Source organism: Propionivibrio pelophilus DSM 12018, from assembly GCF_059569095.1.
The window spans coordinates 110,085-167,755 of record NZ_JCANUT010000001.1; the positions used below are offsets into that span (position 1 = coordinate 110,085).

Sequence of the window (57,671 nt, forward strand, 5' to 3'; positions counted from 1 at the left end):
AGCTACTGCAAGCAACCAACCACAGAAGGAGATGGAAGCGATGAGTTCGACGATGGTACGCAGGGAAATGCCGAAGTTCACCATGGATGCCTACGACGCGAAGACGGGGCACTTCACGACGGTGTCCAGCGATGACTACAAGGGCAAGTGGGCCGTGGTGTGCTTCTATCCGGCCGACTTCACCTTCGTCTGCCCGACCGAAATCGCGGCGATGAACGCGAAGTACGACGAGTTCCAGCGCCTCGGCGTCGAGATTCTCGCCGTCTCGGTGGACACCAAGTTCTCGCACAAGCGTTTCGTGGAAACCGAGCCGATCCTCAAGGGCTTGAAGCTGATGATGGGCGCCGACGGCAACCAGGAAGTCAGCCGGGCGTTCGGGGTTCTGGTCGAGGAAGAAGGCGTGGCGTTGCGCGGCCGCTTCCTCTTCAACCCGGATGGAATTTGCGTCGCGCAGGAAGTGCAAGCGGACTCCGTCGGCCGCAACGTCAATGAGTTCCTGCGGCAGATCGAAGCCTGGCAGCACGCTACGAAGACCGGCGAAGTCTGCCCGGCCGGATGGCGCCCTGGCAAGAAGACGCTGCCCGTCCAGACCGACGCCGAAAAGATGACCGGCCACGTCGGCGACTACGTGACGCTGGAAGAGATCCTCAGCTGATCGAGCGAAGCAACACCCGTCCCGGGGAGTCCCTCCCCGGGCTCCCCCGGCACACCGGAAAAAGCGATGAGCAACGACAATACTACAAACGACGAACAACGACTGGCCCACCTGCCGGTCTCCATTTTTTCGACAGTGATGGGAATGAGCGGATTCGCCATCGCCTGGCAAAAGGCACATGCCGCCCTCGCCGCCCCCGCTCTCATCTGGCAACTCCTGGCAGGTTTCGCCACCGTAGCATTCGCGGCCCTGCTCGCACTCTACGGGCTCAAGTTGCTGCGCCACTTCCCGGAAGTCACCAAGGAATGGAATCATCCGGTGCGCGTCAGCTTCTTCCCGACGATTTCGATCAGCCTGCTGCTCCTCGCCGTCGTCTGGCTCGAACTGGCGCCGCAAGCTTCTTTCCTCCTGCTGATCGCCGGCGCGACCATTCATCTCGCCTTCACGCTGGCCATCCTCAGCAGCTGGCTGTTCCACACCCATTACGACATCAAGCACGCAAATCCCGGCTGGTTCATCCCGGTCGTCGGTAACCTGTTCGTGCCGATCGTCGCCGCCCGCTTCGGTCTGACCGAGATTGCGTGGTTCTTCTTCAGCATTGGTATCGTCTTCTGGATCGTGATGATGGCCATCGTCATCTACCGCATTGTTTTCCACGACCCGATTCCACCTAAACTGCTGCCGACCCTGTTCATCCTGATCGCCCCACCCGCCGTCGGCTTCATTGCCTACAGCGCGCTGACTCCCGAGGTCGACGGACTCTCCCGGGTGCTCTACTACACCGGCCTGTTCACCACGATCATGCTGGGAGCAAACTTCAGGCGTTTCCTCAAGGCCGGCTTCTTCATCTCTTCTTGGGCCTACTCCTTCCCGCTGGCAGCGATCACCATTGCCACCTTTCTGATCGGCAAACGCACCGGACTGCCGTATTTCGCACCCCTCGCCGCCACGCTTCTGGCGATTCTCAGTGGGGTCATCGTCGTGCTGCTCTGGAAAACGCTCGGGGCGATCAGGAGGAAGGCTATTTGCCTGCCCGAGTAAACCACGCGACAACCGCCGGCTGAATACCCTAAACTTCCGAATATTCGAATAAACAAACACACCACAACCCCAACCTCCGGAGGATCCTCATGAAATCAACAAAATTGCTGGTCGTCGGTGGCGTCGCCGCTGGCGCGTCCTTTGCCGCCCGCGCGCGCCGTCTGTGCGAAGGCGCCGAGATCATGATCGTCGAGCGCGGCCCGGACGTTTCCTTCGCCAACTGCGGCCTGCCCTACTTTGTCGGCGGCGAGATCGCCGCGCGCGACGCGCTGGCCGTCCAGACGCCGGCGACGCTGCAGACCTTCCTCAACCTCGACGTGCGCACACGTTGCGAGGCCATGCAGATCGACCGGGCAAACAAACGAGTGGAAATCCGCCATCTCGACAGCGGCGCCAGCGAATGGCAGTCCTACGACAAGCTGATGCTCGCCCCCGGCGCCTCGCCGCTGCGTCCGCCGATTCCCGGCATCGACGACGCGCGGATCTTCACGCTGCGCAACCTGCAGGACATGGACCGTATCGCCGCCGCTACAGATACCGGAATGCGCGCGGTGGTGATCGGCGCCGGCTTCATCGGCCTGGAAATGGCCGAACAGTTGCACCGCAAGGGGCTCTCCGTCCAACTGGTGGAACTGCAAAAGCAGGTCATCCCGCCGCTGGATGCGCCGATGGCCGCGTTGCTGGAAAGTGAACTGCGCCACAACGAGATTGGCGTCACTCTCGGCGACGGCATTGCCCGCTTCGAGCCGACGCCTGATTTCCTGCGCTGCCACCTCAATTCGGGGAAGGTGCTCGACGCCGACCTCGTCATTCTCTCGATCGGCGTCAAGCCGGATTCGGAGATCGCCGCGGCCGCCGGGCTGGAGCTCGGCCCGCGCGGACACATCGTCGTCGACAGCTTCCAGCGCACCTCCGATCCGGACATCTACGCCGCCGGCGACGCCGTGGAAACCGCCGACCGGGTTTTCGACAGCAAGACCGCCGTCCCGATGGGCGGCCCGGCCAACCGCCAGGGCCGCGTCGCGGCCGACCACATTTTCCTCGGCGAAAAGGCCCGGCCGTACCCCGGCTCGCTCGGCACCGGCATCGTCCGCGCCTTCGACGTCGCGGCCGGCATCACCGGCTGGAGCGAGAAGCGCCTGCAGGCCGCCGGACGTCCCTACGACACCGTCACGGTCAACGACCACCAGCATGCCACCTACTACCCCGGCGCCAAGCCGCTAACGCTGAAAGTGCTGTGGGAACCGGAGAGCGGGCGCCTGCTCGGCGCCCAGGCCACGGGCTACGAGGGCGTCGACAAGCGACTCGACGTGATGGCCACGGCGATTCTCGGCGGCATGACGATCGACGATCTGTGCCATCTGGAGTTCGCCTACGCCCCGCCGTTCGGCGCGGCCAAGGACGCGATCAACCTCGCCGGCTTCGCCGCCTGCAACCGCCGCGACGGTCTGGTGAAACACACGACCGAACTGCCAAGCGACCCGCAGGTACAGGTCGTCGATGTCCGCCCGAAGCCGCTGGCCGATGCTTATCCGGCGCCTGTCCCGGTCATCAACATTCCGTTCCCGACCCTGCGCGCCAGCCTCGGCAAACTCGACCCGTCGCGCCCGGTGGTCACGCTCTGCGCCTTCGGCAAGATGAGCTACTTCGCTTCGCGCATCCTGACGCAGAACGGCTTTAACGTCACGAGCTACAGCGGCGGCCTCAAGGCCAACGTCGACCCGCGCTCGCCGGCAAAAATGCCGACCGCGTAATCTCCTCGCGCCCCTGCGCGCTGCTTCGCAGCAGGCGATCTACAATGAGCGGGCCGCGCTCCGAAGCGCCGCCCGCTCATTGCTTGTCAGGACCGCGATGCTCCCCACTGGCACCGACTCCCCGGCGAACCGATTCCTTCCCTGGATCGTCGCCACGGCGCTGTTCATGCAGACGCTGGACAGTTCCATCCTCAACACGGCGCTGCCCACCATGGCCCGCGCCCTGAACGAGAGCCCCTTGAACATGCAGTCGGCGGTCATCAGCTATCTGCTGACGGTGGCGGTCCTGATTCCAGCGTCCGGCTGGCTGGCCGACCGCTTCGGGTCGCGGCGGGTGTTCATCGCCGCCATCGCGCTTTTTTCCGCCGGATCGCTGCTTTGCGCCCTCTCGCCAACGCTGGGCTGGCTGCTTGCCGGCCGTGTGATTCAGGGGATTGGCGGCGCGCTGATGATGCCGGTCGGCCGCTTGGCCATTCTGCGCAGTTACCCCCGCGGCGAACTCGTCCGGGTACTCAGCTTCGTGACCATTCCAGGCCTGCTCGGACCGCTGATGGGACCGACACTGGGCGGCTGGCTGGTCGAATACGCAAGCTGGCACTGGATTTTCCTGATCAACATCCCCGTCGGCCTGATCGGCAGTCTCGCCGCTTCGCGCTTCATGCCGGAGTGGAAGCAGATGGACCGGCACGCCTTCGACTGGCCTGGATTCCTGCTCTTCGCCGCTGCCATGATCCTCATTTCGATGGGTTTTGAAGGCTTGGGCGAACTGAACCTGCCCCATGCCCGTGTTTTGCTCATGCTCGCCGGCGGACTGGCCGCGCTGGCCGCCTATGGCCTGCATTCGACGCGCTCGGCGTATCCGCTGTTTTCGCCGCGATTGTTCCAGGTCCATTCCTTTGCCGTCGGGATCGTCGGCAACCTGTTCGCTCGCCTCGGCAGCGGCGCCATGCCTTTTCTCACCCCGTTGCTGCTGCAACTCGGCCTGGGGTTCTCCCCGACCCAGGCGGGCACCTCGATGATTCCCCTGGCGCTGGCCAGCATCGCGGTCAAGCCGCTCGCCCCCCGCCTCATCGATCGTTTCGGCTTCCGCAATGTGCTGGGCGTCAATACGCTGCTGCTCGGGCTGATGATCTCCGGTTTCGCGCTCATCGGCAGCGAAACCCCGCGCCCTCTGCTCTATGCCTACCTCGCCGTCTTCGGCGGCATCAACTCCATTCAATTCACCGCCATGAACGGCCTGACGCTGATCGACCTCGGCCCCGACACCGCCGCCAGCGGCAACAGCCTGCTCTCGGTGGTAATGCAGCTCTCGAACAGTCTCGGCGTCGCCTCGTCGGCGGCCTTGCTGGGCGGCTTTGTCGACCTGCACAACCTGCCCGACTCGCCGGCACTTCTCTCCGCCTTTCACAAGACCTATCTGTGTATCGGACTGATGTCGGCATTCGCCGCCGCCATTTTCATGCAGTTGAAACGCGAGACACCGCACGGCGAGACCAGTTCGAAAGGCCGCCTCCGCGAAGACGACGAAGCCTAGCTCGAACCCAGGCGCTGGCACCGCTGTCGATACATCTCCACGCTGCGATTTTCGGCACGCACCGATTGAACTTTTCCCCCTTCCCGCGGGTCGGATGTTTCGTTTTTTATTTTTCACTTCGCGAAACACCGTTTCGCATCGCGATAAAATAAGAGGCAACAAACAAATAGCCCTTACAACAAGCAAGGTCGTTTCACCCCTGCAGCGTTCATCTACAATGAATGTTCCGCAGGCCAATCATCCGCAGACCAGGAGGCAAGTCATGGCACCAAATCCAGAACAACACTATCCTCTCGCCCAAGAAGATGCCGATCCGCAGGAAACCCTCGAATGGCTTTCGGCGCTGGCCGGAGTCCTAGAAAACGAAGGCGCCGAGCGCGCCCATTACCTGATCGAAAGGATGATCGCCCAGGCCCGCGAGGAAGGCATCGACATCCCGTACAGTGCGACGACCGAGTACGTGAACACCATCCCGGTCGAGCGCCAGGCGAATTACCCGGGCGACGCCACCCTGGAAATCCGCATCCGCAACTTCATCCGCTGGAACGCCATGGCCATGGTCATGCGCGCCAACAAGCACACCAACGTCGGCGGACACATCGCCTCCTTCGCTTCGTCGGCAGCGCTCTATGAAGTCGGTTTCAACTGGTTCTGGCGCGCCCCCTCTGAAAAGCACGGCGGCGATCTGGTATTTTTCCAGGGCCATTCGATTCCCGGCGTTTACTCCCGTGCCTTCCAGCTCGGCCAACTGACCGAGGAACATTTGAACAGTTTCCGCCAGGAAGTCGGCGGCAACGGCCTGTCGTCGTACCCCCACCCCTGGCTGATGCCTGACTTCTGGCAATTCCCGACCGTCTCGATGGGCCTCGGGCCGATCCAGGCGATCTATCAGGCGCGCTTCATGCGTTACCTGGAAAGCCGCAATCTCGTCGAGGCGCAGGACCGCAAGGTCTGGGCCTTCCTCGGCGACGGCGAGACGGACGAAGTCGAATCGCTCGGCGCCATCGGCATGGCTGCACGCGAGAAACTCGACAACCTGATCTTCGTCATCAACTGCAACCTGCAGCGCCTCGATGGTCCGGTACGCGGCAACGGCAAGATCATTCAGGAACTGGAAGGCACCTTCCGCGGCGCCGGCTGGAACGTCATCAAGCTGATCTGGGGCCGCCACTGGGACGTGCTGTTCGAGCGCGACAAAAAAGGCATCCTGAAGAAGCGCATGATGGAAATCGTCGACGGCGAATACCAGACCTTCAAGTCCAAGAACGGCGCCTACGTGCGCGAGAAGTTCTTCAACACGCCGGAGCTGAAGGAACTGATTGCCGACTGGACCGACGCCGACGTGTGGAACCTCAATCGCGGCGGCCACGACATCTTCAAGATCTTCAGCGCCTTCAAGGCCGCCGTCGAGCACAAGGGCCAGCCAACGCTGATCCTGGCCAAGACGGTCAAGGGCTACGGTATGGGCGAGGCCGGCGAAGCGATGAACATCTCGCACCAGCAGAAAAAACTCGACCGCACGTCCCTGCTCGGCTTCCGTGACCGCTTCAAGCTGCCGATCGGCGACGACGAAATCGAATCACTGCCGTACATCAAGTTCGACGAGGGCTCGGACGAACTCGCCTACATGCGCGAACGCCGCGCCGCGCTCGGCGGCAATCTGCCACAACGCCGCCGCACCGCCGCACCGCTGGAAATCCCGCCGCTGTCCGCCTTCGACCCGCTGCTGAAGGCTTCCGGCGAAGGCCGCGAGGTGTCGACGACGATGTCGATCGTGCGCGCACTGAACATCATGCTCAAGGACAAGAACATCGGCCGTCACGTGGTGCCGATCGTTCCCGACGAATCGCGCACCTTCGGCATGGAAGGGCTGTTCCGCCAGGTCGGCATCTGGAACCAGCAGGGCCAGCAATACCTGCCGGAAGACCATGACCAGCTGATGTTCTACAAGGAATCGAAGACCGGCCAGGTCCTGCAGGAAGGCATCAACGAAGCCGGTGCGATGAGCGACTGGATCGCCGCCGCCACCGCCTACTCGGTGCACGGCGTGCAGATGGTGCCGTTCTACATCTGCTATTCGATGTTCGGCTTCCAGCGCACCATGGACCTCTGCTGGGCAGCGGCCGACCAGCGCGCCCGCGGCTTCCTCGTCGGCGGCACGGCGGGGCGTACCACGCTGAACGGCGAAGGCCTGCAGCATGAGGACGGCCATTCGCTGATCCTCTCCGGATTGATCCCGAACTGCATCAGCTACGACCCGACCTTTGCGTTCGAGATCGCCGTGATCATGCAGGAAGGCATGCGCCGGATGTTCAAGGAGCAGGAGGACGTTTATTACTACCTGACGGTGATGAACGAGAACTACGAGCATCCGGAAATCCCGCAGGGTGCCGAGAAGGACATCATCAAAGGCATGTACCTGCTCCGCAAGGGCGCAAAGACCAAGGCGAAGAATCCGGCGCCGCGTGTCCAGCTGCTCGGTTCCGGCACGATCTTCCGCGAAGTCATCGCTGCCGCCGACCTGCTGAAGAACGACTGGGGCGTCGATGCCGACCTGTGGGGCTGCCCGAGCTTCAACGAACTGGCCCGCGACGGTCAGGACGCGCAGCGCTGGAACATGCTGCACCCGTCCGAGAAGCCGAAGCAGAGCCACGTCGAGCGCTGCCTCGGCAAGACCGAAGGCCCGATCATCGCCGCCAGCGACTACGTCCGCCTCTACGCCGAGCAGATCCGGCCGTTCATTGACCGCCGCTACGTCACGCTGGGCACCGACGGCTTCGGCCGCTCCGACACGCGCCAGGCGCTGCGGCACTTCTTCGAGGTCGACCGGCGCTGGGTCACCGTCGCCGCGCTCAAGGCGCTGGCCGACGAGGGCAGCATCGACCGCAGCAAGGTCGCCGAGGCCATCGTCAAGTACGGCATCGACATCAACAAACCGAACCCGATGACGGTCTAAAGGAGCGATTTCATGAGTCAAGCAATCGAAGTCAAAGTCCCGGACATCGGCGATTTTTCCCTCATCCCCGTCATCGAGCTGTGCGTCAAGGTAGGCGACACGGTGGAAGCCGACGCCCCGCTGATCACCCTCGAATCGGACAAGGCAACGATGGACGTCCCCGCGCCGCAAGCCGGCGTCGTCAAGGAACTGCGCGTCGGTCTCGGCGACCGGGTTTCCGAGGGAACTGTGATCGCCCTGATCGAACCGGTCGCGGCCGAAGCCCCGGTAGCGGAAGCGCCTGCCGCCGCCACCCCGGCGCCGAAACCCGTTGCGCCGCCAACGCCGCAAGCGCCGCGCGCACCGATCCCGGCGCCGCGCATCTCCAACGCGGAAGAGAAGCCCGTCCTCGGCAAGACGCACGCCAGCCCGTCGGTGCGCCTGTTCGCCCGCGAGCTCGGCGTCGACCTGACCAAGGTTCCGGCGTCCGGTCCCAAGGGACGCATCCTCAAGGAAGACGTCACCGCCTTCGTCAAGGGCGTGATGCAGGCCGGCCCGGTCGCCGGCGCGGCCGCCAGCCTTGGCGGCGGACTCGACCTGCTGCCCTGGCCGAAGGTCGATTTCGAGAAGTTCGGCCCGATCGAGGTGCAGCCGCTGTCGCGGATCAAGAGGATTTCCGGCCAGAACCTGGCGCGCAACTGGGTGATGATTCCGGCGGTCACCTACCACGAGGATGCCGACATCACCGACCTGGAAGCCTTCCGCGTCGCGCTGAACAAGGAAAATGAAAAACCCGGCGAAAAGTCGGGCGTGAAGATCACCATGCTCGCTTTCCTGATCAAGGCCTGCGAACTGGCGCTGAAGAAATTCCCCGAGTTCAACAGCTCACTCGACGGCGAGAATCTGGTGCTGAAGAAATACTTCAACATCGCCTTCGCCGCCGACACGCCGAACGGCCTCGTCGTTCCGGTGGTAAAGAACGTCGACCAGAAGTCGGTCAGCCAGATCGCCACGGAATGCGGCGAACTCGCCAAAAAAGCACGTGACGGGAAACTCGGCCCGGCCGACATGACCGGCGCCTGCTTCACCATCTCCAGCGTCGGCGGCATCGGCGGCACGGCGTTCTCGCCGATCGTCAATGCGCCGGAAGTGGCCATCCTCGGCGTTTCCAAGTCGGTGATGAAGCCGGTGTGGAACGGCAAGGAATTCGTCCCGCGCCTGACCCTGCCGCTGTCGCTCTCCGCCGACCACCGCGTCATCGACGGCGCGCTGGCCACCCGCTTCAACGTTTACCTCGCGCAGTTGCTCGCCGACATGCGCCGGGCGCTGGTCTGATCGGGAGGAACACATGAGCCAGATTATTGAAGTCAAGGTTCCCGACATCGGCGATTTCAAGAACGTGCCGGTCATCGACATCGTGGTGAAGGTCGGCGACAGCGTCAGCGCCGAAGACGCGCTGCTGACCCTCGAATCGGACAAGGCGACGATCGACGTTCCCTGCCCGACCGATGGGGTCATCAAGAAAATCACGGTAAAGGTCGGCGACAAGGTTTCCGAGGGCAGCGTCATCGCGCAGCTGGAAACCGCTGAAGCCGGCACCACCGAAGCGGCTCCGGCCGCAACGGTCACAGCCTCGCCTGCGCCGGAAGCTCCGGTTGCTGCGCAGGCGACTCCCGCATCCACTCCGGCCCCGGCTCCCGCCCCCGCCGCAGGCCAATTCACCGGCAAGGTGGATGTCGAGTGCGAAATGCTCGTCCTCGGCGCCGGTCCGGCCGGCTATTCGGCCGCCTTCCGCTCCGCCGACCTCGGCATGAAGACGGTCATCGTCGAACGCTACTCGACGCTCGGCGGCGTCTGCCTGAACGTCGGCTGCATTCCCTCGAAGGCGCTGCTGCACGTTGCCACGGTGATGGAAGAAGCCGCGCACATGGCGGAAACCGGCGTCACCTTCGCACCGCCGCAGATCGATCTCGACAAGCTGCGCGCGCACAAGGGCAAGGTCGTCGGCAAGCTGACCACCGGCCTCGCCGGCATGGCCAAGGCGCGCAAGGTCGACATCGTGCGTGGCTTCGGCACCTTCCTCGACGCCAACCACGTCGAGGTCGAGGTCACCGACGGCAAGGGCCAGGAAAAGACCGGGCAGCGCAAGGTCATCCACTTCCAGAAATGCATCATCGCCGCCGGCAGCGCGCCGGTGCATCTGCCGTTCCTGCCGCAGGACTCGCGCATCGTCGATTCGACGGGCGCGCTGGAGCTGCGCTTCGTGCCGGAGAAGCTGCTGGTCATCGGCGGCGGCATCATCGGTCTGGAAATGGCCACGGTGTATTCGCTGCTCGGCGCCCGCGTCGATGTCGTGGAAATGCTCGACGGCCTGATGCAGGGCCCCGACCGCGACGCCGTCAAGGTCTGGGAAAAGCAGAACCTGCACCGCTTCGACAATGTGATGCTGAAGACCAAGACCGTCGGCGTGGACATTCGTGACAGCGGCCTGCACGTCAAGTTCGAGGGCGAAAACGCTCCGGCCGATGCCGTCAGGTACGACATGATCCTGCAATCCGCCGGACGTTCGCCGAACGGCAAGAAGATCGGCGCCGAGAAGGCCGGCATCAACGTCACCGACCGCGGTTTCATCCCGGTCGACCGGGAGATGCGCACCAACGTGCCGCACATCTTCGCCATCGGCGACATCGTCGGCAACCCGATGCTGGCGCACAAGGGCGTGCATGAAGGCCACGTCGCCGCCGAAGTCGCCGCCGGGCAGAAGACCGGTTTCGACGCGACGGTGATCCCGAGCGTGGCCTACACGCATCCGGAAGTCGCCTGGGTCGGCTACACCGAAGCCCAGGCGCAGAAGGAAGGGCGCGCGGTGGAAACCGCCAAGTTCCCGTGGGCCGCCTCCGGCCGCGCCATCGCCAACGGTTGCGACTACGGCTTCACCAAGCTGATCTTCGACAAGGAAACGCATCGCGTCATCGGCGGTGCGATCGTCGGCCCCGCGGCCGGAGACATGATCGGCGAGGTCGCGCTGGCGATCGAAATGGGCTGCGACTCGGTGGATATCGCCAAGACAATCCACCCGCACCCGACGCTCGGCGAGAGCATCGGCATGGCCGCCGAAGTCGCGCACGGCACCTGCACGGATCTGCCGCCGGCACGCAAGAAATAGTCGTTTCCGACCGGCCATCGACGCGCCATTCGCGGATCAACCCGCGAATGGCGCTTTTTTCATCCTTGGTCAGCCATTGCCAACCGGGAAAAGCACACTCTTGTCGCGGCACATTCCAATTGTTTCGGCGATGCCTTTTCGTCATAATGACCGGTCTCCCGAAGGACCATCGCCATGGCATCTTCCAACACCAGCGTCATCGATGAGCGTGTACATATCCTGCATACGCGGTGGAGCAATTACCTCAACGGCGGGTCATTCGACCAGTTCATCGAATTCGCCGTGACGGTCAACAGCCTGGCCGAGCATTTCAGCCGGATGCGCCTGCCCGGACTGGTCAGGCTGTGCGAAGGACTGGAAAATCTGGCGCTGGCCCGCCTGGGCACCCCGGAATCGCACCCCCTTCCCGCCCAGGACATCGCCCTGCTGCAACGCCAGGTCAGCACACTCCTCGGCACCGTCGAAAATTCACGCAGCGCCCCCCGGGAGCGACGCCAGGAAGAACCCCGTGAGGAACCACGCAACATCGAGTGGATCAAGCCCCGCCTGGTGTGGCTGGTCGTCTCCGACGACATGCTCGACGCCGCCGATGCCCTGCGTCAGCAGATCGACTTCTTCGGTTTCCAGACCGAGGAAATCGGATGGAACGATCCCTTGCCGATCAGCGATGCGCCGCTGGCCGTGCTGTTCTTTCCCGGTTCCGATTCCGCAAACGACGAACACCGCAAGATTGACGAGATACGTTCGCATTGCGCCACCAGCCAGTTGATCTATGTCGGTGCGCAGCCGGCCATCGACAACATTGTCGCCCTGATGCGTTCGGGAATCGACCAGACGATCCCGATCGAGGAGGGCGCGACCATGGTCCTCAACTGCGTCCTCGACCTGGTACAGAACTTCGAGCCGGAGAAATACCGCGTGCTGGTCGTGGAAGACTCGCTCGTGGCGCTGACGCTGATCCAGCGCACGCTCTCCGAACATGGCATCGACAGCCGCGCCGTGCGCGACCCCGGCCGCCTCATCGAGGAAATGCGCAACTATCAGCCCGACCTGATCCTGATGGACATGCACATGCCCCGCTTCAACGGCGTCGAGGCGACCCGCGTGTTGCGCCAGATATCGACCTATCGCTCCCTGCCGATCGTCTATCTGTCCAGCGAATCGGACGTCAGCATGCAAGTCGAGGCCTTGCGCCTCGGCGGCGACCAGTTTCTCAACAAGCCGTTCAACCCGGTCCTGCTCGCCGCCGTCGTCAAGACCAAGATCGAGCGTTTTCGCGAGACGCTGCGTTCCACCCGGCACGACGGACTGACCGGACTGCTCAACCACACGGCGGCGAAGTCGCTACTGAAAGCGATGGTGGAGAGAACCACGCCCGCCTCGCAGCTTACCGTCGTGATGATCGACATCGACCATTTCAAGTCGATCAACGACACCTACGGCCATCCGGTCGGCGACCAGGTTATCCGCGGGCTCGCCTGGCTGCTCAAGGGCCGCCTGCGCTCATCCGACCTGATCGGCCGCTACGGCGGCGAGGAATTTCTGGTTGCGCTGTCGGATATCTCGACGGGGCAGGCCCGGGCGGTCATCGAACGCATCCGCGAGGATTTTTCCTTGCTGCCGCATGCGCATGCCAAAGGCGCACTGTTTGCCACGTTCAGCGCGGGCATCGCCTCGCTCAGCGAATTTCCAACGGCCCAATTGCTCACCGAAGCCGCCGACTTCGCCCTGCTGGAAGCCAAGCAACACGGGCGCAACCGCGTACGCCAGGCACGCGCCGACGACGAAAGTTTCCGTTTCCTGCAACCCTATCTGTTCCCGGACAACTCCTGAGCGTCAGAAGTCGTCTCAGGCCAGCAGCACGCATCCCCAGACGAGCGCTACATTCACCAGCGCCAGCAGGACCGCCGCGCTGCCGACGTCCTTGGCCCGTTTCGACAAGTGATGCCGATCGAGCGAGACGCGGTCCACGACGGCCTCGATCGCTGAATTGATCAGTTCGACGATCAACACCAGCAACACGCTGGCGATCATCAGCGCCCGCCCGGGCCAGGTCACCGGCAGGAAAAACGACGCGGGAATCAGAAGCAAGGCCAGAAACACTTCCTGGCGGAAAGCGTCCTCGCAGGTATAGGCGGCGCGAAAGCCGGCCAGTGAGTAGTGCAGCGCGTTCCAGACGCGTCGCAGGCCGGTTTTTCCCTTGAACGGGCTCTCTTCGGACACTTTTTTTCCTCGCAGGATCGACGGAAGCGGGCGAGTATACCTGCGGTCGTACTGCACTGGTTCAATTGCCATGGACGACGGCACATCCTCCAGCAACCTCGCCGGCATGTTCCGCGACGATCTGCCGATAAAGCACCGCCATGCGGCCGGCCAGGGCATCGCTCGACCATTCTGCCGCATAGCTGCACGCCTCGTCGGAAAGCTGCCGCCTCAGCCCTTCGTCGTTGAGCAGTCGCGTCAGGGCCAGGGCGAAGGCGTACGGATTGCCATCCGGCACCAGCGCACCGCGCTCCGGCCCGAGAATGTCCGCGGTTCCCATTTCCGCCAGCGCCACCACCGGCAGGCCGGTTGACATGGCTTCGAGCAAGACCAGCCCCTGCGTCTCGGTGCGCGAGGCGAAGACGAAGGCATCGGCGGCGGCGTAGCACGCCGGCAGTTCGCCGCCCCGGTCGAGATAGCCGATGAAGCGGACCCGGTCGCCGAGCCCGCGATTGGCGACCGCCTGCTGCAATGCCGGCAAGGCCGGACCGTCGCCGGCGATGACCAGCAGAAAATCCGGAACGCCCTCGCGCACCTGCTCGGCGACATCGAGCAGGAAGTCGATGTTCTTCTCATGCGCCACACGCCCGACGTAGAGTGCCACCCGCTTCGCTTCGTCGATGCCATGACGCGCGCGGAACCAGCCGCGCGCGCCCTCGGCGGGCGTATTCAGCGAGACGCCGGTCGGCAGTACGTGCTGCCTTGCGGTCACCCCGTACTCGGAGAGACGACGGCGCATCGCGGTTGACGGCACGATCACCGCATCCAGCGCATTGCACTGACGCTGCGAGAAGCGCCGCGCCAGCGCCTTCAGCCAGCCCGACGGCACCAGGGGCACGTAGTGCGCCAGATACTCCTCGAACAGGGTGTGATAGGTGGCAACGACCGGAACGCGGAAGCGGCGCGCCATCCGCATGCCCGCGTAGTGCGCGAGAAACGGCGTCTGCACATGAACGAGATCACCGCCCTCGGCGAGCGCAGCTTCGACCGCCCGGTTCATCGCGCCCCAGCGCGCCAAACGGTCCTCGGGGTCACCGGGAACCGGCCGTGCCGGCACCCGCCGAACCCATTCCTCGTCCTTCTCGCCGCCATACGCCGGCGCCACCAGCACAACGTCCACCCCGTGCGCCCGCAACGACTCCCGGTACGTCTGAATCGCCGTCGACACCCCGTTGATGCGGGGAAAGAACACATCGGACACCATCACGACACGCATGCAACCAGCTCCTTCGACAACCGCGGCGTTTCCTCGCCGACCTTGACCGGCGGTTCCATCCCGCCCCATTGAATGAGTTCCAGCGTCCCGTCCGGATGCTCGACGATGGCGGTACAGCTATCGACCCAGTCGCCGCAATTGACGTACGCCGTTCCGTCATCGCATTCACGAATCACCGCACTGTGGATGTGCCCGCAGATGATGCCGTCCAGCCCGCGTTGGCGTGCAGCGTGCAGCGCCGACTCCTCGAAGTCGAAGATGAACTGCAGGGCTTTCTTGACCCGCCGCTTGGCGTAGCCGGCCAAGGACCAGTAGCAGCGCATGCCGAAGCGGCGCCGGATCAGCGACAGCAGCATGTTCGCCCGGACCAGCAGGTCGTAGGCCACATCGCCGAGCACGGCGATCCAGCGATGATGGCGGGTGATCTGGTCGAACTCGTCGCCGTGCAGCAGCAGAAAGCGCCGCCCGTCAGCCAGCGTATGCACGTGCTCGCCGCAAATCTCGATGTCTCCGAACGAAATGTCGAGAAAATCGCGCAGCGCTTCGTCGTGGTTGCCGGGGATGAACACCACCCGCTCGCCATGCCGGGCGCGCCGCAGAATCTTCTGCACCACGGTATTCTGTTCCGGCGTCCACGCGATGCTGCGGCGCATCGCCCAGAAATCGACGATGTCACCGACGAGAAACAGGTTCTCGGCACTGTAGGTGCGCAGGAAGTCGAGCAGCCGGTCGGCCTGGCACGCCCGCGTGCCCAGATGGATGTCGGAGAGAAAAACGGAGCGGACCTTTTTCATGCCGGCATGGTGCGGTCCGATCGTTACGCACCGGTGTCATTGCCATTACGTTTTTGTTTTTGGACCGCTGCGGTGATTCGATAAAATAGCCGCTCCCCTCAGATCCTCAATCCTACGAAGAAACAAGCCATGACCCAGACCATGACCCAGGACGAAATGAAACAGGCCGTCGCCCGCGCCGCCCTTGAATACGTTGTTGAAGGCCGCATCGTCGGCGTCGGCACCGGCTCCACCGCCCGGATGTTCATCGAAGCCCTCGCCGGGATGAAAGACAAAATCGCCGGCGCCGTCGCCAGTTCCGAGGACACCCGCCAGCGCCTCGAAGGCCACGGCATCAAGGTTTTCGACCTCAACGAAATCACCGACATGCCGGTGTACATCGACGGCGCTGACGAAATCACTCCGGAAATGCACATGATCAAGGGTGGCGGCGGCGCGCTCACGCGCGAGAAGATCGTCGCGGCGGTCGCCGGCAAGTTCATCTGCATCGTCGACGGCACCAAGGTCGTCGACTACCTCGGCCGCTTTCCCCTGCCCGTCGAGGTCATCCCGATGGCCAGCGCCCACGTCGCGCGTGAGCTCGCCAAGCTCGGCGGCACGCCGGTGATTCGCGAAGGCTTCGTCACCGACAACGGCAACCTGATTCTCGACGTCAAGGGCCTGCAGATCCTCGACCCGGTCGACCTCGAAACGCGCATCAACCAGATCGCCGGCGTGGTGACCAACGGCCTGTTCGCGCTCCGCCCGGCCGATGTCTGCCTCATCGGCACCCCCGAAGGCGTGAAAACGATGACTGCGGACTGAAACAAAACTGTAATCTTGTCCCGCTAGAATTCGCGGGACGAACCCCTTACACGCAAAAGCGCCGGAGACAGAGGCATGAACGAGCAGCATACGTCGAAGAATTTCGATCTTGAACTGGAAAGCCTGCGCACCCGCGTGCTGCAGATGGGCGGGCTCGCCGAGGAGCAGGTCCGCAAGGCCGTCGACGGGCTGTACAGCGGCGACATCCCTCTGCTGGAGGGCGTCATCCGCGACGACGAGAAGATCAACCAACTGGAAATCGACATCGACGCGCTGTGCAACCAGGTGATTGCCAAACGCCAGCCGACCGCCATCGACCTGCGCATGGTCGTCTCGGTCATGAAGACGATCTCCGACATCGAGCGCGTCGGCGACAAGGCGCGCAAGATCGCCCGCCTCGGTATCTCGATCAACAGCCAGAACAGCGGCGCACCGGTCAACGTCGAACTGAACCACATGACCGACACGGCGCTGAGGATGCTCCGCCAGTCCCTGGACGGATTCGCCCGCCTCGACCTCGCCCTGGTCACCGAGGCCGTGCGCCTCGACGAGCAGGTCAACGCCGAGTACCGCGGCATCGCGCGGCAACTGGTCACCTACATGATGGAAGATCCGCGCACGATCACTCGCTCGCTGGACATCCTGACCATCGCCAAGGCCATCGAGCGCATCGGCGATCACGCGACGAACATCGCCGAGTACGTCGTCTACATGATCAAGGGGCTCAACGTGCGGCACGCCAGCCTCGACGAAGTCGAAGCGCAACTGAAGGGCGACTGACGCGTCGCGAAAAGATAGTGGCTTCTCGTAACATGGCGGACATCTGCCTGTAACGAGAAGCCGATATCGTTCCTCCAAAACGACGACGAAGGAGGAGCGATGAGCACGCAAGACATACCGAATCCCGGCTGGCTGTTGACGGCCCCACAGACAGTTTCACGCCAGCCCGCCCTCTCGGTCGGACTCGCCATCAGCGCATCGGAAATCGAGGCAGCACAGCGGCTCCGCTACAAGGTGTTTGCCGAGGAACTCGGCGCCAGGCTGACCTGCCCGGTGCCGCGCGTCGACGAAGACATCTACGACCCCTTCTGTCGCCATCTCGTCGTCCGCGACAACCGCACCAGCGCCGTTGTCGGCACCTACCGCATTCTCCCGCCGGAAAACGCCGCGGTGATCGGCCACTACTACACCGAGGGCGAATTCGACATCAGCCGCCTGTCACATCTGCGGCCGAACATAGTCGAGGTCGGGCGGGCCTGCGTGCATCCCGATTACCGGATCGGCGCCACGATCGCTCTGCTCTGGTCCGGGCTGATACGCTACATGCACCAGAACGGCCATAGCCACCTGCTCGGCAGTTGCGCCATCAGCATGGCCGACGGCGGGCATGCCGCCGCCAGCCTCTACGCCCGCCTGCAGGAATACATGATTTCACCCGAATACCGGGTTTTTCCGCGCTGCCCGTTACCGATCGAGGCGTTGCGCCGCAACGTGCCGGCCGCCGTTCCGCCCCTGCTCAAGGGCTATCTGCGCGCCGGCGCCTCGATCTGCGGCGCCCCGGCATGGGATCCCGACTTCAACACCGCCGACCTGGCGCTGCTGCTCCCTCTGGCCAGCATCGCCGCGCGCTACGCCCGCCACTTCGTCAGGCGCAACGCCTGAGGCAACCTGCACAGGAAGGCAATCCGGAGATCAATACGCCACCTGGTACAGTATCTCGCCGGTCTGCTGGACGTAATAGACGATCCGGCTGATCTGGAAGGGCACGTCGTATTCGAAGGTCGTCGTCTGTCGCGTCCGTTTCACCACCGGCAACAGCTTCTCGCCGCGGTCATTGACGAACCGTGCCTCGGCGACCTTGCCGACGAACAGGACCGAGACGGTTGCGTCATGCAGTTCCTGCGCCTTCTCCTCGCTTACCGGAATTTCCTGATTGAAATAGAACTTGTTCCGGTCGAGCTGGAAACCGTCCTGAACGAGGAGGCTGTCGATCGGGATGGCCACCCCATGGATCTCGCGCGTCGTCACCGCTTCGGTGCCGGGCGCCGCCGCGGCTGCAGCACTCTCCGCGGGCAGCACGTGATCGCTGATTGCGCACGTCACGTACCCTTCGCGAAAGCCTGACGCCGGACAGCCGTAGCCGTTCTTGCCGCCAAAGTGGTACACCTGCCGCGCCGCGTTGTAGCTGGCCGAGAGTCCGCCAATCAGGAAGGCGTATGCATCCTTCGTGCTGATCGGTTTCAGGACCTTTTCCGTATCCGCGGCACGCGCCACGAACTGGGCCAGAGATTCGTCCTTCTTCTTTTCGAGCGCACCTAACTGCTTTTTGAAAATCTCGAAGAAGCGCTTCTCATCAACTCCCGCATAGTGTTCCGGCAATTGCCCCTGCCCTTCCTCGAAAGGTTGCAGGAGCGGCGCCTTTTCCTTCGGCGGCGCTTTCTTCTTTTTCTTGGCCGCCAGCGCCGACGTGCTGGCAGACACGCCGACAGCCAGCGCCAGAATCGTCACGAAGGCATTTTTTTTCATCGTCCCCCCGCGAAAGACTCAGGCGCCGGGAGGCACGTAGCCCTGAACCTGATCGGCCCCCTCGCCGAAGAAATGCTTCTCGACCTGTTCAGCAAGATACTTCCGGTGCCCGGCATCGGCCAGATTCAGCCGATTTTCGTTGATGACCATCGTCTGCATGCGGATCCACTGCTGCCAGGCTTCCTTCGAGACGTTCTCGAAAATCCGCTTGCCGAGTTCGCCCGGATAGGGCGGGAAATCCAGGCCTTCCGCTTCGCGTCCCAGCTTGATGCAATTAACCATGCGTGCCATAAAAATAACTCCGTCAATAAAGGGGTGAATCAAACCGCTCCGCTCAAAATTACCGACTAGAGCGTCTTGGCAAAAATCTTCGAGCGGCGCTGCAGGTTATAAACCAGACGCTTTTCCTCGGGCAGCTCGGCCAACGTCTTTTCGACAAAGCCGCGCTCGCGGAACCAGTGCGCCGTCACCGTCGTCAGCACGAACAACTCCTTGATGCCGACCGCCCGCGCACGGGTCTCGATGCGCTTCATCAATTTCTCGCCATAGCCCCAGCGCCGGTAATTCGGATGCACGGCGACGCAGGCGAGTTCGGCCTGATCGTCGGTGTAGGGGTACAACGCCGCGCACCCGACGATCATCCCGTCGTGTTCAACCACCGAGAAGCGCGTGATTTCGCGTTCGAGCAGTTCGCGCGAGCGGCGCACCAGCGTGCCGTTCTCTTCCAGCGGCTCGATCAACGCGACCAGCCCGCCGATATCATCGGCTCGCGCATCGCGCAGGATTTCCAGCGATTCGCGTGTAACGATTGTTCCGACGCCGTCACGCGAGAAAAGTTCGAGCAGCAGCGTGCCATCCTCGTTGTAACCGATCAAATGCACACGTCCGACGCCCGCCCGGCTCGCCCGCACGGCGCACGGCAGATAGCGCCGGATATCCGGTGAAAGCCCCGCCCCCTCGGTAATCAGGCGCTCGGCCGCATCCGCCGTCAGTTCGTCGAGCAATTGTCCCTGGCTGTCGGAGACACCTTGGCTATCAGTCAGGAAAATCAGCTTGTCGGCACCGATGGCGGTCGCCGTCGCCTCGGCGACTTCTTCCATCGCCAGGTTGAAGATTTCCCCGGTAGGGCTGGCACCGAGACAGGAGAGGATCACGATGTTGCCAATACGCAACTGCCCGCGGATGCCCTCCGCGTCGATCTTGCGCACTACGCCGGCGTACTGCATGTCGACGCCGTCGATCACGCCGACCGGCTTGGCGGTGATGAAGTTGCCGGCCACCACGCGAATCGTGCTGTTGGCCATTGGCGTGTCGGGCAACCCCTGCGACAACAGGGCGTCGATTTCGATGTACACGCTGCCCACCGCATCGATGACGCAGTCTAGCGTCGCCGCATCGGTAACCCGGTAGCCGGCATGCGTCTTCGATTCCAGCCCCTTCTCGCGCAATTCTTCCTCGATTTGCGGCCGCGCGCCATGCACCAGCACCAAGCGCACGCCCAAGGCCGCCAGCAGGTTGGCGTCGTACGCCAGCGTTCGCGCAAACGGGCCGGAGATGGCCTTGCCGCCGAAAGCGATGACGAAGGTCTTGCCGCGGAAAAGGTTGATGTACGGGGCGACCGACCGGAACAGCGAAACGAATTGCGAAGCGCTCAGGGCATCGAACATGGTGTCATCAATCCTTCCCGTTTTTCGGTTTTTCGTCAGTCAGCGCCCGCTCCAGGCGCTCGCAGATGGTCTTCAGGATCTTCACGCGCGCGAACGACTTGTCATCGGCCTCGACCAGCGTCCAGGGCGCCGTGCCGGTACTGGTGCGGTCCACCATGTCGCACACGGCGGCGTGGTAGGCCGGACGCTTCTCGCGGTTGCGCCAATCCTCGTCGGTAATCTTGAAACGCTTGAACGGAATCTTCTCACGCTCCTTGAAGCGCCTCAATTGTTCCTTGTCGCTGATCTGCAACCAGAACTTGATGACGATCGCGCCGTCCTCGTGCAACTCATGCTCGAAGTCGTTGATCTCGGTGTAGGCTCGCAGCCAGTCGGCCTCCGTGCAAAAGCCCTCGACGCGCTCGACGAGCACCCTGCCGCACCAGGTCCGATCGAAGATGGTCACCCGGCCGTGACGCGGAATGTGCCGCCAGAAGCGCCAGAGATACGGCTGCGCCCGCTCTTCCTCCGTTGGTGCGGCCACCGGAACGATCTGGTAACGCCTGGCGTCGAGCGCCGCCGTCACCCGCCGGACGCTCCCGCCCTTGCCCGCTGCATCCGCGCCCTCGAAGGCCAGGATCAGCGAGCGGTGAGCAAACGCCGGGTGGCGGACGAGGTCGGCGAGGCGCCCCTGCCACTTGGCCAGTTGCGTTTCGTATGTCTTCTTGTCCAGCTTCTGCGTCAGATCCAGCGCCGTCAGCACGTCCAGGCTGTCGGTCTTCTGGACGATCGGCGGCGCCACCGGGAACCCCTGGTCGCGGGTATCCGCCAGCCGTTTCCGCAGGGCATCGAGAATGACCTTGCCGACCGTCAGCGAGCGATAGCGATCGTCGGTGCCTTCGATGACGATCCACGGTGCCCAGGGTGTGTTGGTCATGCGCAGGATATGCCCGGCGGCTTCCTGAAGCTTGCCGTAGGTCTTCACCCGCGCCCAGCTCTCCTTGGTCACGCGCCAGGCGGTGCGCGGATCGCTCTCCAGCGCTTTCAACCGTTGCCGCTGGCCGTCTTTTGAAAGATGGAACCAGAATTTCAGAACCAGCGCGCCCTCATTGACCAGCATGGCCTCGAAGCGGTTGATCTGATCCATCCGCTGATCGAGGTCGCCGCGCGACAGTTTGCCGGCGATGCGCTCAGCGATCGGCGCCGAGTACCACGAGCCGGCGAAGATGCCCATCCGCCCCTTGGGCGGCAAGGCGCGCCAGAAGCGCCACATGAACGGCCGCTCGCGCTCCTCGTCGGACGGCGCAGTAAAAGCCAGCGTGGACAGGAAGCGCGGGTCCATCCATTCGTAAAGAACGTTGATCGTCTCGCTCTTGCCCGCCCCATCGACCCCGCAGATCAGGATCACCACCGGGAAACTGCCGTTCTCGCGCAGATCGAACTGCGCGTCGAGCAGCGCCTCGCGCAACTTGGGAACTTCGGCACGAAACGTCTTCTTGTCGATCGCGTGCCCCAGTTCCGCCGACTCAAACATCGCCCGCCCCTCCGAAGTCACCCAAGTCGCCCCACAGACACTGGATCGCCGCCAACGCGGCGAGCCCGGCCGTTTCCGTACGCAACACCCGCGGGCCCAGGCGGATACCGGCAAATCCGGCTTCGACGGCCATCGCATCTTCCTCCGGTGCGAACCCGCCTTCGGGTCCGATCAGCAGTTCGACACGCCGTCCGCTGTCGGGCCGGAGCAATGTCTGCAGGGTATTGGCCGAACGCGGATCAAGCATCAGGCGCAAAACGTCGCCATCAGCCGGCCGTGCCAGCCACTGCCGCAAGCTTTCCAGCTCGCGGATTTCCGGGAGGCGATTACGCCCGCACTGTTCGCAGGCCGATGCTGCCACGGCGCGCCAGTGTTCCACCCGCCGCCGCGCCCGCTCCCCCTCCAGGCGCACCACGCTGCGTTGCGAGGCCACCGGAACGATCCGCTGCGCGCCCAGTTCGACGGCTTTCTGTACGGTCAGATCCATTTTCTCGCCCGCCTGCAGGGCCTGAACGAGGGTAATCGCGAGCGGCGATTCGCATTCGTTGTCGCGCCACGCTTCCAGTTCGGCAAGTACCTCGTCGCGCCCGCAACGGGCGATCCGCGCCGGGTATTCGCCGCCCCGCCCGTCAAACAGGATCAGGGCATCACCTTCACGCAACCGAAGCACCCGGGCGGCATGTCGCGCAGCACTTTCGGAGAGCGCGACGCACGCACCCGCGGACAGGGTTTCAGGGCTGTAGAATCGGGGCGCATTCATGGCGGCTATTATAAAAGTAACCGTTGATTCACGCTGAGAAAGGAGACCTTCGTGGTAGCCATCAATCCCCCCGTCTGCGACTTCGGCTGGAAAGCCGCCGACTTCGAATTGTGCGATACCGACGGAAAGCGCTGGACGCTCGAATCGCTGCGCGGCCCCAGAGGCCTGCTTGTCATGTTCATCTGCAACCACTGCCCGTATGTCATATCGGTCATCGACCGTTTGTGCCGCGACATGAAGGAACTGCAGCGGCTCGATTTCGGCGTCGCCGCGATCATGAGCAACGACACCGTCACCTATCCCGACGATGCGCCGGACAAGATGAAGATTTTGGCGCGAGAACACGGTTTCACCTTCCCCTACCTGTTCGACGCGACCCAGACCGTCGCCCGCGCTTACGGCGCGGTGTGCACCCCGGACTTCTTCGGCTTCAACCAAGACCTCGAACTACAGTACCGCGGCCGCCTCGACTCCAGCGGCCGGGCGGCCGCAAGCACGGAAACCCGCCGCGAACTGGTCGAGGCGATGCGCCAGATCGCGGCGACCGGCAAGGGGCCCGCTGACCAGATTGCCAGCATCGGCTGCTCGATCAAGTGGAAAGCGCCCTGAGCCAGAGCTCGCAATATCGCCCGCTCGACCGCAGGCAAGTTCTGGTCCTTGGACCCCGAGGCAAGGATCCAAGGGCGATTGCCGGAAATGCGAATCCATCATCATGCGACTGTCCGGCGAGACGGCAAAGGTCTCGGACCACATGCTACGATCGAAGGAAATTTCACTGAAAGGAACGACGAGATGTCCGCACCCGCACGCATCGGATTCATCGGAGCCGGCCTGATGGGACACGGCATGGCCAGCCACCTGCTCGCCGCCGGCCATCCCTTGACGGTATTCATCCATCGCCACCGTCAGGGCATCGATCAACTCGTCGAGCGCGGCGCGCAGGAGACGGACAGTCTACCCGACCTAGCCGCAGCGAGCGACGTCATCCTGCTGTGCGTCAGCAATGCCGACATCGTGCGCAGCGTGCTTGAACGTCTCTCAACGGAGTTACGCCCTGGCACACTGGTAATCGACGCCACGACATCGCACCCGAAAGTCACACGGGACGTCGCCGCCATGCTCGCGACGAAAGGCATCCGCTACGCCGACGCCCCGGTCACGGGCGGCCCCAACGAATCGGCTGCCGGCAAACTCGGCACGCTCGTTGGCTGCAACACCGACGACTTCGAAGCGGTGAAGGAAATCGTTTCCTGCTATTCGCGCGTCGTCCAGCGGATTGGCGAGATCGGCACCGGGCATCAGGCGAAACTGCTGAACAATTTCGTCACACAGGGCACCGGTGCGCTGCTGGCGGAGGCCTACCGGCGTGCCCGCGATTACGGCGTCGACTGGAAAGCGCTGTACGCGGTCATGGAAGCCGGCGCCGCACGCTCCGGAACGCTGGAAAAGATGGTCAAACCGGCGCTCGACGGCGACTTCGAAGGCAGCCGCTTCACGCTGCGCAATGCGCTCAAGGACTACAGCTACTTCTGCGACCTGGCCGACAACTCGCCGCGCGGCTCCTGCCGACTGGCCAACGACATTCGCGACATCTTCCAGCAGGCGGTCGATGCCGGGCACGGCGACCACTACGTCAGCACCCTGCTCGATCCGGGACTCGACGACCAGCGCGGATAACCGCGAATAAACACGGACAAAAAAAGCGGCCCGAAGGCCGCTTTTTTGCGGGAATGCTGACTCTTAGAAGCCGGCGCCCTTGATCGACTTCAGGCCCTTGTAGATAGCCTTGGCAGCGAGTTGCTCTTCGATGCGGATCAGTTGGTTGTACTTGCAGATACGGTCGGTACGCGACAGCGAACCGGTCTTGATCTGGCCAGCACCGGTACCGACGGCGAGGTCGGCGATGAAGGAGTCTTCCGTCTCACCCGAACGGTGCGACGAGATGACACCGTAGCCGGCTTGCTGGGCCATCTTGATGGCGTCCAGCGTCTCGGTGACGGTACCGATCTGGTTGACCTTGATCAGGATCGAGTTGGCGGCGCCCATGTCGATGCCTTGCTTCAGGCGGGCCGGGTTGGTGACGAAGAAGTCGTCACCGACGATCTGCACCTTCTTGCCGAGCACTTGCGTGAACTTGACGTAGCCGTCCCAGTCGCTCTGGTCAAGACCGTCCTCGATCGAGACGATCGGGTACTTCTTGCACCAGTCTTCATAGATGGCGATCATTTCGTCGGCGGTGAACAGCTTGTCCGGGTTCGACTTCCAGAACTTGTAACCCTTGCGGCCGCCTTCGTCGAACAGCTCGGACGATGCGCAGTCGAGCGCGATGGCGATCTGCTTGCCGGGCTTGTAGCCGGCGGCGGCGATGGCCTGCATGATGACTTCCAGCGCCTCGTCGTTCGACAGGTTCGGTGCGAAGCCGCCTTCGTCACCGACGGCGGTGACGTGGCCACCCTTCTTCAGGAGGCTCTTCAGCGCGTGGAACACTTCGGTGATCCACTGCAGGCCTTGCGAGAAAGTCTTCGCGCCGACCGGCATGATCATGAATTCCTGGAAGTCGATCAGGTTATCGGCATGCTTGCCGCCGTTGATGATGTTGGCCATCGGCGTCGGCAGGACGAATTCCTTGTTCTTGTGCAGCTTGGCGATGTACTTCCACACCGGCATCTTGCTGACGTTGGCAGCAGCAACGGTGATGGCCATCGAGGCACCGAGGATGGCGTTGGCGCCGAGCTTCGACTTGTTGCTGGTGCCGTCGAGCGCGATCATCGCGTCGTCGAGTTCGCGCTGCTTGAGCGGGTTCTTGCCCTTGAGCAGCTTGGCGATCGGGCCATTGACAGCCTCAACAGCCTTCAGCACGCCTTTGCCGAGATAAACCTTCTTGTTGCCGTCGCGCAGTTCGCAGGCTTCGAATTCGCCGGTGGACGCCCCCGACGGAACGGCGGCACGCGCCAGGAAACCGTTGTCGAGCAGGATGTCGACTTCGACGGTCGGGTTGCCGCGCGAGTCGAGGATCTGACGACCAACGACCTTGCTGATCTTGACGAACGTAGCTTCGGGCTTGGCAGCGACCTTCTTGGCCGGAGCGGCCTTGGCGGCAGGAGCAGCCTTCTTGGCCGGAGCGGCCTTCTTGGCGGGAACGGCTTTCTTGGGGGTTGCGGCTTTGGCAGCTTTAGCGACAGTGGCCATTTTTGGATTCCATGACAGAAGTTGAAAAGGTACTGCAAAAAAACACAAGGCCGTGATTATACAACGAAAAGAAATGTGTTATGCCAGCCACAAGCCCTGCCGGAACACATCGTGACTTACGCATTATCCGGCGCGGCACATGATCACTCTGCGATCTCCGGAGCATCCTCGTCATCGGGGTTGATGACACCAAAATACGCCGGGATACGCGCATAGAACACGCGAATGCCCTCCTGCTGCACGATCGACGTCAGCGCCTGTGCTTCGCGTTCATTGACCACGAATTCGACCTCGACCACGACGCTGCCGGCCAACTCGAAAAACTTGCTTTCGTGCACCATGTGACGCCGACCGAAGCCGCCAATCGCGCGGAACGCGGAACCCCCGCGCACACCCAGTTCGCTGGCTTTTTCCAGCAGCCATTCCCACAGCAACACGCCTTGGTGACGCTGGTTCTCCTCAACATAGAAACGCAGGAATATTCCTTCCACACCGACCTCCCGAAATCCGCTTCAAGAAAAAAGATTCTTCAGCAGCGCCACCGTCCCGAACCCTGCCAGCGTCATCAATACCGATCCGGCCACATGGCCGGCAACGGCTCCGGCCGCCCACAACAACCGACCCTGCTGGAAAAGTACGGGATTTCAGCCGAGAACGTCGAAAACGTCGTCAATCCACAACAGAAACCGGTCACGATGAGCAGACGCCATTCGGGAGAGACCCCTGGATAAGTGGCAAAGAAGGCCATACTGACCCCGATGACATACGCCCCGACCAGGTTGGCCGCCAGCGTTCCCGGCGGAATGGTCGGAAACAGCGCATTCAGACGCACACCAAGTTGCCAGCGCAACAGGGCACCCGGCGCAGCACCGAAGGAGACCGCCGCAATCGACTTCCACATGACTCGAACAACCTGACAATGACGTCCTTATAAGGGCACGATGCGTCAGAAAGGGAATGCACGGCCGACATCGCCGTGGAACATTCCCGAAACCTTGCTGACTATAGCATCGCCGGCATCGCCGAATCGGGGTGTCAGTGACACTGACGACTGCAAAAATACAACGATTCTTAAATGCAACACTGTTGCGTGTAAAAACCTGCTGTGCTTGAATGGCACTCCAATCTCCGAACCCTGCCCCCCCATGACCTTTCCTCTTCTCGCCCAGATCATCCTCGCCTGCCTGCTCGGCGGGGTACTCAGCATCTGTGCCGCCGCCCTGATCCTGTTCGGCCTGCCGCGCCGCTGGATCACCCTGACCATCAGCTTCTCCACCGGCCTGCTGCTGGCGATGGCCCTGCTGCACCTGCTTCCCGAAGCGCTCGAACAGGGCCTGACGCCGCACGAAGCCTTTCCCATCCTGCTCGGCGGCATCCTGACCTTTTTCACGCTGGAAAAAATCGCCCTCTGGCGCCACGCGCATCACGGCCCTGCCGAGGAAGATGCCCATGCCGGCGACAATGCCTGCGAAAACCACACGCACAGCCATCATCACGCCCCGGCGGGACACGAAGGAACGCTGAGCATCCTGATCGGCGACGGCTTCCACAACCTGACCGACGGCCTGCTCATCGCCGCTGCGTTTCTTGCCGACCCGACGCTCGGCTGGAGCGCCACCCTGGCGATCATTGCTCACGAAGTACCGCAGGAAGCCGGCGATTTTGCCATTCTCCTCGCGGCCGGCTGGAAGCGATCACGAGCGCTGTTCTGGAACATCGTCTCGAGCCTGACGGCCGTGGCCGGCGGCATCGGCGGCTATTACGCCCTCGACGCCGCCCAGGACTGGATCCCGGTCATCATCACCCTTGCCGCATCGAGCTTCCTCTACGTTGCCATCGCCGACCTGATGCCGCGCCTGAAGCGGGAAAACACCTCGATCGCCTGGCATACCGTCTTGCTCATCGCCGGCATCGCCGTCGTAGTCTTCGGCGGCGCCCACTCCCACTGATACGTGCTCTTCGGCACATGGGTTCGACTCCCATCGCTGCTCCGCATCGAACGCAGGCAGGTCCTGGATTTTCAAAAGAAGAAGCCAACTGGCACCGGTTGGTTTTTTGTTGTCTGGTCGATATCTGCTCACAGGCAGATCGAGCCCAATTCCATATGATCCCAGGTCTTGCTAGTTCTGGTAGAGATACTGCTGGAACCCCACGAACGCCTTTCGCACTGTGTCAGGCGAGCCAAGGTCAGCAAATGCATCCGCGATCGCGTTGTTGTACTTCAGCTTCAACAGTGGCCCGAGCTTGGTTTCGTCCAATTCCTCGATGCCCTCGCTCACATAGTGCGCCAGCACGAAGCTCAGGAAGGCCTGCTGCTTGCTGCTGTACGCGGTGCCAATCACCGCCTTGGCGCGCTCGGCGCGTTCCTCACGGGTGAGCGGCGCCTCGGCGTAGGCGATGTGCGCCAACACGTCGAAGAGGTCGCAATCCTCCGCGTCGATGATCTTCTGCATCTCGGCAAGCTGGTCGTGGCCGAAGCCTTTTTCGGCCAGGCCGGCGAGCAGCTTCTTGCGGGTGTCGGGCGCGCTCCAGATCGCCCGCAACTCATCTTCGTCCTTGAAGAACTCAGGCAACTGGCCATACAGCGCGCTCACGAATTGCGCGGCAGACATCGGCGTGCCATCCGGGTGCCAGAAGCTCGTCGCCATCATGTGCTGGATCTGGCGCTCCTTGCCGTCAGCGAGCTTTACCTTTGCCTTCTTCTTGCAGGTGCATGGCCGATTGCCACATTTCGGACACGGCTCCTCGGGACAAGTGCAAGGGCGTTTGCCGCACACATAGCAGGGCGGCGGCGGTTCCTTGAGGCACACGCAGGGCGAATGCTTACAGCGTTCGCAAACCTCCGGCTCCAGCGGCTCGCCATCCCATTCCGGGTCGCTGAAGTGGTGATGTGCCTTCACGAAGTCGTAGATGGAGAAGTAATCCTTGCCGTCGTAAAGCCGGGTGCCGCGGCCGATGATCTGCTTGAACTCGATCATCGAATTCACCGGTCGCATCAGTACGATGTTGCGCACGTTGCGCGCATCCACCCCGGTCGAGAGCTTCTGCGAAGTCGTCAGAATGGTCGGGATGGTCTTCTCGTTATCCTGGAAGTCGCGCAGCCACTGCTCACCCAGCCCGCCATCCTCGGCGGTCACGCGCTGGCAGTAATTCGGGTCGGCGCTCTGCTTGGTCTGGTTGATCAGATCGCGCACCGCCAGCGCATGGGTCTGCGTGGCGCAGAAGACGATGGTCTTTTCGCGCTGGTTGATCTCGTTCATGAAGATCTCGACGCGCTTCCTCTCGCGTTCCTTGATCTCGATGATCTTGTTGAAATCCTTCTCTTCGTAGCGCTTGCCCGCCTCGATCTCGCCTTCCACCACGGTATCGTCCGAGGTGAACACATAGTCATCCAGCGTGGTGGCGATCTGCTTCAGACGGAAGGGCGTGAGGAAGCCATCATTGATGCCATCCTTGAGCGAATAGATGAACACCGGCTCGCCGAAATAGGCGTAGGTGTCGGCGTTGTCCTTGCGTTTCGGCGTGGCCGTCAGGCCCAACTGCACGGCCGGCGAAAAGTACTCGAGAATGCTGCGCCAGTTGCTCTCGTCGTTCGCGCCACCCCGATGGCACTCGTCGATGATGATGAAGTCGAAGAAGTCAGCCGGGTATTCGCCGAAGTAGGGCGTGTCACCCGGCCCGCTCATGAAGGTCTGGAAGATCGTGAAGAAGATGCTGCCGTTCTTCGGCACCTTGCCCTTCTTCTTGATGTCGTCCGGCGCGATGCGCACCAGCGCATCTTCCGCAAAGGCTGAAAACGAATTGAAAGCCTGATTCGCCAGAATGTTGCGATCCGCCAGGAACAGGATGCGCGGGCGGCGCGTCGGCTCTGCCGTCGAGCGCCAGTCCGTCAGATTCCAGCGGCTGTGAAACAGCTTCCACGCCAGTTGAAAGGCGATGAAGGTCTTGCCCGTGCCGGTCGCCAGCGTCAGCAGGATGCGCTCACGCCCCTCGGCCAGCGCCGCCAGCACGCGCTCGATGGCGATGTCTTGATAGTAGCGGCCCTGCCAGTAACCGCCTTTGTCCTCGAAGGGCACGGCGGCGAAGCGGTCGCGCCAGGCATTCTCGGTGGCAAAGGTCGCCTGCCACAGCGCCTCGGGCGAGGGGAAGACGGGTAGCTCGTCTTCCGCGCCGGTCTGCATGTCGATGCCGTAGATGCCCTGGCCGTTGGTGGCGTAGGTGTAGCGGACCGAAAGTTTCTGCGCGTAATCCTTGGCCTGGCCCACGCCCTCCGTCAGCGCCTTGTCCCAAGCCTTGGCCTCCAACACCGCCAGCTTGGTGTTGCGGTACTCCAGCACATAGTCCGCCGTCAGCGCCTTGCCGCGCTTGCCCGCGCCCTCGATGCGTCCCAGGGTGATCGGGTACTCGCGGCGGATGCGGCTGCCCTCCACCACGCCCCAGCCCGCTGCGGCCAGCGCGGGATCGATGTGTTCGGCTCGGGTTTCGGCTTCGTTCATGTTGTGTCTCACTTGTGAGCTACAAACCAGCTTGTGTCTCACTTTTTGCAAAATATGAGATGCAAATCTGCGTCTCGTCGCTTGAAAAACCGTCGAATCAAAACAGGATCAAGAAAAAATCAAGGCCGCACCGAATTGTAAGATGTTGATTTGTAAACAAACAACGCTTCACTCCCGCCCAGAAAAACCGTCAAGAATCAAAACCCGATCAAGAAACTCCATCCGGCAGGCTCACCCGGCCCGGACGAAGCCCTCCAGACTTTCCAACAAGTGGACTAGGAGAACCCGGTCGGCGCTATGGCCTCGGTGAGAACACCGGGGGCTTTCGCTTTCTGGCACCACAGATCAGCCAAAAACAGCTTCCGAGCGCTTGATGTAACCGAGAAAGTCAATCCACGGCGCTTTCACACTGTCCATGTTGCAAACCGCCGGGATCTTCCAGTTTCGCTTCTGCTTGTTTGGCGACGGCTGAAATGCTTCATCCGTCACCAGCTCACACCCATTCAGCTTCGCCGTGGCGATGATGATCAAGTCGTTTTCATCGACTCCACTGCCGTACCGGTCTTCCTCGATCTCAAGCAGGCTCTTCATGCGGAAAGCCTCCCGCAGGATCGCTTCAGTCACGGGCATCTTCTGCAAGCCCGCAGTCTTGAGACAAGTTACGCATTCCGGTGCTTTGTGGCCAACCTCTTCGACTGCGACTTCGGACATCCGGATCACTCCGTTTGCCACGCGACCCGCCATCCATGCCCAGAGCCCCGGAAATTGCGCAACGGGATAGTTATCCCATGCATATATCATGGAAGAGGCGTCAAACACCTGCATAGAAGCGTTCCAGCTTGTGCAGATCTGCGATCTTCAGGTTGTCCAGATAGCTGCTGGCCTTGGCCAGCGTGATCCGGCGCGAGTTCATTGCATCGAGCACCGTGCGCACATAGCCATCACCGAAAATGTGGCGTGGCTCGCGGTTACGGTATTCTCGGCTGCCACCTTCCTTCTCCGGTACCACCCGCAGGCGATTCCACTGTCGATACGCCGCATAGGCCGCTTTCGGCAGGCGCCCGACATCCATCAAGCGGCGCAGGATCATCTCGCCACTCACACCCCACGCCTTGCGCTGCGGCTCAAGCCAGTCATCGAATCCCGCCACGTCGGCCGGGCGTTCGTCGTCGCGAATGCTCAGCAAGAAAGCGTCCGGCACCAGCAGATGCCCGGCAAACGCATTCGCTTCACGTTCCTCGCCGTCTGGTGCATAGAGATCACCCTCGTCGTCAATCGAGCTTGCACGGTGCACCAGCAGATGGCCCAGCTCATGCATCAGCGTGAAGCACTGCCGCGCATCCGAATCCAGTTTCTTGACCACGATTACCGGGCATTCCGGATCGTAGAGCGAGAAACCCAGAATCGGGCTCTCCTTCGCGATCTGCCATTTCCCGTTGTAGCCATTGCTGCGAAACACCAGCAGCCCTTGCGCTTCGATGGCCTGGCGATAGCCTTCGAAATCATTGCGGTCTGCCAGACCCAGCCATTCGCGCACACGCCTGGCTGCCGCCGGGATGCTCAGGCCGGCCAGATCGGGCGGCGAGAAACGCTGCACTTCAGCCGGATCAAGCTCTTCGCGCAGCGCCAGAAAGATCGCACGCTGCTGCTCCACTCGCTCGATCAACAGCTTCATCCGGTGCGAGAGCTCGGGCTTCTGGTTCGCGAGCGTGCGGAACTGTGGCGAATGCACCTTCGCCTCGTTCACCGGCCCCGGCTCCAGGAAGAACAGGGTGCCACGCCCGAAGAACTCTGCCAGTTTGCGCAACTGGTTGAAGGTCAACCCGGCTTCACCCGCCATCGCCTTGGTAAAGGTTGCGGGGGGAATATCGATCTCACGGGCGAGCTCGTCCCGGGTCATGCCGCGATCAGCACAACACCAGTCAATTCGCGCGAGGTTGATCGATTGAATGCGTTCCATGACTTGATTATATCGGCCTGACCTGCAAGCGCGTGTCACCACTGCCCGCAGAAATGACAGCGTAGCGCAGACAGCAAGTTCCGGTCATGTCTTGCCAGCCTTCTTGATCGCTTTCACCACCTTGCCCGGCGGCAGGAAATTTTCGCCCGTCACCACCGATTTGCCGGTTTTTGCTTCCAGCGCCGTGCGGGCCTGCTTGGCAATCGCCCCGCCTTTTTTCGCCGCCTTGCTGTTCTCTGCCATGCCGGTCGCCTCATCGGCTTCCGCGATCTGGCGGGTGGAAAGCTCGGCCAGGGCGGTGAAGATCAGCTCCGCCTCGCTCATGTGATCGCGCAGATTATGGTCTTGCAAACCCTTCATCGCCTTGTGCGCTTTCACGCTCACGCCCGCCCATTCCTGATGGATCAGGTTGGTGAGAATGGCGAATTCGTCGCCTTGCTTGATGTCGTGATTCGCCCAGTAATCGGTCAGCTTGTTGCGCGTTTCCTGCCCGGTCATGCGCTGGGCGATCCACTTCTCGCTGCGCCCGTGCTGCTGCCAGGTTTCCCGCGCCCGGTTCAGCGACAGGGCCGGATCGGCGATTTCCTGTATGCGCTCGTAACCCACCTTCGCCAGCCACAGCTTGATTGGCTCCGCCTTTGGGCTGGGCACCGATTGCACCAGTCGCAGCAGGGTTTGCGCAGTAGCCACATCGGCCAGGTATTTCTTGCCATCGGCGGCGGGCAATTTCAGTCGGTGACAATCTGTCACCGACTGACTGCCTTCCTTGTTCAGCCGCTCTCTCAGCTTGTTCCAGTACTTGCGCGCTGTCTGATAGTCCGGCTGCTGGGTCAGCACCTGCACCACATCCACCACCGAAAACCACCAGGTTTCAGCTTCCTCGTCATACACTCGGCGGATGGTCTGGTTGTCGAAATCAGCGGGCAGGATTTTCATGACTGACGTGGGGCGGCAACAACCAACACGGTCGCCTGAACATCGATCTTGAAGCCGTAATCTCTGAAAAATCGACGCTTCAATTCATGGTCAATGGTTGCAAAAGTCCGGTGCCGCTTGTTGCAGGCAAACGCCTTCTTGTGGCGAAAGGGCGCCAAGTCGTGGTGCTCACGGAGATACTGAATTGTTGACTCCAGTTGCTGGATGGCATGCGGCTGCCAATTGGTTTTCTGATCCTTCAACTCCACCAGATACAGCAGATCGTCTGTGGTCAGCATCCCGTCACAGCGCCCACGGCCCGGCGCGTCGCAATCCTGAATCACGCATTTGTCGATGGCCGTGAAGGTGACAGCCTTCTGTAACGGGTTCAGCACGGTCGCCACCCACTTTTCCGGTGTGGCGGTATCAACATAAGCACGGGTCGCGTTCTGATCGTCGCACAGCCCGAACTGCGCCTGATTGAACGGGCCGCTCTGGCATTCCGGCTTGAAGAAATCCATCTTCAGATCGCCTCTTCCAGTTCCAGCAGCTGGTCGAACAGTTCGTTGCCGGTGCGCAGCCAGTCGTTCAGCAGGTTGTGGTCCGAGGGAATGCCTTCGAAACAGGGCAGTTCGCTGATGCTGCCGTCCCGCTCGTTGCACTGGTAAATCGACACTTCATCAGCCAGAAGCAAAGCGTCTTCGGGAACGATCTCGTAAAGCTCGGGCAGTAAATCATCCCGCTTATGCTCGATCAGCCGTTGCTGCAGGTGCTTGCCCTGAATCGCCAGGCTGAGGAAGTTCACGATGTAGGGGCTGTGCGTGGTCAGTACCAGGCGGTTGTGTGCCCCCTGGCTGTTGAAGGCCAGCAGGCTTTTCAGGATGTCCCACTGCGATGAGGGGAACAGGTTCTGCTCCGGCTCCTCGACGATGTTGATGAAAGCTTTCTTGTTGAAGCGGGCAGACAACACCGAGAGTGCTGCCCGCTTTTGCTCTTCCGTCAGGGAGTCATTGGCAAAAATGCTCGCAACGCCTTTCTTGAAACGATCCGTTTCGTCCGCACTCATCGGCTGATGCGCTTGCCCACTGCTTTCCTGCACCCGATCGGCAAGGTGCCGGCTCACCAGATACACCGGCACGAAAGACTGGAAGCCGCTGGAGGCATCGGTCAGCCGCAGCTTGTGACCCGGCCCCTTGAGGTTGAGCACGTCGTTGAGCTTGTCGTACTCGATTTCGCTGTCGTTGATCGGCAGCTTCAGCGCGCCGCGCAGACCGTCCTTGGCTTCATCGAAGGCGGTGAGGAACTCCTTCAGCGACTCGGAAGAGAGCTTCAACTCTCTCGGGTTCCGCACGTACGAAATGAAATTGCGCTCTGCCGGCACGTACATCACCTGCGGCAAGGCGTAGCTCTGATGCCCGGTCTCCGTGATGCTCAACTGCCCGCCCGCATACGAAATCTTGCAGGCCTCGCCTTCGTACTCGATTTCGGCGCTCCCCCGGCCACTCGTCTCCAGATAATTCTCCAGCCGGTGATAAGTCAGGAACTGGCTCTTCAGTTTGCCCTTGCGCTCGAACCATTTCTTCTCATAGTCGCCGCGCACCAGCGCCTTCTCGATCCAGGAGCAAGTGGAGAACAACTTGGCCAGCGTGCTCTTGCCCGCGCCCTGATTGCCGATGAAAACGGTGACTCGTTTGAAATCGATCCAGCCATCGTTTTGAGACAGGCCGGGGCCGATGGGGCCGAAATTCTTGACGCGTAGTCGGATCATGGTGTGTCTCCAGTGCTATGCATCAAAGCTTACCCGAGAAGGCCTGATGCAGCAGGGATTGCTTCAACTCGTCCAGCGCTTCGAGCTTGCGCTGGTAGAGGGCTTCTAGGCGTTGGGTTTCAGTAAGGAACTCGTCGAGCATGGAAACGATTGCTTCTTGTTTTTCAGTGCTTGGAGGGTAGGCGACCGCGAAGTCCTGAATCTGAGCTTTCGTAATGGCCTGTCGTGTTGAGCCTCCTTCTTCGCCAGTCTCAAGTAGTTTGTCTTTGTAGGGTTTTGAGATGAGCAGGTAGTGCAGGAACTCCGGGGTCAGTACGTCAGCCTGTGGGCGAATAATCGAAACGTGTTGATTCACCCGGGCGGGCAGAACATTGTCTGGTGCGAGGCAACAGCGAGCAACTGACGCACCTGTAATGTTCAGCAGTACATCTCGCGACTTAATCTCGACGTTCGCCAAGTCGCTTGCTTGAGCTTCATCTAAAAATGCCAGCTTTGCATACTTGAATCCAAGGTCATGAACGTTGAGGCTACGGATGAGCGAAACACCTTCGCTCTTGTAAGACGCCTCCCCCCCGCGTGGCGTAGCCCCGCTGCCAATCTTGGTAGTAATTGCTTGTAGCCGCTTTTCCACCCACCCCTCACCCGGCTGACTGAAGACGGATTGGAGGTGGCTTTCGAAGAGGGCGCGGGCGTTTTGGCGGTTTTGCTCGGCAGCGGCGCGGGCCGTGGCGATGCCGGCAAAGGCTTTGTCGAGGATGGCGACGATGCGTTGTTGTTCGGGAAGTGGCGGCAGAAGGATGTCGCGGTCTTCCATCGATCCTTTCGACACATGAAGCATGGTCGTGCCAGCACCGCTGTCTTGCTTGATCTGATCCACATCCCACAGGAAGAAGTGGAAAAGGAATTTCTGATCGATCAACGCTGCATCAGGAATGACTTTCCAGATGTGGTAATGAAAAATGACTTTTCCACCAGTCCATACCCGCGGCCCGAAAGATGCAGACCAAGCGTAAAGCAGGTCGCCGAAGTCGCAATACTTCTTGTCTTCAAGTTCCAGATCTGAGTAGTACCAGTGATCGTTGGTGAAAAAATTGCCGACACGAAGTACTGGGTATTTGCCTTCAGGTAGCAACTCAGGTTTGCTGTAGGCCCGCCCGTTGACCAACTCACAAACCTCGCGCAGCTTTCGCTTTTTCCACCCCGCCTTCATAGCATCACCCTGATCGTCGCCAGCACCTCGGCGCTCTCGGCATCCAGCGCGGCGATTTCGTCGAGGATGTCCTGCGGGCGGCGGTGGGTGATTTCCTCGCCGCCGTTCGGGTTCTTCACCGAAAGGTCATAACTCGCCGTGTCGATGCTGGCGGCATCCACGCTCCAGCTCTTGTCCGAGTCGGCAAAGGTTTTCTGCAGCTCGATGAATTCTTGCAAATCCGCATCGTTGAGCGGGTTGGTCTTGCCCATGTTGCGGCCGGGGTCGAGTTGGTAGTACCAGGTCTGGCGGGTGGGTGCGCCTTTCTCGAAGAACAGCACCACGGTCTTGACGCCCGCGCCCTGGAAGGTACCGCCGGGGCAATCCAGAATCGTGTGCAGGTTGCAGCTCTCCAGCAGGAGCTTGCGCAGGCTGACCGAGGCGTTGTCGGAATTGCTGAGAAAGGTGTTCTTGATGACGATGGCGGCACGCCCACCGGCGCGCAGCATCTTGATGAAGTGCTGCAGGAAGAGGAAAGCGGTCTCGCCGGTGCGGATCGGAAAGTTCTGCTGCACTTCGGGCCGCTCCTTGCCGCCGAAGGGCGGGTTGGCGAGGATCACGTCGAAACGGTCTTTCTCCTGCACGTCGGCAAGGTTTTCGGCGAGCGTGTTGGTGTGCAGGATGTTGGGCGCTTCGATGCCGTGCAGGATCAGGTTCATGATCGCGATGACGTAGGCGAGGCTCTTCTTTTCCTTGCCGTAGAAGGTGCGCGTCTGCAGGGTTTCGAGGTCTTTTGTGCCGAGGTTGGGCTGGCTGCTGAGGTAGTCGTGCGCTTCGCACAGGAAGCCCGCCGAGCCGCAAGCGCCGTCGTAGATGCGCTCGCCGATTTTGGGTGCCGTCACGCGGATCATGGCGCGGATCAGCGGGCGCGGGGTGTAGTACTCGCCGCCATTGCGCCCGGCATTGCCCATGCGCTTGATCTTCTCTTCGTACAGCGCGGAAAGTTCGTGCTTCTCGACCTGCGAGCGGAAGCGCAGCTCGTCGATGTGGTCGATGATGTCGCGCAGGGTGTAGCCGCTGCGGATCTTGTTCTTGATCTCGCCGAAGATCTCGCCGATCTTGTACTCGATGGTGGCGGGGCCGCTGGCGCGCTGCTTGAAGCCGTGCAGGTAGGGGAAGAGCTTGCGATCCACGAAGTCGACGAGGTCGTCGCCAGTGAGCGCCGCGTTGTGGTCGAGCTGTCCCGCCGCATCTTTGGGCGCAGCCCAGGTACTCCAGCGGTAGGCGGGGTCGAGGATGAAGCTGTAGGCGCGGCCTTCGAGCGCGGCTTCGTCGGCCTTGTCCTGCTCCAGCCCGTCCAGATACTTGAGGAAGAGCAGCCAGGAGGTCTGCTCGGTGTAATCGAGCTCGGTGGTGCAGCCGCTCTCTTTCCAGAGGGCGTCGTCGATATTCTTGAAGGCTTGTTCAAACATGAACTTCGAGGTTCCTGATGGTAAGGCACGAGGCCAAAGGCGCTTTTTCCCGCTATTTTACTGGCATGAGCCCCTGCAACCAGACAGTAGAGTTTTGGTCATCGGAAGTATGCTCAGGCCGATGACCGGCCCGACGGCTGTCAGCCTTCCCGCAACGCCCGGCGCAATATCTTGCCAACGTTCGTCTTCGGCAACTCGTCGCGGAACTCGACCTGCGTCGGCACCTTGTAGCGCGTCAGGCTCGCCCGGCACAGTGCGATCAACTGCTCGGCCGTCAGCGACGGATCCCGGCGCACGACGAACAGCTTCACCGCCTCGCCGGTCTTCGCGTCGGGCACGCCGATGGCCGCCACGTCGGCAACGCCGGGATGCATCGCCGCCACCTCTTCCACTTCGTTGGGATAGACGTTGAAGCCGGAGACCAGGATCAGATCCTTCTTGCGGTCGACGAGGCGCAGATAGCCGTCGCCGTTCATCACTACCAGGTCGCCGGTACGCAGAAAGCCGTCGGGGGTGAAAACAGCGGCTGTTTCTGCCGCCTGGTTGAAGTAGCCCTGCATCACCTGCGGCCCGCGTACGCAGAGTTCGCCCGTCTCACCGAGCGGCACGTCGTTGCCGTCGTCATCGCGGATCGCCACCTCGGTCGACGGCACGGGCAGACCGATCGCGCCGTTGTACTCGGGCAGGTCGATCGGATTGACGGTCACCGCCGGTGCGGTCTCGGTGAGGCCGTAGGCTTCGATCAGCGCCTTGCCGGTCAGCGCCTTCCAGCGTTCGGCGACCGGTTTCTGCACCGCCGTCCCGCCGCCTAGCGAGACTTTCAGGCGCGAGAAGTCGAGCCGGCAAAAGCGCGCGTCGTTGAGCAGGGCATTGAACAGCGTGTTGACCCCGGTGACGATGGTGAATGGATGACGCGCCAGTTCGGCGACGAACGCCGGGATGTCGCGCGGATTGGTGATCAGCAGGTTGGTCGCACCGACGCGGATCATCAGGAAGCAGTTCGCGGTCATGGCGAAGATGTGATACAGCGGCAACGCCGTGACGACCACCTCACCGTCCTCGCTCACCACCGAGCGCACCCAGGCGTGCGCCTGCAGCAGGTTGGCCAGCATGTTGCCGTGCGTCAGCATCGCCCCCTTGCTGACGCCCGTCGTGCCGCCGGTGTATTGCAGGAAGGCGACGTCGTCGCGCGTCACCGTCACCGGTTCGAAGCGATGGCGCGAACCGGCGGCGAGGCAGTCGCGAAAATCCGTACACGCTTCCAATCGCCACGCCGGCACCTTGCGCAGGACGTGCTTGACGAAGAAATTGATTGCCGGCCCCTTGGGAAAACCGAGCATGTCGCCGAGCCGCGCCATCACCACGTGCCGGATCGCCGTCCCCGGCAAGGCCTGTTCGAGGGTGTGGGCGAAATTCTCCAGGATGACGATGGTTTCCGCGCCGGAATCGGCCAGCTGATGCTGCAGCTCGCGGGCGGTGTACATCGGGTTGCAGTTCACCACGACATAGCCGGCACGCAGGGCGCCGAACATGCAGACGGGGTACTGCAGGAGATTCGGCAGCATGATCGCCACGCGCGCGCCGCGCGGCAGGCGCAGCACCGATTGCAGGTAGGCGGCGAACTGACGCGAGGCTTCGTCCAGCCGGACGTAGGTCAGCGAAGCGCCCATGTTGAGGTACGCCACGCGCTCACGGAAACGCGCCACGCTGCGTTCGAGCAGATCGACCAGCGACCCATACTCGCCCGGATCGATTTCCGCGGGGATGCCGGTCGGGTAGCTCTTCAGCCAGATTTTTTCCATCACTCGACCTCGATCAGCGTCGCATCGGCGAACAGTAGCGCCGCGCGCACCGGCACCTGCGGGAACACGCGCGCCACGGCAGCGCGGTAGGCGGACACCTGGGCACGATAGTCCGGCAACCGCGCCGTATCGCCGCCCGAACTCTTGTAGTCGAGGACCCAGACCGCGTCGTCGAGTTCAACCAGCCGGTCGATGCGCTGCAAGGCCCCCGCGCCATCGGCGATCTCTACCTCGTTCCAGGCGCGCCGGTAACGTTGCGGATCGAAGAACGCCGCCAGATGCCCGGCGGCGAGGAGTCGCTCGGCGACCGGCAGCACGCGCCGATACTCCGCGTCCGCAAAGCCCAGCGCGGCCCACCAATCGGCATCGTCGGCGACGCCTTCGGTGCGGCGCTCCAGCAGGGCGTGCAACAGGATGCCGAAACGCGCGGCGGCGTCCGGAGGCGTGCGCCGCTCGCCGACTGCGGGCAAGGTAGCGGAGGCAACGCCGTCGATGGCGCCTGGCAAATCTTCCGCGACCACCGCAACCGTCGGCAGTTCGTCGCCGTAAGCGAGCTCCGCGTCCAGTTTCTCCAGCGCCGCCTGCAGCCGGCGATACGGCGTCTCGCCGCGCTCCTTGCTGCTTTCGCAACCGCTGGCGATGAATACCTGCCGCGCGCGGGTGATCGCCACGTAGAGGAGATTGAGTTCCTCGCGCCGGGCCGCGGCCGCTTCGGCGTCGAACAGCGGCTGCCGCGCCGCGCCGCGATCGGCCTGACGACCGTAGAAGGAGAGCGAACGCGGCGAGGCGTCTTCCGGCGACCAGTCGACAAGGACGTCCCACGCCTCGCCGTTACGCGGCGATTCGTTGGCGCCGAGCAACCAGACGATCGGCGCCTCCAGTCCCTTGGCGCCGTGGATGGTCAGGATGCGCACGCGCCCGGCATCGGCCTGCTCCGCGGCGATCTCGCCCTCGTCCGGCGCGTCGCTGGCATCGGCGTCGCGCAGGTCGCGCAACTCGTCGATGAAACGCGGCAGGCTCGGATAGCGCCCGCCGTCGATGTCGAGCGCCAGTTGCAGCAAGGCACGCAGATTAGCCTCGACGCCGGCCGCCATCGCCATCGGGACGGCGCTTCGATAGCGCGCCAGCACCTCGCCCTGATGAAAGACGCGGTCGAGCAGATCGTGCGCCGGCAAGCGTCCGGCAACCGCCAGCCACTCGCCGAGCAGCCGCGCCGCCCGCGCCAGCCGGGCCGTTGCGGCATTACCGGCCACCACGCCGAGCAACCTCTGCCACCAGGACGCCTCCGGACGGGCGGCGAGAACCAGCAACTCCTCGTCGCTGCAGGCGAACAGCGGCGAGCGCAGCGCGTGCGCCAGTTTCAGGTTGTCGGCGGGCGTGACGAGGAATTCGAGCAGCGCCACCATGTCGCGCACTTCCAGCGCCGCCAGCAGGCCGCCGCGCGAGCCGGCGTCGAACGGGATGCCGGCAGCCGAAAGAGCGCGCTCGTAGCCGGCGAGATGCGTGCGCGAGCGCACCAGCAACATGATGTCGCCGAAGCGCGCCGGGCGGCGCACGCTCTTCCCGTCCGCCCCCTTGGCGTCGATCTGCCAGGCCTCGCCGCCGCGCCCGACGATCGCGTTGATCCTCGCCGCCAGCGCCTCCGCCTCGCGGGCGCGGCGCAGGTCTTCCGGTTCGATATCGGGCTCGGTCAGCGGATCGCGCAAGCCGACGCGCGCCGGCGCTTCTTCCGCACACTCTTCCGCGTCGAGGTGACCGAACAGCGGCAACAGTTCGACCCGCCCCGGCAGCTTCCCGGCCAGCGAGGCCTGCGCGCGGAACGGCGCGAACTCCGGCACGCCGAGAAAGAGTGCATTGACGACATCGATCACCGGCTTGGCGTTGCGCCGCGTCACGTCCTGCTCGCAGCGCACGGCGTTGAACTCGCGTTCGAGGAACTCGCCGGCGACCGCGAACAGCCGCGGTTCGGCGCGGCGAAAGCGGTAGATCGACTGCTTGGGATCGCCGACGAGGAAGACGCCCGGCCGCGCCGCGTCGGAATACGCCGCCAGCCAGGCGAGCAGGATCTGCCATTGCAGCGGGTTGGTGTCCTGGAACTCGTCGAGCAGCACGTGCTTGTAGCGCGCATCGAGTCGCGCCTGCAGGAACGCCGCCGTCTCGTCGTCGCGCAGCAGTTGCAGCACCCGCCACTCGGCATCGACGAAATCGATCTGGCGCCGCGCCTGCTTGAAGGCGTCGACGTGCGCGAGGAAGGCGGCGAACACGGCGCACGCCTGCCGGTTGAAGGCCAGGATGCGCTCGGCGGTCTGCCGCTCCAGGCAGGCGATCACCCGCTCGCCGAGTTGCGCATGCAGTTCGAGGAAGCGCTCCGCGCCGGCCGGGGTGAAACGCTTGTCGAGCGCCTTGCTCGCCTTGCGTGCCCGCAGCGTGTTGTCCTTGGTCAACAGCACGGCGCGCAGCCCTTCGAAGGCATCCTCGTCATTCCGGCGCACGCCGGAATCCAGCACGGCGCGCAAGCCCCCGGCGACATCCTGGTCGGTCCTCAGGTCGCTCTGTTCAAGAAAGCCGAGATAGGCGTGGAAGTCCAGTTCCCACCCCTCGGCAAAAAACCCGGCGAGCGCCTCGCCCGGATCGCCCGCGTCGAGTTGTTCGCGCAGCGCAGCGACAACATGTTCCGCTATCTCCGACGGTTCGTCGCCGAAGGCCAGCCATTCGCTGCGCCGGTCCAGCGCACGCCGGATCAACCGCCGTGTCGAATCGAGCCCGGCGGCGTCGAGCAGGCCGACGAAGGCCTGCGTCGCTTCGTCCTCCGGTTTCTTGGCCAGTGTGGCGGCGAACGACTGCCAGAGCTCGTCGAACCGCCGCGAATCGGCATCGACCAGCGTCGCCCCGGCCAGATTGGCCGACAGCGGCGCGGCGTCGACGAGTTGCAGAAACCAGCCGTGAAAGGTGTTGACCGTCAGCGCCGGCTGCGCCGCCAGCACGCGCTCGTACAGCCCGCGCGCCGCACGCAGCACATCGCGGTGGGGGGCGACGCCGCGCTCGTCGAGGAAGCCCGCCACCTGCGTGTCGCTACCGGTCGCCAGCAGATGCAGCCAGTCAACGACGCGCTCCTCGATCTCGCGCGCGGCCTTGCGCGTGAAGGTGATCGCGAGGATCTCGCCGGGCGCCACGCCGGCCAGCAGCAAGCGCACGATGCGCGAGGCCAGCAGCCAGGTCTTGCCGCTGCCGGCGCAGGCCTCGACGACGACGCTACGTGCCGGGTCGAGCGCCTGCCGGACCAGACTTGAAGAATTTGTCACTGATGATCGCTCCACTGTTTCACTTCGTCACCTCGCCGCCATTCTCCCCGAAGCCCGGACCGTCGGGCAATGCAGCCAAGGCTGCAGTGCGTGTAGCCGGCAGACGACAGCCTCGCCGCGCGGGGAACCAACGATCTTCCGTCTCGCCGCCTTGTCCACGTCGCCGCAACACGACACGCCGGCCCCGGAAACATCCGTCCGTCACAGCCAACTGACTGATTACACAGGAACTATTCAATCTGGCACGACACATGCTGAAACGCTGGCCGGAGGCCGTCATCCTGCACCGGACAGCCGCCTTCCATTTTTTCATTACTGGAGGTTTTCCATGCTGAATCAAATCAAACAGCAACTCGGCCCGATCATCGTCTGCGCCCTGATCGCCGCAGCCGTTCTCCTGGCGTTCGTTCCGCATTCCCAGGCGCAGAATCCCCCCGCCGCCGTGACACCGGCAGGACAGGCCAGTTTTTCCGTGCTGGACGCCAACCAGGACGGCTTCATCGACAAGAAGGAAGCGGCCGCCAGCGCGCCGGCGGCCAAGGCATTCGGCCTCGCCGACGCAAACAAGGACGGCGTCCTTTCGCCGATGGAATACGCCAAGGCAGCAACGGCGAAAAACTGAGCCTTGCCCGGGGTCGGCATCATGTGCGCCGCCCCCGGCGCAACATCAGACGAACTCCCGGCGACACAACCCGCGCATCTCGCACCACGCGCAGACGCGCTCGACACCGTGCGCCGGCAAGCATGCACCGGCATGCAGCGCGTCGAACGCGGCGACCAGCCGCTGCCCTTGCGCCGCGGCCGCGGCCGTCAGTTCCTCCGCCTCGTCCGCGCTCGACACCGCAACCACCCGCTCGTCGTCGAGCGCCACATAGGCCGCCAGCGAGGCCGCCTGCGCCGCATTACCGTGCATCAGTGCGTAGGCCGGCAGCTGCACGTCGTCCTTGAGCCGGTCGCGAATGACCTTGGCCGTCTGCGTCTTGTAGTCGTAGAGCGCGGAAGCGCCGTCACCCCCTCCGTCGATGCGATCGATGCGCCCGTAGAGTTCGATGCTGCCGCCCTCGGCCAGCGGCAGGACACGGCTGACCTTCGCCTCTGCCTGCGCCCAGCGCCAACCTTCCTTCTCTTTCTCGCGCTGCCAGGCCAGATAGCCCGGCAGGCGCTTTTCCCAGCGCTGGCGCCAGCCGGTGGCCAGAAAATTGTCGGCCACAGCCGGCGCGAACACCTCGGCGACACAGTCCTGCAATGCCTGCAGCGCGGCATCCTCCGACAGCGCGGAGACGCTCGGATGCTGTTGATGGAAGCGTTCCAAGACACGGTGCACCAATTCGCCGTAATCGCTCTTGCCCATTTCCTCGCTGACCTCGTCCATTTCCCCAAGGCCGAGCACATGACGGGCGAAGAAACGGTACGGACAGGCGACGAGGCTGGTGTAGGCGCTGACGGAAACGCGCACCGGTATTCGCGTTGACGGAGCCACCGGCGCCGCGGGCCGCGTCGGCTCAGCCGCGGTGGCGGGGTCCGGCGTCGCCTCGCTGCGGGCCGGCAACGGCCGGCGCAGCAGTTCGTCGCCCCAGGCAAGCTGGTGCAGCGTCGACAGCAGCGACAATTCCGGCGCGAGGAGGTTGGCCTCGCCGTCCTGCATCGACTGCCAGGTAACCGTCACGCGCGGCACGGTGGACAGCAGCAGTTCGAGGTCGCGCTTCAATTCGCGCTCGTCGTCCGCGCGCGTGCGCAGACCGAGTTCGCGGCGCACCGACTGGTTGAAGAAGGCCGCATGCCCGCCCGGCGCAAGTTGCCGGGCATCGCCGCCGAGCAGCAGCGCGGCGTCGAAACGGCGCAGGCAGACGGCATTGAGCGGCGTCACGACGATCGGGCTGGCGATGCTGCTGTCGCGGAAGCTGGCGCCCTCGAACTCGCGATTGAGCCAGTCCCGCCAGGTCGGGAAGGCGAATTCCGCGGTGCTGCCCGCCAGTTCCTGCCCGCGCTTTTCCAGCAGATCGAGCACCGCCTGGCCGGCGATATCATCACGCAAGGGGTCCAGCGCGCCGATCGCATCGAGCGCCTTCGTCAGGCGGCCGATCCAGCGCGACAGGGGCGCCGGCCGGGCATTCAGCAAGGTAGTCGCCGCTTCGATGCGGTCGAGCAGCGCCAGCCCGACGGGTTTCCCCTCGTCCGCCGATTCGAGCAGGCAACGCCGGATGCGCACGATGCCAGCCTTGACCGACGCCCGCCGAATGGCGGCTTCGAGGGCGAAGACGGCGGCCTGGCGTGCGCCCGGCTCGATGTCGGAGAAAACGAACGGCGACTTGCACAAGTCCAGCAGATCACGGTGATAGGCATTGCCCGCCGCCGTTTCGATCAGCGCATCGACCACGGCTGCCGCGCGCGAAGTCGACAACAACCAGCCTGTTTCGTCGCTGACCAGCACGTCTTCGCGTTCGAGCAGCGCGCGCACCCGCCGGGCAGTCAGCCGATCCTGCGCGATCAGGGCGATGCGGCGCAGCCCCGCCTGCAGCCAGTCGCCGACCTGCGCGACGGCGGCCTGTGCCTCGTGCTCGCGGCCGCTGGTCGGGACGAACTGCACGCGGTCACACAGCGGACTTTCGGGAAAACGTTGCGTGATCTCGCGGGCGCGCTCGTACACCGGCGAGGACAGCGCAGCGGGCCAGGCGGCGTCGAGCGTTGCCAGCAGCGGCGTCGGACGGGTTTCGCGTGGCGCGGGATAAACGATCTGCAGCGGCTGCCCCCCGGCGTAACGGCGCAGGAATTCGCGTTCGGCCGCATCGAGCGATTCCCCCGGCGCAGCGTCGAGCAAAACGAAGAGGGGCTGCAGCGATCCGGCCTCGGCAGCCTGCCGCGCCAGTTCGGCGAGGCGCAGGCGATAGACCGCGGCGGCGTCGGGCGCGCCGGCCGCCGCCAGGGCGCGCCAGAGTTCATGCACGACGCGCGCCTCGAACGCCAGCGGCGAGGAATTGCGCAGGGCGTAGGCCTGCTGCAGCTGGTCTGCAAGCTCGCCATCACCGGCCGGCAATGCGACGGCTGCCGCTGTCAGTTCGTCGAACAGCGCCGCCATTTCGGCAGCGATGCCCCACAGCGCCGCCTCGTCGAACCAGCCCTTGCCGCGCAATGCTTCGTAGAGCAGCACGAGGCGCTGGCTGATCGGCAGGGTTTCGGGGATGTCCGCCAGCGGTGCGCCATTCACCCAGTTTTTGAGGGTATCGAAACGGGGCAGCAGCAATGGGGAGGACGATGCGGCCGCCATCCTGACCAGCGCCCCGCGCAATTCAACGGCCATCGGCAAGGCCGGCACCAGCACCCGCAGCGCGGAAAGGTCACCGTCGCGCGCCCACGACGCCGCACCGTCGAGCAGCCGCTGCGCCGCCGCTTCGTAGAACGCCTCGCCGGGCGGCAAGGCGCATGCTGTCAGTTCTGCGGGATCGTGCTCCATCGACAGCGGCAGACTCAACGCTCCAGCTTGTCCAGCTTGTCGGCCACGCCGTTCCAGGCGTCGGCGTCATCCAGCGGCTCCTTGCGCTCGCTGATGACCGGCCAGTTCTTGGCCAACTCGGCGTTCAGTGCGATGAAACCGCGCATGGCATCCGGCACGTCATCCTCGGCATAGATTGCCGAGGCCGGGCATTCGGCTACGCACAAGGTACAGTCGATACACTCCTCGGGATCGATGACCAGGAAGTTCGGCCCCTCGTGGAAACAATCCACCGGACACACATCCACACAATCGGTGTATTTGCACTTGATGCAATTCTCGGTAACGACGTAGGCCATGACGTACCTCTCCATTCCTGACTGATGGCGGGGGGAAGACTATAGCGCAACAGCTTCCTCGACGCGGGCACGAGACGGCGCCCACAACCGCTTCGACACGGTGGATCCCCACCCGTTCAGGAATCTCGGCGCTGCAACAGGTGGCGGAACAGCCAGCTGCGTGGCGGCTCGATACCGGTACGCACGAAAGCGAGCGGACTCGGCTCGAGGAGGAAGCGCCGCTGCAGCTCGCCCTCCCCGCGCTGGCCTGCGAACAGGATCCGGTCGCCGGAAAGCAATTGCATATCTTCCGCCGGCAAGGGGATTTCCTTTTTCTTGCGCAGGAGCAGCAAAGGAACGGCATTGATCCGCTCCGGCGGCTGTTCCGGACTAATCAGCAGGTCACCGATGGTCAGCGGCGGATCGACCTCCGGCGCCAGGGCCTCGCGCAGCCCGGCGTAGGAGGCGAAACAGTCGAACACCCACATGAACGGCACCTTCTCGCCGACATGCCGTTCGAGCAGTTCGCCGGTCCGCCGCGCCATGTCCCCGGTGTCCTCGTCGAGGTACTTGAGGAAGCGGATCAGCAGCGGCGAGGTCAGCAACTGGCGCGCCTTGTGCGAGACGACTTCTGCCTTGACGAAACGCAGGTTGGCCATCGACGCGTCGATCAGGCTGGCGTTGGCGACGTTGGCCTGCCGGATGACGACGTACACCTCGGGGTTGATCGAACGCGCGCGCGTGACTGTCGCCAGATTCAGCGCATCGCTCTCGGTGCACACGACGATGCCTACCGCCTTCCTGACCTCGGCGGCGACCATCTCGCGGGTCACACCCGCCTGGTACTGCAGCGCCGCCGCCTCGCCCTGCTTGCGCGCGTCGAGTTCGATCAGCGACGAAGTCACGCCGGCACTGCCCAGCGCGGAAACGAAGTACTCGGCAAAACTGCCGGAGCCGAAGACGACCCAATGCCCCTTCGGCAGGTTGAGCGGTTCGGGACGCACGCCACCCGGCAAACCGGACAGCCACTCGATCACCCGCAGGCGCTCGGGCGACCCCATGTCCAGGTTGATGTTGTTGGCAAAACTCTGGAACGGGTTGATCAGCTCGATGTTGCGGAACGACTCGAGGTTGGCCTGGGCGATCGGGGTGTGCACCCGGGCGATGATGCGCAGCGACGGATTGAGCACCGTCCCGCCGATGGCGACGGACTGATTGTTGTCATCGTTCCCGGCAAGCGCCACCATTGCCATGCACCGGCGATGGGTCACGCCCGCATCGACAAGCACATCCGGCAGACGCCCGTCGGCGGCGAGAAACAGCGGGGTGTAATGAAACTCCTCGATCTCGATGCGCGCGGCCCGTTCCGCCCGCATTTCGACGATCACCATGCGCTGCCCCATGCGATCGAGCATCCGCGCCAGCATGATGCCGCTCTGCCCGTAGCCGACGATCAGGACAAACGGTTCCTGCAACGCCGCCACGCGCAAGGCGAAGCGCCGGCGCGCCACCGCGTCGCGCAGCGTCTGGTCCTGCGAAAGGTGAAAGATGCTGCCGAGCGCGTAGGCCCAGGCCACCACGCACAGGTAGATGCAGACGATCGTCCAGGCGCGCTGCGGATCGGAGAAGGTGTGCGGCAGTTCGCCGAAGCCGATCGTCGTCGCGGTATAGCTGATGAAATAGAGCGCGTGGAAAAAGCCGATGCGGACGACATTCCCGTTTTCGTCGACACCGGGAATCAGCACCAGCCCCCACACCGACACCGCGTAGGCGATGATCAGGACGATCAGCGGCCGGCGCAGCCGGCGCAGGATGACGAAAAGAACTTCGTTCACGCGTCGCCCTCGCGATTCAGCGGGTCTGGCGCAAGGTCTCGCTGATCAGCAGAATCACCGAAATGAGATTGGCCACAAGCGCGCCGCCGCTGAGCGACACGACGGTCGACATCGTCTCTCCGGTCATCGCCAGGTCGTTGATGTTGACCTGCCAGGCCCAGAAGCACGACGCCGCCAGCAATTGCAGCATGGCCACCATGCTGGTCGCCAGGTGGGTCGCCCCGATGTGGGTGCGATCGCCGAACTTCATGACCAGGGCGATCAGATTGACGACGACCGCGGCGAACAGGTGGCCGGCGTCATGAACTTTCACGTTGTCGATTTCGCCGATGAAAAAACCGAAATTCAGCGTACAGGCAAAAATGACAAAAAACCCGAAGATGACTTTTTCCAGATTCATCGCGACTCCCCGCACCAGAAGTGTTGTATTTCCGCCGATCATACGGAGTCGGTAATGGGCTGTAAATCGCGGGCAACGAAGGATTGACGCGCGATGCAGCGCCCGCGACCGCAATCCTGCCAAAAGCTTCCGGCGCTTCCAAAGGCATTTTTTTTTAGCTAGGATAGAACTTCATCCGGGCAACGCCCCTCTACTTTACCCATTCCCACGACTACACCCACGAGGCATTCGATGAGTGAACACATCCATTACGTCACCGACGACACCTTTGCTGCTGAGGTTCTGCAGGCCACCCAGCCGGTCCTGCTCGACTTCTGGGCCGAATGGTGCGGCCCCTGCAAGATGATCGCCCCGATTCTCGACGAAATCGCCGGCCAGTATGCCGGCCGCCTGAAGGTCGCCAAGCTGAACATCGACGACAACCCGACGACGCCGGCCAATTTCGCCGTGCGCGGCATTCCGACGCTGATGCTGTTCAAGAACGGAAATGTCGAAGCCACCAAGGTCGGCGCACTCTCCAAGTCGCAACTCACGGCCTTTATTGACAGCCACCTGTAAACTGGCTAACCTCCGCCTGGAAGTCGCGGCCCCCTCCCAATAACAGAGAGACAATCAGGCCCGGCCCCGCTTTCAGGCGTTGATTTCCGTCACGACCCGATCGAGACACAGCAGCAAAATTCCCGGCATCACCCAAACCTCACACCCGCATTCCCGTTCGCGTCGTTCGCGCAACGACTCCGGCATCCCCGGCTATCCTTACTCATACTCCGCTCATGCATTTATCCGAACTAAAAGCCCTTCATGTCAGCCAGTTGCTCGACATGGCCGTCGCCAATGACATCGAAGGTGCCAACCGGCTGCGCAAACACGAACTGATCTTCGCCCTGCTGAAGAACCAGGCGAAGAAAGGGGAAACCATCTTCGGCGACGGCACGCTGGAAACCCTGCCCGACGGCTTCGGTTTCCTGCGCTCGCCGGACACGTCGTATCTGGCCAGCACGGACGACATCTACGTCAGCCCGAGCCAGATCCGCCGCTTCAACCTGCATACCGGCGACACCATAGAGGGCGAGATCCGCACGCCGAAGGACGGCGAACGCTACTTCGCGCTGGTCAAGGTCGACCGGATCAACGGCGAGCCGCCGGAAGCGTCGAAGAACAAGATCCTGTTCGAAAACCTGACGCCGCTGCACCCGGATCAGCACATCAAGCTGGAGCGGGAAATTCGCGGCGAGGAAAACACCACCAGCCGCATCATCGACATCATCTCGCCGATCGGCAAGGGCCAGCGCGGCCTGCTGGTCTCCAGTCCGAAGAGCGGCAAGACGGTGATGATGCAGCATATCGCCCACGCCATCACCGCCAACCACCCCGACATCAACCTGATCGTCCTGCTGATCGACGAGCGCCCCGAGGAAGTCACCGAAATGACCCGCTCGGTGCGCGGCGAAGTCGTCGCCTCGACCTTCGACGAACCGGCCACCCGCCACGTCCAGGTCGCCGAGATGGTCATCGAAAAAGCCAAGCGTCTCGTCGAGCACAAGAAGGACGTCGTCATCCTGCTCGACTCGATCACCCGCCTTGCGCGTGCCTACAACACCGTGCAGCCGGCCTCCGGCAAGGTCCTGACCGGCGGTGTCGATGCCAACGCGCTGCAAAAGCCGAAGCGCTTCTTCGGCGCCGCACGCAACATCGAGGAAGGCGGCTCGCTGACGATCATCGCCACGGCGCTGATCGACACCGGCAGCCGGATGGACGACGTGATCTACGAGGAATTCAAGGGCACCGGCAACATGGAGATCCACCTGGATCGCCGCATGGCCGAAAAGCGCGTCTACCCGGCGATCAACGTCAACCGTTCGGGCACCCGTCGCGAGGAACTGCTGCTGATGCCCGACGTATTGCAAAAGATGTGGGTCCTGCGCAAGCTGCTGTACAACATGGACGATCTCGAGGCGATGGAATTCCTGCTCGACAAGATCAAGGCCACGAAGACCAACAACGAATTCTTCGACTCGATGCGTCGCTGATTTCACACGGCTTCCTGTTGTTTCCTGTCGTTTCGATTGCCAAGCAACGAAAAAACAAGGATAATCCCGCGTTCTCCGGAGCCGGCCACCGACGCAACATTCGTTTGTATCGAGCCGGCTAGATTTGACCAGAAGGAATTTCAAGATGAAATCCGATATCCATCCCGATTACAACGAAATCGACGTTACCTGCTCCTGCGGCAACACCTTCAAGACGAAGTCGACGATGAAGAAAGCACTTCACGTCGAAGTCTGCTCCGCCTGCCATCCGTTCTACACCGGCAAGCAGAAGATCATCGACACCGCCGGCCGCGTCGAGAAGTTCAACAAGAAATACGGCACCAAGGCCAAAGCGGCCTGAGACAACGCCAAGGCGAGTTTGCGGACTCGAAAAAAAGGCAGCCCCGGGCTGCCTTTTTTGTTTGAGCGACAAATCAGCCAACCGCACTAGCCATGCCCTTCCTCGAAGAAAAACAACGTTCTCGCGTGATAACCCTGCCGCCCAGCGGCTGGGTGCTGACCCTGCTGCTCGTCGTTTACATCTTCACCGGCCTGATCGGCCACGACCCCTGGAAGCACGACGACGCGATTTCGATCGGCATCGCCTACGACATCGCCAAACACGGCAACTGGCTGACTCTGGAACTTGCCGGAAGACCCTATCCCGACGCGCCGCTCTACTACTGGATTGCCGCGACGCTCGGCCGACTGTTCTCTTGGTTGCTGCCGTTCCACGACGCCGCCCGACTGGCCAGCGGCATCTTCACCCTGCTGACGCTTGAGTTCATCCAGCTGGCTGCGCGGGAACTGCACGGCAAGGAACGGGCGGCGGCCGCACCGTTGATTCTCGCCGGCAGCATCGGCTTCCTGTTCCATGCGCACGAGGCCCAGCCGATGCTCGCTGCGCTCACCGCGCACGCAGCCGCGTATTGGGGACTCGCCTTGCTGCCCCGCGCCCGCTGGCGTGCGGGAGCGATTTTCGGCGGCGCGCTCGCCTTCGGCTTTATGGTAAACGGCCTGCTGCCGATCGTGACGCTCGTACCCGTTGCCGTCATCGCCCTGGCCAGATCCGACTCTCCTCAGGCCGACGCTGGCGCACTTCTGGCGGGAGTGCTCGCCGGCGCGATCCCCTGCGGCCTCTGGCTGGCGGCGGTCAATAACGTTTCTCCGGAGTATCTGACCAGCTTCTTCCAGGCGGAAATCACGGCGCTCTCCCGCCCCGTCACTCCGGCGACCAACCTCTCGCGTTATCTCGGAGTGCTGCCCTGGTACGCCTGGCCCGCGCTGCCGCTTGCCGCGTGGGCGCTATGGAGCAAGCGCAAGATGCTGGGAGCGCGCGAGATCGCCATCCCGACTATATCGTTCTTCACCATCCTGGCCATTCTGGTGAGCTTTGTCGGCATGCGCAGCGCAACCGCCTTGCTCCTGCTGCCTCCACTGGTTTTGCTCGCCGTTCCCGGTTCCGGATCACTGCGGCGCGGCGCGGCGAACGCCTTCAACTGGTTCGCGATGACTACCTTCACCCTGTTCGCGGCAATTGCCTGGATCGGCTGGAGTGCGCTGGTCTTCGGCTGGCCGGCACGACTGGCGCAACGGGCCACCCACCTGCATGCCGGATTCGTCGGCGGATTCGACGCCCTGGCATTCTGCTTTGCGCTGGTATTCACCGGCGTCTGGTTCTGGATGATCGTCACGACGCCACGTTCGCCGATGCGCAGCATCATGCACTGGATGGCCGGCCTGACCCTGTTCTGGCTTCTCCTGGCCAGCCTGTGGATGCCGTGGATCGACTACGGAAAAACCTTCCGCGACGTGTCAGCATCACTGAAAAAGGAACTGCCGGCCAAGCTCGACTGCGTTGCCGGCGCCAACCTCCCACTCGCCTTCCGCGCCTCTCTCGATTATTTCGAGGCCATCCGCACGCTGCCGCAAAAGAGCGACGAGGCGGCCAAATGCTCGTGGTTGCTGCTTCAGGGCATCGTTCGGGATTCTGACGGCCTTGCCGCCTCAGGCTGGAAAGAAGTGTGGAGCGGAAACCGGCCAAGCGACCGGCGCTCGAGCGATAAATTTCACCTCTTCAAGCGCGCCCGCAAGGCCAACCCGCCACCCAGCCTGACCAACCTCGAAGCGGAAACTCCACCGCCCGACGCGCTGACACCGACCCGCATCCCGGCAGAGTAACTCGCAACCCCGCGACTGAAACCGCCGTCGCGTTTACAGGCGGATAAAGTGATCGCGGTAGTACTTCAACTCCTCGATCGACTCGCGGATATCGGCCAGCGCCGTATGCGCCGACTCCTTCTCGAAGCCCTTGGCCACCTCCGGCGTCCAGCGCCGGCATAGTTCCTTCAGGGTACTGACGTCGATGTTCCGGTAGTGGAACCAGTCCTCCAACACCGGCATGTAACGCGCCATGAAACGCCGGTCTTGGCCGATCGAGTTACCGCACATCGGGCTGATGCGCTTGGCCACATACTCCTGCATGAACGCCAGCGCAGCCGCTTCGACCGCCGCCTCGTCGAGCGTCGAGGCACGGACCCGGTCGATCAGGCCCGACTTGCCATGCGTGTTCTTGTTCCAGTCATCCATTGCATCGAGAACGTCGTCCGGCTGATGCACCGTCCAGACCGGCGACTCGGCGACCGTTACGAGATTACCGTCAGTGACGATCATCGCCATCTCGATGATGCGATCACGCTCCGGCTCGAGGCCGGTCATTTCCATGTCCAGCCAGACGAGATGATTTTCGCTCTGTGCCATATAATCGGTCCCTCTCGAAAAACCCGCATTCTGGCACAGCTTGATGCTCAACTCCCCCAACTCTTTTTCCGTCGTCTTCCTCGCCGCGCTGGCCCTGATGATCACGCTGCGCCTCTGGCTCGGCCAGCGCCAGATCACGCACATCCTCCGGCATCGCGAAGCTGTCCCTTCGCAGTTCGCCGAGCGCGTCTCGATTTACGCACACCAGAAGGCCGCCGATTACAGCGTCACCCGCACCCGCTTCGGACGCCTCGGGCTGGCCGTGGAAGTCGCCGTCCTCCTCGCCTTCACCTTCGGCGGCGGACTGCAACTTCTGCACGATTTCTGGTCGGCACGGCTCGACGGGCTCAGCTACGGCGTGGCGTTGATCGTCAGCGTGATGACGATCTCCGGCCTCATCGACCTGCCCCTGTCGTTGTACACGCAGTTCGTCATCGAGGAGCGCTTCGGCTTCAACCGGATGACCCTGCGCCTGTTCTTCGCCGACCTCGCCAAGCAGCTCGCACTGGGGCTCATCATCGGCATCCCGGTGTTGCTCGCCGTGTTGTGGCTGATGGCGCAGATGGGCGCGAACTGGTGGCTTCACGTCTGGCTGTTCTGGTGCGGCTTCAACCTGCTGATCCTGTTCATCTACCCGGCGTGGATCGCGCCGCTGTTCAACAAGTTCACTCCGCTGGAGGACGCCGCGCTGAAGCAGCGCATCGAGGCCTTGCTCACCCGCTGCGGCTTCGCCAGTTCCGGGCTGTTCGTGATGGATGGCTCGAAGCGTTCCGCGCACGGCAACGCCTACTTTACCGGCTTCGGCAAGACCAAGCGCATCGTCTTCTTCGACACCCTGCTCGGGCGCCTGCAGCCCGAGGAAGTGGAAGCCGTACTCGCGCACGAACTGGGGCATTTCCGCCATCGGCACATCGTCAAGCGCATCGTGATGATTTTCGCCATGACGCTGCTGCTGCTCTACGCCTTGGGGCAACTGATGACCACCGACTGGTTCTTCGCCGGCCTCGGGGTCTCCGAAGCCTCCGCACACAACACGGCTATGGCGCTGATCCTCTTCTTCCTTACCGTTCCGGTCTTCACCTTCATCGCCACACCGCTGGCCAGCCTGCTGTCCCGGCGCCACGAATACGAGGCCGACCGCTACGCCGCCGAACACGCCTCCGCCGCCGATCTGGTGCAGGCGCTGGTCAAGCTGTACGAGGACAACGCCGCGACCCTGACGCCGGATCCGCTGCACTCCCTGTTCTACGACTCGCATCCGCCCGCCGCGCTGCGCATCGCCCGCCTGACCGCGTCCACGTGAAGCTCGAAGGCACCGTCGTCGCCGCGCACGGCCGGCACTATCTCGTCGAACTGGTCGACGGTAGCCCCCTTCCCTGCTTTCCGCGCGGCAAGAAGAGCGATCTGGCCTGCGGCGACCGCGTCACCGTCGCGCGCAGCGGCGATGCGCAGGGCGTCATCGAGAGCGTGCTGCCGCGGCAGACGCTGCTCTACCGCTCGAACGAGTTCCGGCAGAAACTGATTGCCGCGAACGTCACGCAGATTGTCATCGTCGTCGCCACCGAGCCGTCGTTTTCCGAAGAACTGATCACCCGCTGCCTGGTCGCCGCCGAGAGCCAGGACATCCGCGCGCTGATCGTGCTGAACAAGTGCGACCTGAACGAGCGGCTGCCGCGGGCCGAAGCAACACTCACCCCGTTTGCCCGGCTCGGTTATCCGCAACTGCATCTCTGCGCGAAGACCAGCGTCGGGCCGCTGCGTCCGCTGCTGGCCGGGCAGACCAGCGTCCTCGTCGGCCAGTCGGGCATGGGTAAGTCGACGCTGGTCAACGCCCTGATCCCCGACGCCAACGCCCGCACCCGCGAGATTTCCGAGGCGCTCGACTCGGGCAAGCACACCACCACGCACGCCACGCTGTACCGCATCGACGCAGAGTCCGCCCTCATCGACTCGCCCGGCCTGCAGGAATTCGGCCTGCACCACCTGTCGGGCGGCGAACTTGAACACGGGTTCCGCGAGTTCCGTGAGTTTGTCGGCCAGTGCCGCTTCCGCAATTGCCGGCACGACAAGGAGCCGGGATGTGTCATCCGCGAGGCCGTCGAATCCGGGCAGATCAATGCCGGACGCTACGCCAGCTTCCTCACGCTTTTCCGGGAAACCGGGCGATAACACTTCGATGCCCCGAACTGCGAGCAAAAGCTGCGAACCTTCGCTGCATCGTGGTAAGCTGTCCCGCCCTTCAGATTGAAACAGTTTCATACGCACAATGGATACGCCCGTCACGACACCGGCACACGACGCCCGCACTCTGCTGAAAACGCTGCAGGAGCGTTTCCAGGTCTTCCGCGACTTCCAGCCGCTCGCCATCGGCATCGACAAGCAGCTGCACGCGGCCGATGCCGGGCTCAACCGCAAGGTTCTTCGCCTCGCGCTCGGCATGCATACCAACTCGTACCGCTACCTGAAGTCGATGGAGAAGGCGACGCAGCGTTTTAATCTCGATGGCACGCCCAGCGCCGAGGTTCCGGAAGAGCATCGCAAGCACGCCGCCGACATCCTGCGCGAACGCTTCAAGAAGGAAGTCGCCCGGCGCAAGGCGCAGAAGGAAGCCGAAGCGGCGGAGAAACAGCGCACCGAGAAGCTGAACCAACTGATGCAGAAGTTCGGCAAGAAAAACTGAGACGGCCGCTGAGACGGGCCGGCTACTCGGGCGGCTTGCCGAAGCGCAACTCGCTCTGCTTCGCAGTATCCCAGTCCGCAATAAGGCGCCACGCGCGTGAGTTGTCCTCCAGCACCGCGTGCCAGCGCCCGGCAATGTCGACGGTAAGCGGCGCCAAGTAGAGTCCGCGTTCGTCTGCCAACGCCAGCCGGAACGACTGGTCGAGACCGCTCCGTGTCGGGTGCGACAGCGTCAACTGCAACGTCTCCGGCGCTTTCGCCAATCGCCCCGGCTGCAGCGAGACCCGGACAAGACGGCGCACCGGATCAATCGAGAGCACCGCCGTCATTCTCAGCGCTACCGCCTGCCGGTCGCGCGCCGTCACCTGATTGATCGCCAGACCCTGCTTGTAATAGTCGTCCGCGACCAGCCCGTCGTTGCTGCGCAACGCCAGCCAGACGGTGATCGCTGCCGCGACGATCACGATGAACGGCCCGGCCATCAGCAGCCAGGGCCACCGATGCCGGTACCAGGGAGCGGAGGGAGCAATGGGTGAACGCAATGGCGTCATGGCATGTAGAAGGTTGATTTTTCCTGAACGGCGATACGGTCGTTCTCAAGGGCGCGCACGTCGAAGACGATCTTGTTCGACCCCTTCGGCGCCACCCCATCCTTGACCGACGCCACCACGACGAAGTTCCGGTTCGACGCCGCGGGAACCTCCAGCGTCGTCTCGCCGACGATCTTGATTCCGTCGATCCCCACGACAGCAACCGCGTAGCGATGCGGCGTCTCGTCGGTATTCATCACATGCAACCGGAAGACGTTCTCGATCTGCTCGTCATCGGCCTCGCGATACAGCATCGCCCGGTCGCGGATGACATCGACCTTGAGCGGCAGGCGGGTGGCCAGACTCCATAGCGTGGCGCCGACGAGCAGGAGCAGGATCGCGGCGTAGATCAGGGTGCGCGGCCGCAGCAGATGGGCGAGGATATCGCGGCCGGAATAATGGCGCGCCAGCGCGTTTTCCGTCGAATAGCGGATCAGGCCGCGAGGAAGCTTGACCTTGTCCATCACCTCGTCGCAGGCGTCGATGCACGCGGCACAGGCGATGCATTCAAGCTGCAGCCCCTTGCGGATGTCGATGCCGGTCGGGCAGACCTGCACGCACAGGCCGCAGTCGATGCAGTCGCCCTGGCGGATCGCCGGATCGGCGTTCTTGCGGCGCGGGCCGCGCGGCTCGCCACGTTCCGGGTCGTAGCCGATGATCAACGTGTCCGGGTCGAACATCACGCTCTGGAAACGCGCGTAGGGGCAAAGGTACTTGCACATCTGCTCGCGCATGAAGCCAGCCATCAGGTAGAGGAAGCCCGAGTAGAAGCAGATCCAGAAGATCTCCCAACCGCCCAGCGTGAACGCACCGACGGACGCCACGAGTTCGCGGATCGGCGTGAAATAGCCGACGAAGGTAAATCCGGTCCACAACGCGACCACGCCCC

At 63.0% G+C, this 57,671-nt stretch carries 50 protein-coding genes (1 of these 50 only partly in view); 22 read left to right on the forward strand and 28 right to left on the reverse strand.

The window, feature by feature from the left end:
* The first annotated feature begins 40 nt into the window (after positions 1-40).
* From BO74_RS00605 to BO74_RS00640, 8 genes are all read left to right on the forward strand, one after another.
* Positions 41-655 (forward strand): peroxiredoxin, encoded by a 615-nt coding sequence (locus BO74_RS00605; RefSeq protein WP_496439258.1) that lies wholly within the window; start codon positions 41-43, stop codon positions 653-655.
* Positions 656-721: 66 nt separating this feature from the next.
* A complete protein-coding gene (locus tag BO74_RS00610) occupies positions 722-1,696 on the forward strand; it encodes an SLAC1 anion channel family protein (protein ID WP_496439260.1) in 975 nt (324 codons plus the stop codon).
* A gap of 89 nt (positions 1,697-1,785) precedes the next feature.
* Positions 1,786-3,450, forward strand: a complete 1,665-nt coding sequence (locus BO74_RS00615) for an FAD-dependent oxidoreductase (protein ID WP_496439261.1) — start codon at positions 1,786-1,788, stop codon at positions 3,448-3,450.
* Between the two features lie 97 nt (positions 3,451-3,547).
* On the forward strand, positions 3,548-4,984 hold the full coding sequence (mdtD, locus tag BO74_RS00620) for a multidrug transporter subunit MdtD (RefSeq protein WP_496439263.1): 1,437 nt from the start codon (positions 3,548-3,550) through the stop codon (positions 4,982-4,984).
* A 262-nt stretch (positions 4,985-5,246) separates the two neighbouring features.
* A complete protein-coding gene (aceE, locus tag BO74_RS00625; RefSeq protein WP_496439264.1) occupies positions 5,247-7,940 on the forward strand; it encodes a pyruvate dehydrogenase (acetyl-transferring), homodimeric type in 2,694 nt (897 codons plus the stop codon).
* A gap of 12 nt (positions 7,941-7,952) precedes the next feature.
* On the forward strand, positions 7,953-9,254 hold the full coding sequence (aceF, locus tag BO74_RS00630; RefSeq protein ID WP_496439266.1) for a dihydrolipoyllysine-residue acetyltransferase: 1,302 nt from the start codon (positions 7,953-7,955) through the stop codon (positions 9,252-9,254).
* Between the two features lie 13 nt (positions 9,255-9,267).
* Entirely contained in the window at positions 9,268-11,085 is a 1,818-nt protein-coding gene (lpdA, locus tag BO74_RS00635) for a dihydrolipoyl dehydrogenase (protein WP_496439267.1), read from the forward strand.
* 174 nt (positions 11,086-11,259) lie between these two features.
* The gene (locus BO74_RS00640; RefSeq protein WP_496439268.1) at positions 11,260-12,918 is read left to right on the forward strand and encodes a GGDEF domain-containing response regulator; all 1,659 of its coding nucleotides are present in this window, start codon (positions 11,260-11,262) and stop codon (positions 12,916-12,918) included.
* Positions 12,919-12,933: 15 nt separating this feature from the next.
* Here BO74_RS00640 and BO74_RS00645 read toward each other — a convergent pair whose 3' ends face one another.
* The 3 genes from BO74_RS00645 to BO74_RS00655 form a co-directional block, all read right to left on the reverse strand.
* Positions 12,934-13,308 (reverse strand): diacylglycerol kinase, encoded by a 375-nt coding sequence (locus tag BO74_RS00645; RefSeq protein WP_496439269.1) that lies wholly within the window; start codon positions 13,306-13,308, stop codon positions 12,934-12,936.
* A 61-nt stretch (positions 13,309-13,369) separates the two neighbouring features.
* The gene (locus BO74_RS00650; protein ID WP_496439270.1) at positions 13,370-14,563 is read right to left on the reverse strand and encodes a glycosyltransferase; all 1,194 of its coding nucleotides are present in this window, start codon (positions 14,561-14,563) and stop codon (positions 13,370-13,372) included.
* Positions 14,551-15,357, reverse strand: coding sequence for a UDP-2,3-diacylglucosamine diphosphatase (locus BO74_RS00655; RefSeq protein WP_496439271.1), 807 nt, complete (start codon positions 15,355-15,357; stop codon positions 14,551-14,553). The genes BO74_RS00650 and BO74_RS00655 overlap by 13 nt, the downstream gene beginning before the upstream one ends.
* 141 nt (positions 15,358-15,498) lie before the next feature.
* Here BO74_RS00655 and rpiA point away from each other — a divergent pair, with 141 nt between their 5' ends.
* The 3 genes from rpiA (at position 15,499) to BO74_RS00670 (ending at position 17,823) form a co-directional block, all read left to right on the forward strand.
* A complete protein-coding gene (gene rpiA / locus BO74_RS00660) occupies positions 15,499-16,161 on the forward strand; it encodes a ribose-5-phosphate isomerase RpiA (protein ID WP_496439466.1) in 663 nt (220 codons plus the stop codon).
* A gap of 75 nt (positions 16,162-16,236) precedes the next feature.
* The gene (phoU, locus tag BO74_RS00665) at positions 16,237-16,941 is read left to right on the forward strand and encodes a phosphate signaling complex protein PhoU (protein ID WP_496439272.1); all 705 of its coding nucleotides are present in this window, start codon (positions 16,237-16,239) and stop codon (positions 16,939-16,941) included.
* Between the two features lie 99 nt (positions 16,942-17,040).
* Positions 17,041-17,823, forward strand: coding sequence for a GNAT family N-acetyltransferase (locus tag BO74_RS00670; protein WP_496439273.1), 783 nt, complete (start codon positions 17,041-17,043; stop codon positions 17,821-17,823).
* A 30-nt stretch (positions 17,824-17,853) separates the two neighbouring features.
* Here BO74_RS00670 and BO74_RS00675 read toward each other — a convergent pair whose 3' ends face one another.
* The 5 genes from BO74_RS00675 to BO74_RS00695 are packed head-to-tail and all read right to left on the reverse strand — an operon-like array spanning position 17,854 to position 22,627.
* Positions 17,854-18,687 carry a hypothetical protein gene (locus BO74_RS00675; protein ID WP_496439274.1) on the reverse strand — a complete coding sequence of 278 codons (834 nt, stop codon included), beginning with the start codon at positions 18,685-18,687 and terminating at the stop codon, positions 17,854-17,856.
* 18 nt (positions 18,688-18,705) lie between these two features.
* Positions 18,706-18,978, reverse strand: a complete 273-nt coding sequence (locus BO74_RS00680) for an oxidative damage protection protein (RefSeq protein ID WP_496439275.1) — start codon at positions 18,976-18,978, stop codon at positions 18,706-18,708.
* Positions 18,979-19,034: 56 nt separating this feature from the next.
* Positions 19,035-20,354, reverse strand: coding sequence for an amino-acid N-acetyltransferase (gene argA, locus BO74_RS00685; RefSeq protein WP_496439276.1), 1,320 nt, complete (start codon positions 20,352-20,354; stop codon positions 19,035-19,037).
* Between the two features lie 7 nt (positions 20,355-20,361).
* Complete coding sequence (pap, locus tag BO74_RS00690; protein WP_496439277.1) at positions 20,362-21,867, reverse strand: polyphosphate:AMP phosphotransferase; 1,506 nt, start codon at positions 21,865-21,867, stop codon at positions 20,362-20,364.
* Entirely contained in the window at positions 21,860-22,627 is a 768-nt protein-coding gene (locus BO74_RS00695; protein ID WP_496439279.1) for a 16S rRNA (uracil(1498)-N(3))-methyltransferase, read from the reverse strand. The genes pap and BO74_RS00695 overlap by 8 nt, the downstream gene beginning before the upstream one ends.
* Positions 22,628-22,678: 51 nt before the next feature.
* Between BO74_RS00695 and BO74_RS00700 the strand changes: the two genes are divergently transcribed.
* Together BO74_RS00700 and BO74_RS00705 are read left to right on the forward strand one after the other, a co-directional pair.
* Positions 22,679-23,236: a thioredoxin family protein gene (locus tag BO74_RS00700; RefSeq protein WP_496439281.1), complete on the forward strand. Its 558-nt coding sequence runs from the start codon at positions 22,679-22,681 to the stop codon at positions 23,234-23,236.
* A 183-nt stretch (positions 23,237-23,419) separates the two neighbouring features.
* The gene (locus BO74_RS00705; RefSeq protein WP_496439282.1) at positions 23,420-24,304 is read left to right on the forward strand and encodes an NAD(P)-dependent oxidoreductase; all 885 of its coding nucleotides are present in this window, start codon (positions 23,420-23,422) and stop codon (positions 24,302-24,304) included.
* A 63-nt stretch (positions 24,305-24,367) separates the two neighbouring features.
* Here BO74_RS00705 and eno read toward each other — a convergent pair whose 3' ends face one another.
* The 3 genes from eno to crcB all read right to left on the reverse strand — a co-directional run bounded on the left by eno (position 24,368) and on the right by crcB (position 26,717).
* A complete protein-coding gene (gene eno, locus BO74_RS00710) occupies positions 24,368-25,816 on the reverse strand; it encodes a phosphopyruvate hydratase (protein ID WP_496439283.1) in 1,449 nt (482 codons plus the stop codon).
* 143 nt (positions 25,817-25,959) lie between these two features.
* Positions 25,960-26,307 (reverse strand): DUF190 domain-containing protein, encoded by a 348-nt coding sequence (locus BO74_RS00715; protein ID WP_496439285.1) that lies wholly within the window; start codon positions 26,305-26,307, stop codon positions 25,960-25,962.
* Positions 26,308-26,381: 74 nt separating this feature from the next.
* Entirely contained in the window at positions 26,382-26,717 is a 336-nt protein-coding gene (crcB, locus tag BO74_RS00720) for a fluoride efflux transporter CrcB (protein ID WP_496439286.1), read from the reverse strand.
* Between the two features lie 244 nt (positions 26,718-26,961).
* On the opposite strand from crcB, the gene BO74_RS00725 reads away from it, so the two are divergent.
* Complete coding sequence (locus tag BO74_RS00725; protein WP_496439287.1) at positions 26,962-27,765, forward strand: ZIP family metal transporter; 804 nt, start codon at positions 26,962-26,964, stop codon at positions 27,763-27,765.
* Positions 27,766-27,936: 171 nt separating this feature from the next.
* Here the strand turns inward: BO74_RS00725 and hsdR are convergent, their stop codons facing one another.
* From hsdR to BO74_RS00775, 10 genes are all read right to left on the reverse strand, one after another.
* A complete protein-coding gene (gene hsdR / locus BO74_RS00730; RefSeq protein WP_496439288.1) occupies positions 27,937-30,312 on the reverse strand; it encodes an EcoAI/FtnUII family type I restriction enzme subunit R in 2,376 nt (791 codons plus the stop codon).
* A 345-nt stretch (positions 30,313-30,657) separates the two neighbouring features.
* The gene (locus BO74_RS00735) at positions 30,658-31,137 is read right to left on the reverse strand and encodes a DUF4411 family protein (protein WP_496439289.1); all 480 of its coding nucleotides are present in this window, start codon (positions 31,135-31,137) and stop codon (positions 30,658-30,660) included.
* Positions 31,124-32,272, reverse strand: coding sequence for an ImmA/IrrE family metallo-endopeptidase (locus BO74_RS00740; RefSeq protein ID WP_496439291.1), 1,149 nt, complete (start codon positions 32,270-32,272; stop codon positions 31,124-31,126). Before BO74_RS00740 ends, BO74_RS00735 begins: the two co-directional genes overlap by 14 nt.
* Positions 32,273-32,356: 84 nt before the next feature.
* Complete coding sequence (locus BO74_RS00745; RefSeq protein ID WP_496439293.1) at positions 32,357-33,208, reverse strand: BRO family protein; 852 nt, start codon at positions 33,206-33,208, stop codon at positions 32,357-32,359.
* Positions 33,205-33,708 carry a hypothetical protein gene (locus BO74_RS00750; protein WP_496439295.1) on the reverse strand — a complete coding sequence of 168 codons (504 nt, stop codon included), beginning with the start codon at positions 33,706-33,708 and terminating at the stop codon, positions 33,205-33,207. Before BO74_RS00750 ends, BO74_RS00745 begins: the two co-directional genes overlap by 4 nt.
* A gap of 2 nt (positions 33,709-33,710) precedes the next feature.
* Positions 33,711-34,955, reverse strand: a complete 1,245-nt coding sequence (locus BO74_RS00755) for an AAA family ATPase (RefSeq protein WP_496439297.1) — start codon at positions 34,953-34,955, stop codon at positions 33,711-33,713.
* 22 nt (positions 34,956-34,977) lie between these two features.
* Positions 34,978-36,165 (reverse strand): restriction endonuclease subunit S, encoded by a 1,188-nt coding sequence (locus tag BO74_RS00760; RefSeq protein ID WP_496439299.1) that lies wholly within the window; start codon positions 36,163-36,165, stop codon positions 34,978-34,980.
* Positions 36,162-37,616, reverse strand: coding sequence for a class I SAM-dependent DNA methyltransferase (locus tag BO74_RS00765; protein ID WP_496439300.1), 1,455 nt, complete (start codon positions 37,614-37,616; stop codon positions 36,162-36,164). Before BO74_RS00765 ends, BO74_RS00760 begins: the two co-directional genes overlap by 4 nt.
* 140 nt (positions 37,617-37,756) lie before the next feature.
* Positions 37,757-39,418 (reverse strand): AMP-binding protein, encoded by a 1,662-nt coding sequence (locus BO74_RS00770; RefSeq protein WP_496439301.1) that lies wholly within the window; start codon positions 39,416-39,418, stop codon positions 37,757-37,759.
* Positions 39,418-42,720, reverse strand: a complete 3,303-nt coding sequence (locus BO74_RS00775; RefSeq protein WP_496439302.1) for a UvrD-helicase domain-containing protein — start codon at positions 42,718-42,720, stop codon at positions 39,418-39,420. The genes BO74_RS00770 and BO74_RS00775 overlap by 1 nt, the downstream gene beginning before the upstream one ends.
* A gap of 328 nt (positions 42,721-43,048) precedes the next feature.
* Here BO74_RS00775 and BO74_RS00780 point away from each other — a divergent pair, with 328 nt between their 5' ends.
* Positions 43,049-43,342 carry an EF-hand domain-containing protein gene (locus BO74_RS00780; protein ID WP_496439304.1) on the forward strand — a complete coding sequence of 98 codons (294 nt, stop codon included), beginning with the start codon at positions 43,049-43,051 and terminating at the stop codon, positions 43,340-43,342.
* Between the two features lie 45 nt (positions 43,343-43,387).
* Here BO74_RS00780 and BO74_RS00785 read toward each other — a convergent pair whose 3' ends face one another.
* From BO74_RS00785 to BO74_RS00800, 4 genes are all read right to left on the reverse strand, one after another.
* Positions 43,388-46,189 carry a PD-(D/E)XK nuclease family protein gene (locus tag BO74_RS00785; RefSeq protein WP_496439306.1) on the reverse strand — a complete coding sequence of 934 codons (2,802 nt, stop codon included), beginning with the start codon at positions 46,187-46,189 and terminating at the stop codon, positions 43,388-43,390.
* Positions 46,186-46,509, reverse strand: coding sequence for a ferredoxin FdxA (gene fdxA, locus BO74_RS00790; protein ID WP_496439308.1), 324 nt, complete (start codon positions 46,507-46,509; stop codon positions 46,186-46,188). The genes BO74_RS00785 and fdxA overlap by 4 nt, the downstream gene beginning before the upstream one ends.
* A 116-nt stretch (positions 46,510-46,625) precedes the next feature.
* Positions 46,626-48,323 (reverse strand): NAD-binding protein, encoded by a 1,698-nt coding sequence (locus BO74_RS00795; protein ID WP_496439310.1) that lies wholly within the window; start codon positions 48,321-48,323, stop codon positions 46,626-46,628.
* A gap of 16 nt (positions 48,324-48,339) precedes the next feature.
* Entirely contained in the window at positions 48,340-48,723 is a 384-nt protein-coding gene (locus BO74_RS00800; RefSeq protein ID WP_305074957.1) for a DUF6394 family protein, read from the reverse strand.
* Between the two features lie 231 nt (positions 48,724-48,954).
* On the opposite strand from BO74_RS00800, the gene trxA reads away from it, so the two are divergent.
* From trxA to BO74_RS00820, 4 genes are all read left to right on the forward strand, one after another.
* On the forward strand, positions 48,955-49,281 hold the full coding sequence (gene trxA / locus BO74_RS00805; protein ID WP_496439311.1) for a thioredoxin TrxA: 327 nt from the start codon (positions 48,955-48,957) through the stop codon (positions 49,279-49,281).
* Between the two features lie 215 nt (positions 49,282-49,496).
* The gene (gene rho, locus BO74_RS00810) at positions 49,497-50,753 is read left to right on the forward strand and encodes a transcription termination factor Rho (protein ID WP_496439312.1); all 1,257 of its coding nucleotides are present in this window, start codon (positions 49,497-49,499) and stop codon (positions 50,751-50,753) included.
* A 145-nt stretch (positions 50,754-50,898) separates the two neighbouring features.
* Entirely contained in the window at positions 50,899-51,114 is a 216-nt protein-coding gene (gene rpmE, locus BO74_RS00815; protein ID WP_496439313.1) for a 50S ribosomal protein L31, read from the forward strand.
* Between the two features lie 92 nt (positions 51,115-51,206).
* Positions 51,207-52,934, forward strand: a complete 1,728-nt coding sequence (locus BO74_RS00820; protein ID WP_496439314.1) for an ArnT family glycosyltransferase — start codon at positions 51,207-51,209, stop codon at positions 52,932-52,934.
* Between the two features lie 33 nt (positions 52,935-52,967).
* Here BO74_RS00820 and orn read toward each other — a convergent pair whose 3' ends face one another.
* Positions 52,968-53,513 (reverse strand): oligoribonuclease, encoded by a 546-nt coding sequence (gene orn / locus BO74_RS00825; RefSeq protein ID WP_496439315.1) that lies wholly within the window; start codon positions 53,511-53,513, stop codon positions 52,968-52,970.
* A gap of 43 nt (positions 53,514-53,556) precedes the next feature.
* Between orn and BO74_RS00830 the strand changes: the two genes are divergently transcribed.
* The 3 genes from BO74_RS00830 (at position 53,557) to BO74_RS00840 (ending at position 56,193) form a co-directional block, all read left to right on the forward strand.
* Positions 53,557-54,816, forward strand: a complete 1,260-nt coding sequence (locus tag BO74_RS00830) for a M48 family metallopeptidase (RefSeq protein WP_496439317.1) — start codon at positions 53,557-53,559, stop codon at positions 54,814-54,816.
* The gene (gene rsgA / locus BO74_RS00835) at positions 54,813-55,682 is read left to right on the forward strand and encodes a ribosome small subunit-dependent GTPase A (protein WP_496439318.1); all 870 of its coding nucleotides are present in this window, start codon (positions 54,813-54,815) and stop codon (positions 55,680-55,682) included. The genes BO74_RS00830 and rsgA overlap by 4 nt, the downstream gene beginning before the upstream one ends.
* A gap of 97 nt (positions 55,683-55,779) precedes the next feature.
* Positions 55,780-56,193, forward strand: coding sequence for a ProQ/FINO family protein (locus BO74_RS00840; protein WP_496439320.1), 414 nt, complete (start codon positions 55,780-55,782; stop codon positions 56,191-56,193).
* Between the two features lie 22 nt (positions 56,194-56,215).
* Here the strand turns inward: BO74_RS00840 and BO74_RS00845 are convergent, their stop codons facing one another.
* Together BO74_RS00845 and ccoG are read right to left on the reverse strand one after the other, a co-directional pair.
* Positions 56,216-56,743 (reverse strand): FixH family protein, encoded by a 528-nt coding sequence (locus BO74_RS00845; RefSeq protein WP_496439321.1) that lies wholly within the window; start codon positions 56,741-56,743, stop codon positions 56,216-56,218.
* Positions 56,740-57,671 carry the 3' portion of a cytochrome c oxidase accessory protein CcoG gene (gene ccoG, locus BO74_RS00850; protein WP_496439322.1) on the reverse strand. It continues 475 nt past the right edge of the window, so only the last 932 of its 1,407 coding nucleotides appear in the window; the start codon falls outside the window, past its right edge; the stop codon is at positions 56,740-56,742. The genes BO74_RS00845 and ccoG overlap by 4 nt, the downstream gene beginning before the upstream one ends.

Coding starts and splice junctions, on each gene's coding strand:
- BO74_RS00605 (WP_496439258.1), top strand. CDS start 41: ATGAGTTCGACGATGGTACGCAGGGAAATGCCGAAGTTCACCATGGAT.
- BO74_RS00610 (WP_496439260.1), top strand. CDS start 722: ATGAGCAACGACAATACTACAAACGACGAACAACGACTGGCCCACCTG.
- BO74_RS00615 (WP_496439261.1), top strand. CDS start 1,786: ATGAAATCAACAAAATTGCTGGTCGTCGGTGGCGTCGCCGCTGGCGCG.
- mdtD (WP_496439263.1), top strand. CDS start 3,548: ATGCTCCCCACTGGCACCGACTCCCCGGCGAACCGATTCCTTCCCTGG.
- aceE (WP_496439264.1), top strand. CDS start 5,247: ATGGCACCAAATCCAGAACAACACTATCCTCTCGCCCAAGAAGATGCC.
- aceF (WP_496439266.1), top strand. CDS start 7,953: ATGAGTCAAGCAATCGAAGTCAAAGTCCCGGACATCGGCGATTTTTCC.
- lpdA (WP_496439267.1), top strand. CDS start 9,268: ATGAGCCAGATTATTGAAGTCAAGGTTCCCGACATCGGCGATTTCAAG.
- BO74_RS00640 (WP_496439268.1), top strand. CDS start 11,260: ATGGCATCTTCCAACACCAGCGTCATCGATGAGCGTGTACATATCCTG.
- BO74_RS00650 (WP_496439270.1), bottom strand. CDS start 14,563: ATGCGTGTCGTGATGGTGTCCGATGTGTTCTTTCCCCGCATCAACGGG.
- BO74_RS00655 (WP_496439271.1), bottom strand. CDS start 15,357: ATGAAAAAGGTCCGCTCCGTTTTTCTCTCCGACATCCATCTGGGCACG.
- rpiA (WP_496439466.1), top strand. CDS start 15,499: ATGACCCAGGACGAAATGAAACAGGCCGTCGCCCGCGCCGCCCTTGAA.
- phoU (WP_496439272.1), top strand. CDS start 16,237: ATGAACGAGCAGCATACGTCGAAGAATTTCGATCTTGAACTGGAAAGC.
- BO74_RS00670 (WP_496439273.1), top strand. CDS start 17,041: ATGAGCACGCAAGACATACCGAATCCCGGCTGGCTGTTGACGGCCCCA.
- BO74_RS00675 (WP_496439274.1), bottom strand. CDS start 18,687: ATGAAAAAAAATGCCTTCGTGACGATTCTGGCGCTGGCTGTCGGCGTG.
- BO74_RS00680 (WP_496439275.1), bottom strand. CDS start 18,978: ATGGCACGCATGGTTAATTGCATCAAGCTGGGACGCGAAGCGGAAGGC.
- argA (WP_496439276.1), bottom strand. CDS start 20,354: ATGTTCGATGCCCTGAGCGCTTCGCAATTCGTTTCGCTGTTCCGGTCG.
- pap (WP_496439277.1), bottom strand. CDS start 21,867: ATGTTTGAGTCGGCGGAACTGGGGCACGCGATCGACAAGAAGACGTTT.
- BO74_RS00695 (WP_496439279.1), bottom strand. CDS start 22,627: ATGAATGCGCCCCGATTCTACAGCCCTGAAACCCTGTCCGCGGGTGCG.
- BO74_RS00705 (WP_496439282.1), top strand. CDS start 23,420: ATGTCCGCACCCGCACGCATCGGATTCATCGGAGCCGGCCTGATGGGA.
- eno (WP_496439283.1), bottom strand. CDS start 25,816: ATGGCCACTGTCGCTAAAGCTGCCAAAGCCGCAACCCCCAAGAAAGCC.
- crcB (WP_496439286.1), bottom strand. CDS start 26,717: ATGTGGAAGTCGATTGCGGCGGTCTCCTTCGGTGCTGCGCCGGGTGCC.
- BO74_RS00725 (WP_496439287.1), top strand. CDS start 26,962: ATGACCTTTCCTCTTCTCGCCCAGATCATCCTCGCCTGCCTGCTCGGC.
- hsdR (WP_496439288.1), bottom strand. CDS start 30,312: ATGAACGAAGCCGAAACCCGAGCCGAACACATCGATCCCGCGCTGGCC.
- BO74_RS00735 (WP_496439289.1), bottom strand. CDS start 31,137: ATGCAGGTGTTTGACGCCTCTTCCATGATATATGCATGGGATAACTAT.
- BO74_RS00740 (WP_496439291.1), bottom strand. CDS start 32,272: ATGGAACGCATTCAATCGATCAACCTCGCGCGAATTGACTGGTGTTGT.
- BO74_RS00745 (WP_496439293.1), bottom strand. CDS start 33,208: ATGAAAATCCTGCCCGCTGATTTCGACAACCAGACCATCCGCCGAGTG.
- BO74_RS00750 (WP_496439295.1), bottom strand. CDS start 33,708: ATGGATTTCTTCAAGCCGGAATGCCAGAGCGGCCCGTTCAATCAGGCG.
- BO74_RS00755 (WP_496439297.1), bottom strand. CDS start 34,955: ATGATCCGACTACGCGTCAAGAATTTCGGCCCCATCGGCCCCGGCCTG.
- BO74_RS00760 (WP_496439299.1), bottom strand. CDS start 36,165: ATGAAGGCGGGGTGGAAAAAGCGAAAGCTGCGCGAGGTTTGTGAGTTG.
- BO74_RS00765 (WP_496439300.1), bottom strand. CDS start 37,616: ATGTTTGAACAAGCCTTCAAGAATATCGACGACGCCCTCTGGAAAGAG.
- BO74_RS00770 (WP_496439301.1), bottom strand. CDS start 39,418: ATGGAAAAAATCTGGCTGAAGAGCTACCCGACCGGCATCCCCGCGGAA.
- BO74_RS00780 (WP_496439304.1), top strand. CDS start 43,049: ATGCTGAATCAAATCAAACAGCAACTCGGCCCGATCATCGTCTGCGCC.
- fdxA (WP_496439308.1), bottom strand. CDS start 46,509: ATGGCCTACGTCGTTACCGAGAATTGCATCAAGTGCAAATACACCGAT.
- BO74_RS00800 (WP_305074957.1), bottom strand. CDS start 48,723: ATGAATCTGGAAAAAGTCATCTTCGGGTTTTTTGTCATTTTTGCCTGT.
- trxA (WP_496439311.1), top strand. CDS start 48,955: ATGAGTGAACACATCCATTACGTCACCGACGACACCTTTGCTGCTGAG.
- rho (WP_496439312.1), top strand. CDS start 49,497: ATGCATTTATCCGAACTAAAAGCCCTTCATGTCAGCCAGTTGCTCGAC.
- rpmE (WP_496439313.1), top strand. CDS start 50,899: ATGAAATCCGATATCCATCCCGATTACAACGAAATCGACGTTACCTGC.
- BO74_RS00820 (WP_496439314.1), top strand. CDS start 51,207: ATGCCCTTCCTCGAAGAAAAACAACGTTCTCGCGTGATAACCCTGCCG.
- orn (WP_496439315.1), bottom strand. CDS start 53,513: ATGGCACAGAGCGAAAATCATCTCGTCTGGCTGGACATGGAAATGACC.
- BO74_RS00830 (WP_496439317.1), top strand. CDS start 53,557: ATGCTCAACTCCCCCAACTCTTTTTCCGTCGTCTTCCTCGCCGCGCTG.
- BO74_RS00840 (WP_496439320.1), top strand. CDS start 55,780: ATGGATACGCCCGTCACGACACCGGCACACGACGCCCGCACTCTGCTG.
- BO74_RS00845 (WP_496439321.1), bottom strand. CDS start 56,743: ATGACGCCATTGCGTTCACCCATTGCTCCCTCCGCTCCCTGGTACCGG.